This window comes from Lacimicrobium sp. SS2-24 (genome assembly GCF_002201535.1).
GTDB lineage: Bacteria > Pseudomonadota > Gammaproteobacteria > Enterobacterales > Alteromonadaceae > Lacimicrobium.
Map to the genome: position 1 here is coordinate 633,617 of NZ_NIWW01000001.1, position 57,671 is coordinate 691,287.

48 protein-coding genes (2 of these 48 running past the window's edge) are annotated in these 57,671 nt (G+C 52.0%); 10 read left to right on the forward strand and 38 right to left on the reverse strand.

Going from position 1 to position 57,671, the window contains the following annotated elements:
• The 8 genes from nagZ to CCY32_RS02850 all read right to left on the reverse strand — a co-directional run.
• Positions 1 to 636, reverse strand: partial view of a beta-N-acetylhexosaminidase gene (gene nagZ, locus CCY32_RS02815; RefSeq protein WP_088329031.1) — the 5' portion only. The gene continues 378 nt to the left of window position 1, outside the view; the window shows 636 of its 1,014 coding nt (coding positions 1-636); the start codon lies at positions 634 to 636; the stop codon falls past the left edge of the window.
• Between the two features lie 151 nt (positions 637 to 787).
• Positions 788 to 1,318, reverse strand: coding sequence for a PilZ domain-containing protein (locus tag CCY32_RS02820; RefSeq protein ID WP_088329032.1), 531 nt, complete (start codon positions 1,316 to 1,318; stop codon positions 788 to 790).
• Between the two features lie 213 nt (positions 1,319 to 1,531).
• A complete protein-coding gene (locus CCY32_RS02825; protein WP_088329033.1) occupies positions 1,532 to 2,194 on the reverse strand; it encodes an SDR family oxidoreductase in 663 nt (220 codons plus the stop codon).
• Between the two features lie 2 nt (positions 2,195 to 2,196).
• Positions 2,197 to 2,952 carry a 3-deoxy-manno-octulosonate cytidylyltransferase gene (kdsB, locus tag CCY32_RS02830; protein ID WP_088329034.1) on the reverse strand — a complete coding sequence of 252 codons (756 nt, stop codon included), beginning with the start codon at positions 2,950 to 2,952 and terminating at the stop codon, positions 2,197 to 2,199.
• A 5-nt stretch (positions 2,953 to 2,957) separates the two neighbouring features.
• On the reverse strand, positions 2,958 to 3,158 hold the full coding sequence (locus CCY32_RS02835) for a Trm112 family protein (RefSeq protein ID WP_088329035.1): 201 nt from the start codon (positions 3,156 to 3,158) through the stop codon (positions 2,958 to 2,960).
• A complete protein-coding gene (gene lpxK / locus CCY32_RS02840) occupies positions 3,148 to 4,116 on the reverse strand; it encodes a tetraacyldisaccharide 4'-kinase (RefSeq protein ID WP_088329036.1) in 969 nt (322 codons plus the stop codon). The genes CCY32_RS02835 and lpxK overlap by 11 nt, the downstream gene beginning before the upstream one ends.
• Positions 4,116 to 5,870, reverse strand: a complete 1,755-nt coding sequence (msbA, locus tag CCY32_RS02845; protein ID WP_088329037.1) for a lipid A export permease/ATP-binding protein MsbA — start codon at positions 5,868 to 5,870, stop codon at positions 4,116 to 4,118. Before msbA ends, lpxK begins: the two co-directional genes overlap by 1 nt.
• A gap of 92 nt (positions 5,871 to 5,962) precedes the next feature.
• The gene (locus CCY32_RS02850) at positions 5,963 to 8,224 is read right to left on the reverse strand and encodes a DNA internalization-related competence protein ComEC/Rec2 (protein WP_088329038.1); all 2,262 of its coding nucleotides are present in this window, start codon (positions 8,222 to 8,224) and stop codon (positions 5,963 to 5,965) included.
• A gap of 56 nt (positions 8,225 to 8,280) precedes the next feature.
• Here CCY32_RS02850 and CCY32_RS02855 point away from each other — a divergent pair, with 56 nt between their 5' ends.
• Positions 8,281 to 8,808 (forward strand): DUF2062 domain-containing protein, encoded by a 528-nt coding sequence (locus CCY32_RS02855; RefSeq protein ID WP_088329039.1) that lies wholly within the window; start codon positions 8,281 to 8,283, stop codon positions 8,806 to 8,808.
• Between the two features lie 113 nt (positions 8,809 to 8,921).
• Here the strand turns inward: CCY32_RS02855 and CCY32_RS02860 are convergent, their stop codons facing one another.
• The 6 genes from CCY32_RS02860 to recC all read right to left on the reverse strand — a co-directional run bounded on the left by CCY32_RS02860 (position 8,922) and on the right by recC (position 18,894).
• Positions 8,922 to 9,302: a VOC family protein gene (locus tag CCY32_RS02860; protein ID WP_088329040.1), complete on the reverse strand. Its 381-nt coding sequence runs from the start codon at positions 9,300 to 9,302 to the stop codon at positions 8,922 to 8,924.
• A 91-nt stretch (positions 9,303 to 9,393) separates the two neighbouring features.
• Entirely contained in the window at positions 9,394 to 9,519 is a 126-nt protein-coding gene (locus CCY32_RS17425; protein ID WP_281492499.1) for a hypothetical protein, read from the reverse strand.
• A gap of 112 nt (positions 9,520 to 9,631) precedes the next feature.
• Positions 9,632 to 10,111: a DUF6265 family protein gene (locus CCY32_RS02865; RefSeq protein WP_141096164.1), complete on the reverse strand. Its 480-nt coding sequence runs from the start codon at positions 10,109 to 10,111 to the stop codon at positions 9,632 to 9,634.
• 100 nt (positions 10,112 to 10,211) lie between these two features.
• Positions 10,212 to 12,074: an exodeoxyribonuclease V subunit alpha gene (gene recD, locus CCY32_RS02870; RefSeq protein ID WP_088329042.1), complete on the reverse strand. Its 1,863-nt coding sequence runs from the start codon at positions 12,072 to 12,074 to the stop codon at positions 10,212 to 10,214.
• Entirely contained in the window at positions 12,068 to 15,592 is a 3,525-nt protein-coding gene (gene recB / locus CCY32_RS02875) for an exodeoxyribonuclease V subunit beta (RefSeq protein ID WP_088329043.1), read from the reverse strand. Before recB ends, recD begins: the two co-directional genes overlap by 7 nt.
• Positions 15,589 to 18,894: an exodeoxyribonuclease V subunit gamma gene (gene recC, locus CCY32_RS02880; protein WP_246840507.1), complete on the reverse strand. Its 3,306-nt coding sequence runs from the start codon at positions 18,892 to 18,894 to the stop codon at positions 15,589 to 15,591. The genes recB and recC overlap by 4 nt, the downstream gene beginning before the upstream one ends.
• Positions 18,895 to 19,129: 235 nt before the next feature.
• On the opposite strand from recC, the gene CCY32_RS02885 reads away from it, so the two are divergent.
• Complete coding sequence (locus tag CCY32_RS02885; RefSeq protein WP_088329044.1) at positions 19,130 to 21,820, forward strand: cation-transporting P-type ATPase; 2,691 nt, start codon at positions 19,130 to 19,132, stop codon at positions 21,818 to 21,820.
• Between the two features lie 288 nt (positions 21,821 to 22,108).
• On the opposite strand, the gene CCY32_RS02890 is transcribed toward CCY32_RS02885, so the two are convergent.
• From CCY32_RS02890 to CCY32_RS02915, 6 genes are all read right to left on the reverse strand, one after another.
• On the reverse strand, positions 22,109 to 23,632 hold the full coding sequence (locus CCY32_RS02890; protein ID WP_088329045.1) for a carboxypeptidase: 1,524 nt from the start codon (positions 23,630 to 23,632) through the stop codon (positions 22,109 to 22,111).
• Positions 23,633 to 23,887: 255 nt separating this feature from the next.
• Entirely contained in the window at positions 23,888 to 24,079 is a 192-nt protein-coding gene (locus tag CCY32_RS02895; RefSeq protein WP_088329046.1) for a hypothetical protein, read from the reverse strand.
• Between the two features lie 87 nt (positions 24,080 to 24,166).
• Complete coding sequence (locus CCY32_RS02900) at positions 24,167 to 24,961, reverse strand: hypothetical protein (protein WP_088329047.1); 795 nt, start codon at positions 24,959 to 24,961, stop codon at positions 24,167 to 24,169.
• Positions 24,958 to 26,124 carry an RDD family protein gene (locus CCY32_RS02905; RefSeq protein WP_246840508.1) on the reverse strand — a complete coding sequence of 389 codons (1,167 nt, stop codon included), beginning with the start codon at positions 26,122 to 26,124 and terminating at the stop codon, positions 24,958 to 24,960. Before CCY32_RS02905 ends, CCY32_RS02900 begins: the two co-directional genes overlap by 4 nt.
• A gap of 21 nt (positions 26,125 to 26,145) precedes the next feature.
• Complete coding sequence (locus tag CCY32_RS02910) at positions 26,146 to 27,318, reverse strand: VWA domain-containing protein (protein ID WP_088329048.1); 1,173 nt, start codon at positions 27,316 to 27,318, stop codon at positions 26,146 to 26,148.
• Entirely contained in the window at positions 27,318 to 28,154 is an 837-nt protein-coding gene (locus CCY32_RS02915) for a MoxR family ATPase (protein ID WP_088329049.1), read from the reverse strand. Before CCY32_RS02915 ends, CCY32_RS02910 begins: the two co-directional genes overlap by 1 nt.
• A 517-nt stretch (positions 28,155 to 28,671) precedes the next feature.
• Here CCY32_RS02915 and cysK point away from each other — a divergent pair.
• Together cysK and CCY32_RS02925 are read left to right on the forward strand one after the other, a co-directional pair.
• Complete coding sequence (cysK, locus tag CCY32_RS02920; RefSeq protein ID WP_088329050.1) at positions 28,672 to 29,637, forward strand: cysteine synthase A; 966 nt, start codon at positions 28,672 to 28,674, stop codon at positions 29,635 to 29,637.
• 155 nt (positions 29,638 to 29,792) lie between these two features.
• Positions 29,793 to 30,251 (forward strand): hypothetical protein, encoded by a 459-nt coding sequence (locus CCY32_RS02925; RefSeq protein WP_246840509.1) that lies wholly within the window; start codon positions 29,793 to 29,795, stop codon positions 30,249 to 30,251.
• Between the two features lie 74 nt (positions 30,252 to 30,325).
• Here CCY32_RS02925 and CCY32_RS17165 read toward each other — a convergent pair whose 3' ends face one another.
• From CCY32_RS17165 to CCY32_RS02935, 3 genes are all read right to left on the reverse strand, one after another.
• Positions 30,326 to 30,469, reverse strand: coding sequence for a hypothetical protein (locus tag CCY32_RS17165; protein ID WP_168171414.1), 144 nt, complete (start codon positions 30,467 to 30,469; stop codon positions 30,326 to 30,328).
• 100 nt (positions 30,470 to 30,569) lie between these two features.
• Positions 30,570 to 32,309 carry a gamma-glutamyltransferase gene (gene ggt, locus CCY32_RS02930; protein ID WP_088329051.1) on the reverse strand — a complete coding sequence of 580 codons (1,740 nt, stop codon included), beginning with the start codon at positions 32,307 to 32,309 and terminating at the stop codon, positions 30,570 to 30,572.
• 12 nt (positions 32,310 to 32,321) lie between these two features.
• Positions 32,322 to 33,086 (reverse strand): enoyl-CoA hydratase, encoded by a 765-nt coding sequence (locus tag CCY32_RS02935; protein ID WP_088329052.1) that lies wholly within the window; start codon positions 33,084 to 33,086, stop codon positions 32,322 to 32,324.
• A gap of 182 nt (positions 33,087 to 33,268) precedes the next feature.
• Between CCY32_RS02935 and rrtA the strand changes: the two genes are divergently transcribed.
• A complete protein-coding gene (gene rrtA, locus CCY32_RS02940; RefSeq protein ID WP_088329053.1) occupies positions 33,269 to 33,862 on the forward strand; it encodes a rhombosortase in 594 nt (197 codons plus the stop codon).
• 48 nt (positions 33,863 to 33,910) lie between these two features.
• On the opposite strand, the gene CCY32_RS02945 is transcribed toward rrtA, so the two are convergent.
• The gene (locus CCY32_RS02945; protein ID WP_088329054.1) at positions 33,911 to 35,929 is read right to left on the reverse strand and encodes a methyl-accepting chemotaxis protein; all 2,019 of its coding nucleotides are present in this window, start codon (positions 35,927 to 35,929) and stop codon (positions 33,911 to 33,913) included.
• Positions 35,930 to 36,152: 223 nt separating this feature from the next.
• Between CCY32_RS02945 and fur the strand changes: the two genes are divergently transcribed.
• Positions 36,153 to 36,572 carry a ferric iron uptake transcriptional regulator gene (gene fur / locus CCY32_RS02950; RefSeq protein ID WP_088329246.1) on the forward strand — a complete coding sequence of 140 codons (420 nt, stop codon included), beginning with the start codon at positions 36,153 to 36,155 and terminating at the stop codon, positions 36,570 to 36,572.
• Between the two features lie 122 nt (positions 36,573 to 36,694).
• Here fur and CCY32_RS02955 read toward each other — a convergent pair whose 3' ends face one another.
• The 7 genes from CCY32_RS02955 to CCY32_RS02985 form a co-directional block, all read right to left on the reverse strand.
• Positions 36,695 to 37,552 carry an aminotransferase class IV gene (locus tag CCY32_RS02955; protein ID WP_088329055.1) on the reverse strand — a complete coding sequence of 286 codons (858 nt, stop codon included), beginning with the start codon at positions 37,550 to 37,552 and terminating at the stop codon, positions 36,695 to 36,697.
• A 123-nt stretch (positions 37,553 to 37,675) separates the two neighbouring features.
• Positions 37,676 to 38,734, reverse strand: a complete 1,059-nt coding sequence (locus CCY32_RS02960; RefSeq protein WP_088329056.1) for a cysteine synthase A — start codon at positions 38,732 to 38,734, stop codon at positions 37,676 to 37,678.
• A gap of 101 nt (positions 38,735 to 38,835) precedes the next feature.
• Positions 38,836 to 39,462 carry a 3'-5' exonuclease gene (locus tag CCY32_RS02965; protein WP_088329057.1) on the reverse strand — a complete coding sequence of 209 codons (627 nt, stop codon included), beginning with the start codon at positions 39,460 to 39,462 and terminating at the stop codon, positions 38,836 to 38,838.
• Complete coding sequence (locus tag CCY32_RS02970) at positions 39,462 to 41,288, reverse strand: DUF294 nucleotidyltransferase-like domain-containing protein (RefSeq protein WP_088329058.1); 1,827 nt, start codon at positions 41,286 to 41,288, stop codon at positions 39,462 to 39,464. Before CCY32_RS02970 ends, CCY32_RS02965 begins: the two co-directional genes overlap by 1 nt.
• A 26-nt stretch (positions 41,289 to 41,314) precedes the next feature.
• Positions 41,315 to 41,833 carry a hypothetical protein gene (locus tag CCY32_RS02975; protein WP_088329059.1) on the reverse strand — a complete coding sequence of 173 codons (519 nt, stop codon included), beginning with the start codon at positions 41,831 to 41,833 and terminating at the stop codon, positions 41,315 to 41,317.
• Positions 41,834 to 41,918: 85 nt separating this feature from the next.
• A complete protein-coding gene (locus tag CCY32_RS02980) occupies positions 41,919 to 43,685 on the reverse strand; it encodes a sodium:solute symporter family protein (RefSeq protein ID WP_088329060.1) in 1,767 nt (588 codons plus the stop codon).
• Positions 43,686 to 43,690: 5 nt separating this feature from the next.
• The gene (locus tag CCY32_RS02985; RefSeq protein ID WP_088329061.1) at positions 43,691 to 43,954 is read right to left on the reverse strand and encodes a DUF4212 domain-containing protein; all 264 of its coding nucleotides are present in this window, start codon (positions 43,952 to 43,954) and stop codon (positions 43,691 to 43,693) included.
• A gap of 281 nt (positions 43,955 to 44,235) precedes the next feature.
• On the opposite strand from CCY32_RS02985, the gene CCY32_RS02990 reads away from it, so the two are divergent.
• Entirely contained in the window at positions 44,236 to 47,637 is a 3,402-nt protein-coding gene (locus tag CCY32_RS02990; RefSeq protein WP_348638934.1) for a PAS-domain containing protein, read from the forward strand.
• 15 nt (positions 47,638 to 47,652) lie between these two features.
• On the opposite strand, the gene CCY32_RS02995 is transcribed toward CCY32_RS02990, so the two are convergent.
• The 3 genes from CCY32_RS02995 to CCY32_RS03005 all read right to left on the reverse strand — a co-directional run bounded on the left by CCY32_RS02995 (position 47,653) and on the right by CCY32_RS03005 (position 51,247).
• On the reverse strand, positions 47,653 to 47,874 hold the full coding sequence (locus CCY32_RS02995; protein WP_088329062.1) for a DUF2061 domain-containing protein: 222 nt from the start codon (positions 47,872 to 47,874) through the stop codon (positions 47,653 to 47,655).
• A gap of 358 nt (positions 47,875 to 48,232) precedes the next feature.
• Positions 48,233 to 50,563: an acyl-CoA dehydrogenase gene (locus tag CCY32_RS03000; RefSeq protein ID WP_088329063.1), complete on the reverse strand. Its 2,331-nt coding sequence runs from the start codon at positions 50,561 to 50,563 to the stop codon at positions 48,233 to 48,235.
• Positions 50,564 to 50,578: 15 nt separating this feature from the next.
• Positions 50,579 to 51,247 carry a TetR/AcrR family transcriptional regulator gene (locus CCY32_RS03005; RefSeq protein WP_088329064.1) on the reverse strand — a complete coding sequence of 223 codons (669 nt, stop codon included), beginning with the start codon at positions 51,245 to 51,247 and terminating at the stop codon, positions 50,579 to 50,581.
• A gap of 417 nt (positions 51,248 to 51,664) precedes the next feature.
• On the opposite strand from CCY32_RS03005, the gene CCY32_RS03010 reads away from it, so the two are divergent.
• A complete protein-coding gene (locus CCY32_RS03010; protein WP_088329065.1) occupies positions 51,665 to 53,497 on the forward strand; it encodes a M2 family metallopeptidase in 1,833 nt (610 codons plus the stop codon).
• A gap of 58 nt (positions 53,498 to 53,555) precedes the next feature.
• Here CCY32_RS03010 and CCY32_RS03015 read toward each other — a convergent pair whose 3' ends face one another.
• Positions 53,556 to 54,269, reverse strand: coding sequence for a sterol desaturase family protein (locus tag CCY32_RS03015; protein ID WP_088329066.1), 714 nt, complete (start codon positions 54,267 to 54,269; stop codon positions 53,556 to 53,558).
• A 107-nt stretch (positions 54,270 to 54,376) separates the two neighbouring features.
• On the opposite strand from CCY32_RS03015, the gene CCY32_RS03020 reads away from it, so the two are divergent.
• Positions 54,377 to 55,405 (forward strand): AraC family transcriptional regulator, encoded by a 1,029-nt coding sequence (locus CCY32_RS03020; protein ID WP_088329067.1) that lies wholly within the window; start codon positions 54,377 to 54,379, stop codon positions 55,403 to 55,405.
• A 41-nt stretch (positions 55,406 to 55,446) separates the two neighbouring features.
• Here the strand turns inward: CCY32_RS03020 and CCY32_RS03025 are convergent, their stop codons facing one another.
• Entirely contained in the window at positions 55,447 to 55,995 is a 549-nt protein-coding gene (locus tag CCY32_RS03025) for a redoxin domain-containing protein (RefSeq protein ID WP_088329068.1), read from the reverse strand.
• A complete protein-coding gene (locus CCY32_RS03030) occupies positions 55,992 to 56,585 on the reverse strand; it encodes an NAD(P)H-dependent oxidoreductase (RefSeq protein ID WP_088329069.1) in 594 nt (197 codons plus the stop codon). Before CCY32_RS03030 ends, CCY32_RS03025 begins: the two co-directional genes overlap by 4 nt.
• A 127-nt stretch (positions 56,586 to 56,712) precedes the next feature.
• Here CCY32_RS03030 and CCY32_RS03035 point away from each other — a divergent pair, with 127 nt between their 5' ends.
• Positions 56,713 to 57,069, forward strand: coding sequence for a helix-turn-helix domain-containing protein (locus CCY32_RS03035; RefSeq protein WP_088329070.1), 357 nt, complete (start codon positions 56,713 to 56,715; stop codon positions 57,067 to 57,069).
• A gap of 111 nt (positions 57,070 to 57,180) precedes the next feature.
• Here the strand turns inward: CCY32_RS03035 and CCY32_RS03040 are convergent, their stop codons facing one another.
• A protein-coding gene (locus CCY32_RS03040) for a hypothetical protein (RefSeq protein ID WP_088329071.1) crosses the window boundary here: on the reverse strand, positions 57,181 to 57,671 show its 3' portion. It continues 313 nt past the right edge of the window; only the last 491 of its 804 coding nucleotides appear in the window; the start codon falls outside the window, past its right edge; it ends in the stop codon at positions 57,181 to 57,183.

Consider the following 57,671-nt stretch of genomic DNA (forward strand, 5'->3'; position numbering starts at 1 on the left):
CATGACGGCATCCAGCAACTGCTTTTGCTGGGCCGCACAAAAAGTCTGCATATCCCACTGGCGAATGTCTGTTTCACTGCGCTTATCTACTGGCATGGCAATGTGAGAGTCCTCCCGCACACTGCCGTGACCGGGAAAATGCTTTCCCGTTGTTTTCATACCGGCCTGACGCATACCTTGCATGGCTCGCGCTGCCAGCATCGAAACCTGTTCTGGTGCTGGCGCAAAGCTGCGGTCACCAATGACTTCGGAGATCCCTCGAACATCCAGTACCGGCGCAAAACTGATATCGATGTCCATGGCCAGGACTTCGGCAGCCATCAACCAGACAAATTGTTCAGCCCATTGTGCCGCCTGATTCAGATCGCCATTGGCCTTTTCTAACAGCGCCCCCATCGCCGGAATGGCGCTGAAACCCTGGCGAAAACGTTGCACCCGCCCACCTTCATGATCCACGGCAATCAGCACGGGACCGGGCGCAAAGGCGCGAATATCCCTTACCAGCTCCTCTAGCTGCACAGGATCGTCGAAATTATGGCTAAATAAGATGACCCCGCCGGTAAGCGGGTGCGCCAATAACTCTTTTTCTTCTGCGGATAGCTGGCCATCTGCCAGATCCAACATCACTGGGCCCATAGGTTTAACATACTGATATAAAAGAAGGTTACTTTACGTGATTGGCATTAAAAGGCAACGCCAGAAAGATAAAAGCAAGCGCTTAAACCGGCTTCTCTCATCGTTGATCAATCACTGACCGGATTGAAGCAAACACATGGTCTAGTGCTTATTAAAATGCAGTCTGGATTTCATCAAACTGTATGCCCACACTGAGAAAATTATCCTGATATCGGGAGTTACGCACATTACCGAGGATCTCCTGCTCCACCATTCCGTCTTTATTCAACAGGGTAATCACCACAGGCAGTAAATTCACTTTGCGCCCGGTATTAGACTCTTCAAACTGGAAACGACACCCTCCTGGCGATATATCCTGAACCAACCCCTCAAAAGGACGACCTCGCTGCTGTTGTTCACCCAGCATCTGAATACTGACTGGTAAAGCACTTTTCGCCCTGAGTGGCCTGCGATGTATTTCTTTTGGAAAATCAAGAAATAAAAAACGATCGGGACGACGCATCAGATTGATAATTTCGGTTTTAAAGGCGAAACACTCGCCGAGACTGTCTTCTATCAAGAAACGACAGATGGCCACCATGCCAGTGACCCCTTCGCGCTGTGGAAAGTTAATGTCTTCAAAACGGAGCATCAGGTAGCGACCAAAGCGATAACCCACCATTTCTTTGAAAGCGGCTGTCAAAATGATCGAAAAATTATACTTCCAGTTGGGTCCCCATCGGTACCGGACCAAACCAATCCTTGTCCTGTTCAGCAAAGGTCTGAACAATTACTTTTTGCATATTCAGCTGGCCTGTTAATTCCCTTACCACGATTCAGCGAAGCAGAATACGCTGTATCGCAATGCCTAAACTAAATAAAAATTCGTTTTTAAACAAGACATCAGAATAAACATTTACCAGGGCAAGGGATCGCCATTGGCATGCCAGAACTGTCCCGTGTTGGAGAGCGTCAGATCATCGATGCGCTGCATCAGCCGTTGTGCAGAAACCTGTGCTGATACATCACCGCCATAACCCACCATTTCTGTTTGCACATAGCCCGGATGCAGCAGGGCCACCGCGATTCCTCTGGGCGCTAAATCCCGAGCCAGAGATACACCGGCGGCGTTGAGGGCGGCTTTGGACATACGATAGCCGTAATAGCCTCCCGAACCATTGTCGGCCATAGAGCCCATACGGCTGGTGATCATCGCCACTTTGGAGCCCTTGTGAAGATGGGGAGAGAGCGCATGGGTGACCAGCAGCGGTCCCATTGCATTCACGCTGAATTGCTCTTTAATACTGCCGGGATCCGGATTATCAAAACTATCTCTGCCTAGTACACCGGCGTTGTTGATCAACACATCAATCTGCACGCTGGAAAGCGGCTTCAGTGCCTGGCCCAGGCCATTTTCATCGGCCACATCAACACCTTCGATAATCCTGGCCCCACATTGCTGTAGCGCTGAGGTAGCGTTGCGGCATAAGGCATAGACCGTATCGCCGCGCTGCACATACTCCTGGGTCAGAGCCAGACCAATACCTCTGCTCGCACCGGTGATCACTATGGTTGCCATACTTACCTCTGGACCTTGAGGATACGTGCCAAATCCGCCGGGGTATCAATACCCGGAGGCGGTGTCTCGGCGGCAATATCCACATGTATTTTTTCTCCATGCCATAGCACCCGCAACTGCTCTAAGGATTCAATCTGTTCGAGCCCGGAGGGCGCCATGTTGACATATTGGCGAATAAATCCGGCGCGATAGGCATAAATGCCAATGTGCCGCAGATAATAATCCCCCACCTCGTCGATGTTGTCTTCATCCAGAAAACGACTTCGATCGTAAGGCACCGTGGCACGACTGAAGTACAGTGCATAGCCAAGCTTGTCGGTGACCACCTTCACCACATTGGGGTTAAACACCTCTTCCACATCCGTCAGGCGCACCGCCAGAGTGGCCATTTCTGCCAGCGGATGCAAATGAAGGTTTTCTGCTACCTGCTGAATATTAGCCGGTGGAATAAAGGGCTCGTCACCTTGTACATTCACCACCAGTTCATCGGCGTCAAGTTCAAGCCGGTCCACCACCTCCGCCAGACGTTCTGTACCAGATTCATGATGCGATGAGGTCATGCACACGCGCCCGCCAAAATCTTCGACGGCCTCAGCGATACGCGCGTCATCGGTTGCTACAATCACCTGGGCCGCGCCACAGTCAGACGCCCGCTCCACCACATGCTGGATCATCGGTTTACCATGAATATCCGCCAAAGGCTTACCCGGGAAACGGGTGGACCCATAGCGGGCTGGAATGATTACGGTGAATTTCATTGGGCTTATTTACCTTTGAGCTTTTCCACTTCTTCACTGCTCATTTGTCTGGCTTCGTTTTCCAGCATCACAGGTATGTTGTCACGCACCGGATAGGCCAGACGATCGAAGCGACAAACCAGTTCGCTGGCTTGTGCATTGTAGTATAACGCCCCCTTGCACACCGGGCAGGCAAGAATGTCGAGTAATTTTTTGTCAAAGGCCATGAAGCTTTTCCAGCAGTTGTTGTTTGAATTGTTCGGTTAACTTAGCACTTACCGGCAGGTACCACCATTGTGAGCCGGCAAAGCGGCGGCACTTCACCGCATCTTTTTCAGTCATCAATACCAGGTCATCGGGAATATCACCGGCCTTGAAAGCATAGTGATCAGCATACACCCGCGTCTCTTTCAGTTTAACCTGGCGGTGTTTAAGCAGATTAAAAAAGCGTTCTGGATTACCAATGCCGGCCAGCGCCATAGCGGGCTTTTTCAGCGCCGAAAGGGGCTGGGTTTTGCTCGGATATTTGAGGTTCACCAGTTGTCCAATTTCCAGTGACATCAGGTGCTCCCCCGGATTGGCAATACCGCCATTGACCACCACAAAATCCACCTCATCGATACGCCATGGGCCCTCTCGCAAAGGCCCCATAGGCAGCAATTTGCCATTTCCCAGACGGCGTTCACCATCCATGACCAGAATTTCCACATCACGGTGCAGACGATAATGCTGCAATCCGTCGTCACAGAGGATCACATTGCAGTGATGGGTATTGACCAGATGGGCGGCCCCGCGCACCCGATCCGGGTCCACCACCAACGGACAGCCCAGATGCTGGCGCATCAGCACCGGCTCATCCCCCACCACACCAGGGTCACTGTCGGCTATTACGGTATAGGGGTAGGTCGGCGCCTTGCCACCATAACCACGACTGACCACCCCCGGATGATAGCCCTGCTGTTTGAGCCACTGGCACAGGCGGATCACCAGAGGCGTTTTACCGCTGCCGCCCACAGTAATATTACCCACCACAATCACCGGCGCACCCACTTTATGGGTGGTTTTTAGCCCCAGGCGATAACATAAACGGCGCAGGGCAGAGAGCAGATAAAATATCAGAGCCAACGGGGCCAGTAACCACAGCCACAGGCTGCCCCGGTACCAGGCTTTTTCCAATGCTGTCACTAAATACTCATTCCGTCTTTGAATTGCAGTTTATGCAGTTGTGCATAGGCACCTTTTTTCTCCAGCAGACTCTTATGGTCGCCCTGTTCGACGATGCCCCCCTGGTCAATCACCAGAATTTTATCCGCATTCTCGATGGTGGATAAACGGTGCGCCACCACCAGACTGGTGCGATTTTGCTGAAGTTTATCCAGCGCGTCCTGGATCAGTCGCTCCGATTCCGTATCCAGCGCCGAGGTAGCCTCGTCAAGAATCAGCACCGGTGCATCGCGCAGTATGGCTCTGGCAATGGCAATGCGCTGGCGCTGTCCACCAGAGAGCATCAGCCCATTCTCACCGATATTGGTATCCAGTCCTTCAGGTAACTCGTCAACAAACTCCATGACATGGGCAATGCGCGCCGCTTCCAGAATGTCGTCACGACTGACACTGTCTTCAGAGCCATAGGCGATGTTATTGGCGATAGTATCGTTAAACAGCGTTACATGCTGAGAGACCAGTGCAAACTGGCGACGTAAGTCTTCCAGATTGATGTCATTAAGGGGCTGACCGTCAAGCAGAATACGTCCGTGCTCAGTCTGATAGAAACGTGTCAGCAGACTGGAAATCGTCGACTTACCACTGCCCGAGCGCCCGACCAATGCGAGCGTCTGTCCGGCCTGAATCTCGAAACTGACATCTTTCAAGGCTTCCTGCTCTTTACCCGGATAACTGAAGGTCACCCCATCAAAGAGAATATCCCCTTTGGCGCGATCGATACGCAGCTGACCTGTATTAGGCTCTTGCTGCTGATCGAGGATCTCAAAGATACTGCCACAGGCGGCCATACCCCGCTGAAACTCGCTGTTCACTGTAGTGAGCTGTTTCAGCGGTTTGAGCAACATGGTCATGCAAAATACCACGGTAGTAAAAATACCCGCCGTCAGTTGCTCCAGCATATCCGGCAGGCTGGAAATATACAGCACCACCGCCAGCGCAATAGAGGCAATCACCTGAATCGACGACTCACTGAATAACCGCGATACCACCAGTTTCATGTTCTGCTGGCGGTTATGGTTGTTACGCTGATCGAAACGTTCTTTCTCCATCGCTTGCCCACCGAACATCAGCACCACTTTATGTCCTTTGATCACCTGCTCTACGGTACTGGTCAGGCTTCCCATGGCCTGCTGAATATTGCGGCTGACAATACGAAACCGCTTACTGACCACATAGACGATGGCTGCCACGACAGGACCAATCAACATAAAGATGAGTGACAGCTGCCAGGAGTAATAAAACATCACACTGAGCAGGCCAATCACCAGCGCGCCCTCTCGCACCAGGGTTAACAGGGCTTTACCGGCGGCGTTGGTGACCTGTTCAGTGTCATAAATAACCTTGGAAATCATTTTTCCGGAAGAGTTTTGATCATGAAACGCCACTGGCAGATGAATAAACTGATCAAAAAGCTGTCGGCGCATTTTCATTACCACCTGATTGGCAATCCAGGCCAGGGTATAGGTGCCCATAAAGTTGAATATGCCGCGTAAAATAAAGATCGGCACAATCAGATACGCCGCCATGCGCAGATAGCCGAAGTCCCCTTTAACCAGGCTGTCATCAATCAGGGGTTTGAGCTGAGAAAAGACAAAAGCATCCACGGCGGAGTAGCCGATCATGCCAAAAATGGCGACCATAAATGCCAGTTTGTAATCTTTCTGATATCGCAGGAAACGCCGGAATACGGTCTGTGAAGGCTTATTTTTATTCATCTATTCACACTATGCTTTAGCCCGGTGACGGGCAGAATGAGGCTATTGTACCGTTGTGCCACTAATTACCCAACACTGAATACCATCAACACTCAATCATGAAAATGAAAAGGTGGTCGCTGATACCAGTAAGGCGCATAGTCACGGCGATACGTTTTCACCTCTATATGATTGGCATAGATCATAAAATCAATCTGCCCTTCACGGGAGGTTTGCAGCCCCGTTGTACCCTGCTCATGATAGCGCTGCGCCACCGCCACGTCAGGAAAACGCCAGCGATTCAGATAGCCCTGGCTGAACACTACAAACTTTGGCGCTACCGCGCGAATAAACGCTGAAGAAGACGACGTATTGCTGCCATGATGCGGGGCGATCAGAATATCAGCCTGAATCGCCTCACCGGCAGCCAGTATCCCCTCTATGTCAATGTCGATATCCCCTGGCAATAACAGGGTATTCTCACCATCACTGATATGCAGCACACAAGAAAGGTTATTCTCAGAGTCCTGGTAGCCAGTGGGTGGCCACAGCACTTTAAGGCTGAGTCCTTGCCATTGTTCCTGCCAGGGCTGGCGACACCCTGTTTCAGCATCCACAATGGTATTAATCACGATGCCACGCTGCAAAACGCCAAGGCTGCCCGCATGGTCATTGTCATGATGACTGATAAATACCCTGTCCAGTTGCCTGATACCCTGCCTTTTTAACAGCGGCAGGATATGGCTGTCAGCGCTGTTATAGCCCGAGGGATACGCCGGCCCCGTATCATAGAGAATTGCCCGTCCCCTTCGCTCAACAACCACCGCCAGCCCCTGACCTACGTCCAGAACTCTTACCATCCAGTATGGTGCCTGTGAAGGCGGCAACCAGCTCAAAAGCGGCAGACAACAGATTAGACTCACCAGCCATTTCCAACGAGATAACGGTAAACACCCTATAATCAGGGCCACAACCAGCACTATCCACACAATCAACGGGATATGTCTGACAGCAAAGGAAGCTGACTGCCAGTTTGCGCACCACTGTAAGCCGGCAATGCCGAGCTCCAGCAGGGTATCAGTAAAAGAAAACACCTGGCGCGCAGCGCCCGGCCACACTACCAACAAAGCCAGGCCCAGCAAACACAGTGGCACCAGCAACAAGGTAACCAGCGGTACCGCAAGCAGATTGACCAGTGGTGCCACCACAGACACCAGATTAAATTCCCAGGCGACCAGCGGCAGCATCATCACACTCAGTGCCAGTTGCATGCGCAGTAACACCCACATGGCACTGTGCCAGTTGAGACCGGCAGAGGCCACCGGCCAGCGCCAGAACACCAGCCAGATAATGGCAATGGCGGAAAAGCTCAGCCAGAAACTAAACGAGAACAGCGACAACGGAAACAACAGGATAAAAATCAGTAAGGTAGATAAAACAATCTGACGGGGTCGCCAGTGACGATCACTCAGCCACAACCATGTCACCAACGCCAGCATTACCCAGGCCCGGGCGGTGGGCAGACTAAAACCCGCCAGCGCCGCATAACCGGCAGCGACGATCAGCGCACCGCCCATAGACCATTTCAACAAATTAGCGTGCTCACTGCTGCCCCTAACCACACGCGCGCTTGTCCACACCAGCACCGACAGGCTCAACCCACTGATAATACCCAGGTGTAAACCGGATATCGCAATAAGATGGGCTACGCCGGTTTGCTGAACCAGTTGCCAGTCCTCGGCTTCCAGCGCCCCACGATACCCCAGAGTGAGCGCCTGTAACCAGGCACCGTGCTTGAGTTCCAGAGCCGCCAGATTATCCCGCAGCTGTTGACGCAGGCTGATGCTACCACCAATCAGCTCATTGGATGTCTGCTGCACCACATATCCGGTGGCTTTAATACCATTAGCAAACAACCAGCGCTGATAGTTAAAACCGCCCAGATTAACACTGCCATGGGGTGGTTTGAGGCGTACTGCGAGTCTGAGCCGCTGGCCCTGTTTAAGCGGCCAAGATGGATTTCGGTAACTGAGTCGAATAAACACACCGGAAGGTACCGACTGATTTTCCAGAGACAACAGTCTTAAGGTAAAGCGCTGGACAGGTTCAGTGCGCGTCAGGGTGCTCACCTGCCCCTCAATCAGTACCGTTTTTTGAATCAATGTCTGGGGCAGTTGCCAAGCCTGTTGCCAATGCCCTACACTCGCCATCCAGAAAATGGCAGCAAATGCGCCCGACAGCCACCATCTTTGGTAGTAAAGGGCGAGGATAATTGTCAGAATAAGCAGTGGCGGTAAAATCCATACAGGCGGCAATGCAGACCATAATAAAACGGTCATACTCAGTGTAATGAAACTGAAACGCCAAACATCCATATTTGCAGCCTTATCGGTTCATTTCCCACGCGGAATGACGTGAATCAGAGAGCCTTATGCCAAAGAAAATTATCGGGCGTTTTTTGCCTGATCACCAAACAATTAAGCGACAAAAAGCCCTGGCGGTGTTTGGCACCTTGCTGCACGACCCCAATTTATGGCATTTAAATCGTCGCTCGGCGGCCGGGGCCTTTGGTATTGGGATGTTTTTCGCGTTCTGGCCAGTACCCTTTCAGATGTGGCTGGCCGCCGCGTTGGCCATCCCCCTGCGCGTCAACCTGCCGTTATCTGTGGCCACGGTATGGATCACCAATCCCTTTACCATGCCGCCGATATTTTTTGCAGCCTACAAAGTAGGAGTATGGCTTTTGGGCGGACCCGCTGAACCCTTTTATTTTGAACTGAGCTGGAGCTGGGTGGTCGACAGTCTCAACACCATAGGCCCGGCGTTTTTACTCGGCTGTGGGGTGTGTGCGGTAGTCTTTGGTGCACTCGGGTATTTCACCATGAACCTGCTCTGGCGCTTCTCCGTCAGCAAGGCATGGAAAGCCCGGGCCGAGAAACGTCAGCAACCGAAGTCCTAGCAATTCACCTCTTTATGAGATGACAATCCGTGCAATAAAACACCCTATACAACGGCGGGTCTGAAGCCATGGAGAAGGCACCGGTCAGCGAGCATACACGGGCGTCACAAGCATTATTCGCCCCGCTCTACCCGCCACGGAGGATTGAGGCGATTGTCACCAGCCCAATATAGCTTTATTTTATTACCCGACGGGTCGTGCAAAACGGCCTCTCTCCAGAGGTAACGCATATCCGTCGGGTCCTGATCAAATTTAAACCCTTTTTCCTTGAGTTCAGATACCAGTGTATCTAACCCTTCATGCTCAAAGTAAATCACACTCCCATTGACATATTGCGCTTCTTCCAGCGCCAGAGAAAACGTGGCTTCACCCTGGGGGCATTCAAACCGCGCATAGTGCGGTGTATCAACAATCTGCAAAAAACCCATTTTTCGATAAAATGCTGTGGTCTTTTGCATATTTGAAACCGGCAGTGTGACCTGATTCATATTCATCGACTTGTCCTCCACAATCCTGACCATTGACATTGCCCCATGAGCAGTGTGATCAAGACTTCAGTATGCTATGACTCACATCATTACACATTCAGAAGCTACGCGGTTTGATTGCATCTTTTTTACCAAATAATGAACCCAAATAATTTGCCATTACCATGCCAATGTCCGCACCGAGAACAATTACCACAGCCACCACCCGGTATGCCTTGTTCATTATCGGCTCTTTTATTGCGCCCTGGTGTTATTCCGCTCTAGGGCTCTGTGAGACCAGCTAAGTCTGGGCCCAGCGCCGAGGCGCCTGAGGTTTCATCACAAGCGCCAAAGCCTCACAGTGACGGACACGCCTGGCGCGTAAAATAAAAATCCACTGAGCGCTCGCTGGCGTTCCGTGTGCCCACTATCCTGGCATGCAGCTTATTGTCGCCAACAGCTTCATAGAGGATACGTTGTGGAAAGTCATGGCCGGGATTTTCGAACACCAGTTGATTGTGTGTAAAGGTCCGCAGAGTAAATACGGTTTCCTCCTGATTCAAAGGCATTGCAACAAATGTTAGCTGGCCGGAATCCTCAGCCACGATTCGCATATACTCATAGGAAACGGTCTTCTGATTTTTCACGGTCTGGCTCATTCCAAGCATCATGCCGCCTGCGGGACGCATCCAATGCTCCCCGGAGCCAGCCTCCTGGTTATCAGCAGACCAGCATCCGGCTAACCAGGCTGGCAGCGATGGACTTGAAGCAGGTGGTTGAGACATAACACCGTATGAGGGAATTAGGATTGCTATAAAAAGGATGAAGCCACGCATATCATCTCCTTAAAAACCGCTACGCGGAAAAGAATCCTACCCACATTCTCATGGGCAAACACAACATCAATCCTGTCACGATATGGCAGTGCCTCACGCGCTATAAGGCCCCACTGTTTTGCAGCCGCCAGGTGAGGCCAGAGCCGCGCTGACTGACCGTATCCAGCGCATTATGCAATTGCTGCGTCGGCGCAAACAGGGTCAGCTCTTTACGTGCCCGGGTGATGCCGGTATACAGCAATTCACGGCTGACAAACTGCCCAGGATTGTCGCCCAGACTGATTATGGCATGCTCATATTCTGAGCCCTGCGACTTATGAATGGTCATGGCATACACCGGTTGCCAGGCTGGCAGGCGGCTGGTGAGAATGCTTCTTAAGGTGCCCGATTCCTGCTGAAACCAGACCTTGAGCAGGCCGTTGTCATCGGGCAGACAAATACCGGTATCGCCGTTAAACAACTGCACCTGATAATCATTCTGGGTGATCATCACCGGCAAGCCTGCATACAGCTCCTGCTGCGGTTTAATCCAGTTGCGACGCATCAGGCTCAAGGCTATTTGCCGGTTGAGCGTTTCACTACCCCATTGGCCCTTGCGGGTGGCACATAATACCTGTTGCTTACTGAGCTGGGTAAAGGCCTGGCCGATATCCTTTTCTGCCACCGCGGCAAAATAATCCTGCATGCCCCGACAGGCCAGTTCAACCAGTTCGCCAGGGCTTGCCTCAGCGTACCAGTTGAGATCGGCATAATCAGAGGACGACAAACAGCGCAGCACCGCTGTCAGATTCCCCAGATTCACCGCCGATGCCAGCTGACCAATACCACTGTGGAAGTCAAAACGATGGCTCTTACTCAACATTACCAGGTTATCCTGTACAGAACTGACAGGCTGCTGACAAGGTTCAAGGTCAATACCGGTGATACGGGCAATACGCTGAGCGGTCTGCGCCGTGAATTGTTGTTCGCCCCACACCGGCACACTGGCGCAGATGTCACTGAGTACCGAACCCACTTCCACTGACGCCAGTTGCTGACGATCACCCAGCATCACCACACGACAATCCGTCGGCAGGGCGTCGAGTAGCTTTGCCATCAGCGGCAGATCTACCATGGATGCCTCATCCAGAATCAGCATATCCAGTGCCAGCGGGTTGTCGCGATGATGACGAAATTGCTTACGGTTAGGAATACTGCCCAACAACCGGTGCAAGGTTGATGCCTGGTGAGGCAGACTCTGGCTCATGGATTCTGGTAAACGGCGGCGCGCCTGCTCTATGGATTCGGTGAGGCGGGTCGCCGCCTTACCTGTTGGCGCCGTCATGGCAATACGCAGCCGTTTCCCCTGCGTCGCTGCCAGCGTCTGTACTAAGGCCATCAAACGGGTCACGGTAGTGGTTTTACCCGTCCCTGGCCCACCGGTAATAATGCAAAGCGCCTGACTGGCCGCCTGCACCACGGCAATTTGCTGCCAATCGGGCCCCGTTTGTGCAGAATCGCCAAATAGCTGTCTGAGTATGGGACCGCAGGCCTCCTCATCCACTTCCAGGGTGCGCGATGCCAGCTCACGGAGCTTATTACACAGTGCCACCTCATAATCCCAGTAGCGCTGCAAGTACAGCGCCTGATTATCCAGTACCAAGGGCGTATTCGGATGACGTTGTTCGCTGGCCTGAGTCACCGTGCGGCTTTGCTGTAACAGTCCCAGTAGCTGAGATTCAAACAGCATGGGTAGGGGCTGCTGTAGCTCTGCCACCCACAGATTATAAATCCGGCAGAGTTCATCCACACTCACGCACAAATGCTGTGCGCCCAGCTGCTGGCTGAGAATACAGGCCACCAGTCCCATCTCTTCACCATGTTCGCTTTCCTGGTCGGCAATAAACAGCCCCAGCGCCGTATCCAGCGCATCGACAAAGCCCTTTTCCTGCAGAGGTTGCAGATAATGCCCGGCGCTTAACATAGTTCCAGTTGCTCCATCTGATTATCATCCCGGCTGTGGCCCCTGAACAGCTTATCCAGCGCCATGATCAGTTCCTTCTGCGGTCGGGTGAAATAACAGCCACTGTCTATTTGCTCCGCCGTCATGCCGCGTAAGAACAAGTAGCAGGCACCACCCACATGGCGATCATAGTCATAATCCTCCAGGCGGCTTTGTAGCCAGCGATGCAGGGCCAGAGAGTACAGAATCGCCTGCAGTTCATAATCATGCTCCTGCATGGCTCGGCCCATTGCCTCGGTGTTGTAATCGGCAAAGCTGTCACCCAGATGATTGGACTTATAGTCGGCCACGTAAACCTTGCCCTGATACATAAAAATCAGATCCACATAGCCTTTGAGGGCACCGTTTAAGGTCTCAAAATCATAATGGGCGTTCAGATCGGAGCGATAACGGTTAAGTACGGCATTAAAAGCACTGGCCTTGATCTGATTCACCGGCAAATGAAATTCCATTTCCGCCAGCAACTGCTCAAGGTTATTCAGGCACAAACCTGCCTCAACAAAGGGGGTTTGCATTGCATCAGATAACCAACTGCTCACCACCGGCCACCAGCGCGATTCAATCCCGTAACGCATGGCCTGCGCCTCAACCAGCTCTGCCAGTGGCGGGCTGTCGGGTTGCAAGGCATGTTCGAGTACATCATGTAAAAACGAACCAGGCCGCGCACCGCGGGGAAAGCTAAACCTGTTGTCCTGCTCAGAATGCATTTCCGGCAGCGGTGGCATCACAGTGATTGGCGCCTCGTCATAGCCAGGGGCCGGTAATTTATCCTGCTGCTGGCTGATGGCTGAATAACTGGTCAGGCGCCAGCGCTGATAATGGCTGTTACCCGCCACCGCACAGCTCAGTTGCTGCTCCTGTTGATTTGCCTGTCGGTTAAGGCTGACTGGCGACGAGGGTTCAATCAGCCGGTACTGAATATTTACCCCATCGGCCAGCGCGTCGAGCTTATCGGCCAGGATCGTACTATGCAGATTCTCTGTACCGCCGATAACCAGGTTACCCAGCGCCGTCTGCAGCAGCCCTGATGCCTTAGTATTGCCGCCGGTGTTGGGGTGCCAGACACCAAGGCTGCAATAATGCTCAGCCCGGGTCAGTGCCACATAAAACAAGCGAATATCCTCGGCTAAACGCTCATAGGCAGCCCGTTCAAGGGCACTGTCGGCATTGGTGAAATCCACCCGCAACCGGTTTTCATCGTCATGATACAAGGCCTCTTTGGTGGCACTGTACTTACAGGCAAAAGGAATAAACACCAGCGGATATTCGAGCCCTTTAGAGGCATGCATGGTCACTATCTGCACCAGTTTATCATCGGTTTCCAGACGCAACTGCTGGGCTTCATGATTATCATCGGGCTCCAGCAGGATCTGGTGGTACCAGCGCAATAACTGGCTTTCGCCCCTGTGCTGCTGTTCCTGCTGTTGCAACAATTCAAGCAAATGGCGCAGGTCGGTCAGCTGGCGCATGCCATCTTCGAAGCGGCGCATCAGCGATACCTGGATCTCCAGGCTATCCAGCATCTGAGCCAGGGCGCTGGCTATCCCCTGGCGCTGCCACAGCTTTTGCCAATGGAAAAACTGCCAGAGCAGATCCTGCCAGCGCAGTTCATCTAAAAGCCATTGTTCAAACTGAGCGGCATCCAGACCCACCATTTCAGTGAGCATGGCGGCCTTGACCAGACGCTCATCGGCGGGGTTGTGTATGGCCTTAAGCAGAATGTAGAGGTCGCGGGCCAGCTGTGTACTGAACACACTGCGGCGCACTAAAAACACGCTGTCGATATTGGCCTTGCGCAGGCCGGTGCGGATCATATCCGCTTCAATTTTATCCCGCACCAGTACCGCACAGTCGCCAGGCTGCAGCGGCCGCTGCTGATCTTTCGCCTGGATCACTGCTTCCCCCTGCTCCGCCAGTTGCAGCAGGCCGGCAATCTGATTCACACAATCCTGCACCAGAGGGGATTGCACCACAGATAAGGCTTTGGGATCTTCGGTAGCCAGATAATTAAAGCAGATACCGGCCCGTGGCTGGCCCTGAACCAGTAAACGGGCTTGTTTGTCAGCCGCTTTAACCGGCATAAAGGGAATATCGCGGTTAAATAAGAAGCCGTCGCGGCTTTGCGCGAAAAGATGATTAACCCCCTCTACCAGTTCATGGCGTGAGCGCCAGTTGGTGTCCAGGGTAAAACGGCGCTGCTCATCCACCAGGCGCTTGGCCTGAATATAGGTAAAGATATCGGCGCCACGAAAAGCATAAATCGCCTGTTTGGGGTCGCCAATCATGATCAGGCAGTGCTGGCCCTGTGGCGGATACAGGGTCGAGAAAATCTCAAACTGGGTAGCGTCGGTATCCTGAAATTCATCAATCAGTGCCGCCGGATACTGATTACGTATGGCACTAGCCAGATCAGCACCCTGTCTGCTGCCAAGGGCCCTCTGCAGATGGCGGAGCAGATCATCGGGGCTGAGCTGATTAGCCTGATCTTTGTTATTACTTAGCCGCTGGCGCACCTCGGCCAGCGCCTTAAGGCTGAGACTCACCTGCAGGGCCTGGCGTAACTCGCCTTCCAGCTTATGCAACAACTCAAAAGGGCCGAAATTCAGATGGGATAAATCTTTGCTGGTTTTAGTCGCTGCACTTTGTACCTTATGAGGGAAAAGCACCTGCCAGCCATCCTTGTGGCCACTGAAAAATACCTCTTCAGAGCGGAAAAAATCATCCAGGCGGTAAATCACCTCGCCTTTACCTAACAGTGTATTTTTCTTTAAGCCGGCCTGTAATAACTGCTCGGCCACCTGCTCTTGCAGCCACCAGTCACGGGTTTGCTGCAGGCACTGTCGATAGCGGCAAAACAGTTGCTGAGGATCCTCATCGGGCTCCTCCGCCTGGACCGACTGACTTAACAGCGGTCGCAGTTTTTGCTGCAGGGCAGCAGGCTCGCCCCAGAACGACAACACCAGTTCCAGCAACGGCGCCGGTAACGGGGCAATTTCACTGCGCCAGAAGTCCTTTACCGCCAGATTCAAATGTTCAGATTCATCCAGGATCAGCTCCTGCTGATAACGTTCGCCGCTTTCAAAGGCATGTTGTACCAGCGCCCGCTGACAGAAACTGTGAATGGTGAAAATGGCCGCCTCATCCATCTGCCGGCTGGCAAGCTGCAGGCGCTGGAAGGCCTGCTGAGGTTCCTCAACCTCATCGATCAGACGCTGAATTAAGCTGTCATCACTTTTACCGGCATAAAAATCCACACTACAGCGATGGATCAGGCTGCGAATACGGTGCTTCAGTTCGGCGGTGGCAGCATTGGTAAAGGTTACCACCAGAATCTGATCCACCTTTAAGGGTGCGCACTGATGACCAATCAACAAACGCAGGTACAGGTGTACGATGGTAAAGGTTTTACCTGTGCCCGCGCTGGCCTCGATCAGGGACTGACCGGATAAGGGAAAGCCGGATAAATCCAGTGGCTTCATGCTTCACTCCCTGCATATAAGGGCCCGACCAGCCGTTCACTGATATCGGCAAATTCATCGAAAATCGCCTCAAGATCGGGCCAGATACGTGCAATATGCTGCTCCTGCCCTTCTCCGGGCTGAAAGTCATTGCCCAGATAGGCCTTCAGGGTTTTATCCTTATCACCGGTTTTAAGCCAGCACCAGGCACTGGCAATCAGCAGGGGTAAGGGCCTGCTGTGGCCACTGCGCCAGGCCGCCACAAACTGCTGTAAATATTCCTCCGCCTGCTGCGGCTGTGGTGCGGCTACCACAAATGGGTCTGATTCGGTGCCGACAAATACCGCCTGAGTAACCGGCTGTTGCTGAGCCCTGAGCAACAGTAAACGCAGCCACAGATCGAGTTTATCCTGCTCGCGCACCTTACCGGAGCGCCACAGCACTAACTGATCCTGATACAGATGATCCTGCACGCCCTGTAATAACAAGCCGTCAATCTCCAGCTCCAGCAATACCCTGCGCGGGCTGTACTCTCGCCGAAAAACGGCCAGTCGCTGGTTCAGCGCCTCGCTGTCCTGTCGGACCTGATTAAAGGTCAGCCCGGCACTGTTACCCACTGGCAACACGCCCTCGGCACGCATCTCCACAAAACAGCCCTGCATGTCTTCGGCTTCTACCAGTCTCTGGCGCAACTGATACCGGCTCAGGCCGTCAAGCGCAAAAGGCTCTTCATCTTCAAGCTGCTGTTCCAGTGAGGCGAAACGGGCCTGCCAGCGCAACTGAAAAAAGCCCAGCGCCGGATTGCGGAAAAATTTCAGCCACTCTTCTGTGCTCACCTGAGACTGTGGCTCCACAGACTGCAAGGAGGTGAAAAAGGGTTGTGGCGCTGCTGGCTGGCCCAGCAATCTGGCCAGATTCAGGCTCTGAGGGTCATAGCTGCGGCCAGGATCCTGACTGAAATACTGCGGATGAAAAGGCTGTAAATGGGCCTGCTGATGTAGTCGCTCGCGCACAGAACTGCCCTCTTCGGCTGCATACACCTGCTCACAGTAATCCAGTAATTCTTCCACCAGCACACTGGGCACCTGCACGCTGTTGTCCCGCTGGCTACGGCCCAGATAACTGATATACACCGCATCGCGCGCCGACAGCAGGGCTTCAAGAAACAAATAGCGGTCATCCAGACGCCGGGAACGATCCCCTTTGCGCTGAGGCGTCAGGCCCATTAAATCAAAGCCCATGGGTATAATCTGGCGGGGATAGTCGCTGTCGTTCATGCCCAACAGGCACACCCGCTTAAATGGAATACTGCGCATGGGCATCAGGGTACAGAAATTCACCGCCCCGGCCAGAAAGCGCTGGCCCACACCGCTTTCCTGTAATTGTTGCTCCAGCGCCTGGCAGAACACCCGCTGTTCAATCTCGCCATCATACTGGTGCTGATGCCGGGCCAGACTTTCCAGCGCCTGACGCAGCCTGAGCAGATAGGGCTCTTCGTCTTCTTCTGCGGCGTAGATGTTTTGCAGATGCTGATCCAGCCAGGCGACTTTGTCTTTGAGGGCGCGCGGATATTGGCAAAACTCCAGCCACAGCCCCAGCTCGCGCAGAAAGTCCAGCAGTTTGGCCAGTATGCGGCTGTCCTGACCTTCCATATCGGTATAGGGCGCAATCAGGCCGCTGATCGCCGCTTCTGCGTAGGTCTCTGAAGAAGCACCTGGTGCTGGTTTTCTCTGATAAAGGGGGGCCGACATGGCATAACCACTGATCAGCCGGGTTAACCCGTGTAACCAGCTGTTCTGCCCGTCCTGCGGCAATTGCCAGCGGCTTTTATCCTCTGCATCCAGGCCCCAGCGTATGCCTGCATCGGCCAGCCAGAATCTGAGCTGTTCAAACTCAGCCTGCGTCAGAGCGAAGCGGCGCATCACCGCCGGCACCTCAAGAATATCGAGGATTTCGGTCAGTGACAGGCGTTTAAGCTGCAGGCGCATCAGATTGGAGAAACTGATTAAAAGCGGTGATTCCTGCATAGCGCCGCGATCGGATATGGCAAAAGGAATGGCCCGCTCGCCCTTATGGCCACCGAACACACCGGGGATCAGTGGTGCATAGTCGCTGACATCCGGCATCATCACAATCACATCACCCGGATGGGCATCCGGGTTGCGCGCAAAGTAATCCAGCAGGCTGTCCTGCAGCACTTCAAGCTCTCTGAGCCGGGAATGACAGCTGACCACCTGCAGGCTGTTGTCGCTGCCCTTAAGCTCAACTTTGGGATAGACAGAAGGCTGGACAAGCTCATCAGCCGCTAAAGGCTCGGCGCTGCCCCGGTGCGTCAGCTCAAGCACCTCATCCTGTAAGTGCAGCAATAAGGTATCAGGTACCTGCTGAACGAACAGATCCTGCTGTTGTGGTTCAAGCTGCAACAGTAAATCGAGAAAATCCTGGCCCTGCTTGCCCCAGGAGGCCAAAAGCGGGTTGCCCACATCAAGGTAATCGCTATCTGTGTTCTGTTGCTCCAGTGCCGCAAGCTGGCTTCCGGCATGGCCCTTCTGATCAATAATATCGCCCCAGTAATGGCAACTGGGATTGAGCCAATAAAGGTAAACCGGAATTTGCTGCGCGATGGCCTGTAGTACCTGCAACTGCTGGGGCGGCAAGGCCGAGATCCCGAACACCATCAATTGTGAGGGTAGTTTCTGTCTGCAATCCTGCTCTTTGAGTTTATCCAGCAGCGCCTGATGCAGATTGGCACGATGCCAGGGCGATTCACCCAGTGTCTCGCTGTACGCAATGAGCTCCCGCCACAGTGCGCTCTGCCAGGCATGTTTATGCATATCAGCCGTAATAACGGCGTCATCACCCTGCTCCCAGGCCAGGATCCAGTCGGGCCGGTATACCAGATACTGGTCAAATAAATCCGCTACTTTTTGTGCCAGCTGAAACTGCTTTAATTCACCGTCACCTGCCAGATAATCAGCCACTGGCGCAAACACGTCCTGCGAGCAAAGTTGCGGCAACAGCGCCATCAGCTTCCAGGTCATATTGTCTTTGGTAAAGGCCGAGGATTCGGGAATATCTGGTAACAGCTGGCGGTATAACTGCCAAATATAGCTTGAGGGTAACGGAAAGGTGAGATTAGCGGCAATACCGGTGTGCTCTGCCACCTGTAATTTGAGCCACTGCGCCATACCCGGGCTTTGCACCCAGATAACCTGCGATTGAAATAGGGCCTGCGCGTCATGGGTTTTGGATGACAGGGTCTGACATAGCTGCGATGCCAGAATCTCCATTTTGTTGGACTGAACCAAATACAGCAATGCCACCGCCTCCAAACTGCCTGTGATAAGCACATGACGTCATATTGTCACTTAAGATGAATAATCTTAACAACCTGATCCGCAAGTGGCGATAATTAATGTCATTGAGGTCTTTTTGAGTTTGCGTGGCAAAGGAGAGTTTCTCCTTACCACGAGTGAAAATAATGACCCGGATCAGCGCAGATACCACACAACTCCGATACACTGGACAAAGCCTTGATAACGGATCGGATTCAGCTATATGACTGACTGGCATACAAAAAGCAGCGAAGAGGTACAACAAACACTGCAAAGCACCGCAGAGGGCTTAAGTTCTGAGCTGGCACATCAACGGCTGGCAGAAAACGGCCCAAACCGCCTGCCTGAGGTCAAAGGCAAACCGGCCTGGCTGCGCTTTTTGCTGCAGTTTCACAATATTCTGATTTATGTGTTGCTGATATCCAGCCTGATCACCGCCCTGCTAGGTCACTGGCTGGATACCACCGTGATTCTGGCCGTCGTGCTGGTGAATGCCATTATCGGTTATATACAGGAGGGCAAAGCCGAGCAGGCTATGCAGTCATTGCGTAATATGCTGGCGCCTAATGCCTCGGTGATCCGTAATGGCAAACGCCAAACCATTGCGGCCACGGATCTGGTCATCGGCGATCTGGTTTTACTCGAAGCCGGTGACAAAGTTCCGGCCGATATGCGCCTGCTAAAAGCCCATAACTTAAGTATTCAGGAAGCCATACTCACCGGCGAATCGGTGGCGGTAAATAAAAATACCGATGCGGTTAGCATCGATGCCCCCTTAGGAGAGCGTTCAGGAATGGCTTTCAGTGGCACCTTTGTCGGCGCAGGTCAGGGCCGCGGACTGGTGGTAGCCACAGGGGCTGCCACTGAGATTGGCAAGATCAACCGTATGCTCGGCGAAGTTGAGCAGCTTACCACACCTTTAGTTGAGCAAATGGCCGGTTTTGCCAAATGGCTCAGTGCTCTGATCCTGGTACTGGCGGGCATGTTGCTGATTGTCGGGTACAACCTGCTCAACTACCCCTTTACTGAGCTTTTTATGATTATTGTGGGGCTGAGCGTCGCTGCCATTCCGGAAGGCTTGCCTGCTGTGCTGACCATTACCCTTGCCATTGGCGTGCAGGCCATGGCCCGACGTCATGCGATTGTCAGGCGCTTGCCCAGTATTGAAACCCTGGGCGCAGTATCGGTAATTTGCACCGACAAAACCGGCACCCTGACCCGCAATGAGATGACGGTCATCCAGGTGCAAACCGCAGCTCAAAACTATCAGGTGGAGGGTTCCGGTTATGCGCCCTCAGGGGTAATTCTCGATGAACAGCAAACGCCCCTGCAACGTACACCGGCGGCCCTGGAGTCAGCAGCCCTTACAGCACTGCTTTGCAATGATGCCGCCTTACATGAACAGCAGGGCCAGTGGTCGATACAGGGCGATCCCATGGAAGCGGCGCTGTTAAGCTTTGCCCTTAAGGCTGGCCTGAATCAGCAGGACAGTCACAAGGACTGGCCCCGCACCGATGCCATCCCCTTTGACAGCGAACACAAGTTTATGGCCAGCCTGCATCATGATCATCAGGGCCATGGCTGCATTATGGTTAAAGGCGCGCCGGAAAAGCTGATTAATCTGTGCACCAGCGTGCGGGGAAATGACAACACCAGCGATAAAATAGACCGGGACTACTGGACACAACAGGCTCAGGAAATGGCGGCACAGGGGCAGCGGGTACTGGCACTGGCAGTAAAAGAAGTACCCGCAGAACATACCCTGTTGAAGATGCAGGATCTGGATCAGGGCCTGAGTTTACAGGCCCTGATCGGCATCATGGATCCGCCTCGTGAAGAAGCGGTGGAAGCGGTGGCGCAATGCCTGGCAGCAGGCATTAAGGTTAAAATGATCACAGGTGATCACCCTGGTACTGCGCGCGCCATCGGTGAGAAAATAGGTCTGCAGAACACCGAGAAGGTTCTTACCGGTGCTGACATTGAAACCCTGGATGATGCGGCACTGGCCTTATTGGTCAACGATATCGACATCTATGCCCGTACCAGCCCGCAACATAAGTTACGCCTGGTCATGGCGCTGCAATCTCACAACCTTACCGTAGCCATGACAGGCGACGGTGTTAACGATGCGCCAGCCCTGAAACGCGCGGATGCCGGGATTGCCATGGGCCTTAAAGGCAGTGAAGCGGCCAAAGAAGCCTCTGATCTGGTGCTTGCCGATGATAATTTCGCCACCATTGCGGCCGCCGTGGAACAGGGCCGTACGGTGTATGACAACCTGAAAAAGGTGATTGGCTGGACCCTGCCCACCAATGGTGGTGAAGCGGCGACCATTATTGTTGCTCTGCTGCTGGGCATGAGCCTGCCGATTACGCCCCTGCAAATCCTCTGGGTAAACCTGATTACCGCCACAACCTTAGGGCTGGCACTGGCCTTTGAGCCCACCGAAGCGGGTACCATGCAGCGCCCGCCCCGTTCCCGACATGCCCCGATTGTATCAGGTGTATTAGCCTGGCAGGTGATACTGGTCAGTTTTTTATTTCTGGCCGGTATGTTCGGTATTTTTAGCTATGCCAGCGCTCGCGGCGACAGCATTGAGCTGGCCCGTACCCTGGCCGTAAACACCCTGGTGATCATGGAAATGTTTTACCTGTTTTTTATCCGTCACAGCTACAGCACCTCCTTCAGTTGGCAGGCCATTAAAGGCACATCTGTGGTGTGGCTGATGGTGGGTATCGTGATTCTGGCACAACTGGCGATTACCTATCTGCCCTTTATGCAACGGATATTCGACACCCGCCCCGTCTCGCTCGCCGACGGGCTAATCATCACAGGTATTGGTATTGCTCTGTTTGTGGTGGTGGAGCTGGAAAAACAGATCCGGCTCAGGCTCACGTCATTCAACTGTTCCTGACCGGCCACTAAGGCACTGGATTCCCGCCTGCGCGGGAATGACTGGCGTAAGGGGTATGCCCGAATGCTGTTGTCGGGCATCCAGTGCCTTGTTAACCCAATCGTGCCAGATGCTAAGACGCTGGATTCCCGCCTGCGCAGGAACGACAGATATGTGAGTTGGCCTCAATCATGCTATTAGTTTTCGCCGTCATGCCCGAATGCTGTTGTCGGGCATCCAGTGCCTGTAAGACTGTTCTCTTACAAAAAAGCCCGCTAAGTGCGGGCCTTTGCATTAATATCCATTACCTTAACGGGGATATTGGGCCGGTACGCCTTCACCGGGCAAGGTGGCGTTAATAAATTCCCGTAAATCCTCGTTGGCGGCCTCGAGATCGGCTCGGCGCAGGTACATCATGTGTCCGCTGCGATAGCCTTTAAAGCTGAACCTGTCGCGCATTTTACCGCTGGGATCAATATGCCACATATTGTACTTACCATCGAAGTAGTTGGTGGCACCGTCATAGTAGCCAGACTGGATCATCACATTCAGATAAGGGTTCTGCGCCATCGCCAGGCGCAGATTGCGACCGGTGTTATTATCTGAGCGATCCCAGGGATGCACCGGACCAAACATGTTGTACTTCAGATCCGTCTCATACTTAAGCTCATGCTTGATATAGTGATTGATAGCCGGGGTGAAAGAATGCAGCCAGGAGGTCAGCTCTGCCCAATAATCGGGCCGATCACCGGATTCTTTTTCATCAATACCCAGATAGCGACTATCGAGTCGCCCAAGGGTCTTACCTTCATCACGCAGCAGCTCTTTCCAGAAAAATGCGGTACTCACATCCAGATTGTTCTGTTCAATGGCTTGTTCACTTAAACCGGAATAACGGGCCATGGTGGCGGTGATCTCCGCCTTTTCCTCTGGCGAAATAAACGCACCTTTAGCCAGTGCCGGTAATAATTTGTTGAGGGTGAATTCTTCTACCTGTGGCAACAGTTCATCCAGATCCAGCTTCTGTAGCTCCGGCTCTAGCTTGTTATGGTGCCAGGCTGTCGCGGCAAAATACGGCAGGCGGTTGGCCGATTTTACCGGGCCGTTACGTTCAATACCGATATCGGTGGGTGATACCAGCACCACACCGTTTAAGTACATCCACTGGCTGTTCTGCAGCTCCAACGCCAGCCCGGAGACTCTTGTGGTACCGTAACTTTCACCAATCAGATACTTAGGTGATGGCCAACGATTATGACGGCTGACAAAGGTATTCAGCCACTCGGCCAGATATTTCACATCGGCATTGACGCCGAAAAACATCTCCTTTTGTTTGTCTTTCGGTGGCAATTTACCTTCTTCATCTTTGAGCACACGGCTGTAGCCGGTGTTGACAGGATTAATAAAGACAATATCCGCCACATCCAGTATGGAATAGGGATTGGTCTTGACCCCATAGGGCTGCACAGGATAACCCTCGTCATCAATTTTAAGCGTACGTGGTCCGGTATAAGCTACATGCATCCACACCGATGCAGACCCCGGGCCGCCATTGAATGACATGACCAGGGGCCGTCTTTCCTGATCTTTGGCGTCTGTGCGCTGATAGTAGGTGTAAAACAACGAGGCGACCGGTTTGCCTTCTTCATCCCACACCGGCTGCGTGCCGGTGGTGGCAGAATAACTCACCCGTTTGCCTTTGATGGTGGTCTTGTGTTGTGTGACCACCTGATTGTCTACTTCAATTTCACGATTATTGGCGTTTGCAGCCGTGCTGCCTAACACCAACAGTGCACAGATAACAACCTGCACCAGAGTGTGTGATTTCAACATAGGTTACTCTTCTTGTAGTAAATAACAGATTAACGGCAACATCATAGCAGTCACAGTAGCGTGACAGCACCGTACCCGCCTGACTTTATCGCACCCTACCCGTTGTCCGACGTTTTTTGACCCTGGCACCGCGCTACAGGCCTTATATGAGTGCATAAGGCCTGGATAAAACAGGCTGACAACGCGCCAGCGCAGGATGAACACAGCACAATCCCGCACCTGAAGGCTCAGTCGTCACCTAGCCGTTGTGGTGTCTCATTGGTCTTGAACACGCTGTTGTTTAGCACTGGTTAAACCATCATGAAACCCGCGCGCAAAAGGTTCGGCAGATACAGCAATAACCAGGCAAATTGATCCCAGCAACATCATATTGCGACGGTTTCTTTTATACCCTAAGACGGTAAGCACCACGAAAGCGACGGATAACACTAATTCCACATAAAACATTGAAGCCTCCCTGTTGAGTGTTAATGGACTGCCAGCAGCAAACAAGCAGACACGGCTTGCACCGTGCCGCGCCTGAGCCCTGCTCGGTTAAAATTCAGGCATTGCCTCCTGCTGATAGTCTTTGGGGATACTGAACATGCCCGCTTCAGGTTGCTTACGTTCAAAAGCCAGACTGATTACCTGTATGCCGGTGTCTTTAAACTCCCGGATTTGCAGCGGGACTTTGTTATTGGCAAACAAGTGCTGATTAAGCATGGCATCGTCAACATCACCGCTCATTTGCGCGGTAAAGTCACTCATCTTCTTAAAAAATCCGGCCAGAGTTTTATAGTCGTCGGGCGCAATGGCAGTATCACCAAGATCCGCCACACAGGCCTCGCTAATAAGGTTGTCGCCGCGCTTCAGTGCAATCCACTGACAATCCGTACCATCGATTTGCTCGTGGCGATCACTGGGCGTGAGTGTTATCGCTTCTTTGGGCTGTTCAGATGCCATTGAAGGCATCATCTGCTCCATCATCTGTTGCATCTGCACCCGCTGCTCAGGCGGCAAATTAGCCATCTGTTCTTTCATCTGCGCCATGGCCTGTTGCTGCATCTTACTGATACCACCGGCCATCTCCTGCATTTGTTGCTCGTTAAGACGCATATAGCGGCCTTCTTCATGCATCAGCGTAATCATCTCGCCGCTGTTGGCGTCATAAATAAACTCCGTACGACCGGCACTATCCACCGCCGCTGCTTTGCCCTGATCGACGTACAGATGCTGAGCCTGCTCCTGCCCCTGCATTTTCGTGGCGATACGTGTGTCAGCCCAACTGGCTGAGGTTGCCAGACTAAGTGCCAGCGCCAGTGGTAATGTTGTCTTGAATCTTGATGTCATTGTGTTTCCTTAATTGTCATCTTCACCGTCTTATCGTTGTTGGCATTACTGATGTTTTCAACTTTGGCGGCGGCTTTTCTCACATCCAGTACCAGTGTCTCCGAGATCTTATCCTGAATAGCCTGCCGGTTGCTGTCCCAGAAAAGTTGCACAAAACCCAACAGTCCAGTGGCAAATCCGGCACCATATCCCCCGTAGCGACCAAAGCTTTCCCACAGGTTTGGTGCCCTGCCATCCAGTCTTATGACTTTAATCCCCAGCAATTTCTTACCCGGCGTCTGGCCCTTAAACCAGGCAGTAAATACGGTAAAATATAGCGCTGCCCAGCCAAAACCCAGGCCCAGGTCGCGAATGATCCCGCGCACCCAGTCCATAATGCTTGGCGGAGCTGGTTCGGAGGAGGTCAAAGGTGAAACGATCGCAACATCGTCCTCTGCAGATAACCGTTCCTCGCTTTGTTTCGCCGCTTCTGTACGTTCCGATTTAATCTGTGAGAGTACCCCGGCAAAACGTTCATCGACCTCATTGCGAAAAGTTTGCAGCTCATCGGCATTGAGCGTGCCCTGCGCTTCTTCATACATCGCGTCGAGGATCTCCCGCTGCTTAGCCTCCGGCAAAGGAAAACGACCAAAGTCATCGAGCACCTTTATTGCTATGCTTTGCCAGCACTGCAACGCGGGGGCACATTCACCAGCGCGAATATTTTCTGAGGTCATGCCCATTTGCACCATATGTGCTGTAAACCGTCCTACATCACCGAGTCTCTGCGCTTTTTGCGCCATGTTGCTGACACTGCTTTCACCCATTGACGCCTCTCTGATAACCTCCAGCGATGCAAAAATAACGATAAACAAAAGCAGCGCTGCAAAAAGGGCCAGTAGCTTACGCAAGATAGGGAAGCGCCCTTTGCTGCGCAAGCGACTACTGGAACGCACTAACACCCAGGATGCAATAGCGGCCAGAAAAATACTGTGAACAAAGGTCAGCAGGGCGACCAACAGCAAATCCACGGCCATTGCCACCCCGCGCTTCCAGGGGGTTGCCAGTGCTACGCCGTACAACGATTCCGGAATCTCAAAGGCATAAGGGGTCACATAGTCCCGACTCTCTGCCAGCGTTAGCTGATGCCGTGTGGTGTTTCTCTGCGCCAGGTTCTTTTCCATGTTGTTTTCGTCACGTTATGATTAATTCAGGCTCTTAATCGCCTGAGTAATACCGTCAAGCGTCATCGGATAGAAGCGGTCTTGCATCAGCTCCCGGATAAGTCGCACAGACTGATAGTACTCCCAATATCCCTGTGACTGAGGACACAGCCATATTGCCTTGTCAAAATGACTCAACAAACGCTGCATCCACACCGCCCCGGGCTCCTCATTCCAGTGCTCAACGCTGCCACCGGGATAACTGATCTCATAAGGCCCCATGGTGGCATCGCCGACAAAAATCAGTTTATAGTCACTGCCGTACTTGTGAATCACATCCCACACAGGTATCGCCTCGTCATGGCGACGCAGGTTATCCTGCCAAACCCCCTCATACACACAGTTATGGAAATAGAAATACTCGAGGTGTTTAAATTCGCTGCGGGCGGCGGAAAAAAGTTCCTCACAGGCCTGCACATGCATATCCATTGAGCCGCCCACATCAAAAAACAGCAACAGTTTTACCGCATTATGGCGCTCTGGCACCATTTGCAGGTCGAGCAAGCCTGCATTTTTCGCCGTACCACGAATGGTGGCCGGCATATCCAGTTCATCACTGGCACCGGTGCGGGCAAATTGGCGCAGTTTGCGCAGGGCCACTTTGAGATTTCGGGTACCGAGTTCCACATCAGAAGCCAGATTTTTAAACTCGCGCTTATCCCACACTTTCACCGCAGAAAACTGATTGTTGCCATCCTGTCCGATGCGCACGCCTTCAGGGTTATATCCATACGCGCCAAAGGGTGAGGTACCTCCTGTGCCTATCCACTTATTCCCTCCCTGATGCCGTTTTTGTTGTTCCTGCATACGCTCTTTAAGGGTTTGCATCAGCTTCTCCAGCCCACCCATGGCCTGAATCCGTTTTTTCTCTTCTTCGCTAAAGTACCGGTCCAGTTCTTTGCGCAACCATTCTTCGGGGATTTCCTTGCCAAACAGGTCCAGGCTGTCGACTCCTTCAAAATAATCAGCGAAGGCACGATCAAACTTGTCATACTGACTCTCGTCTTTCACCAGTATAGTGCGCGAAAGCATATAAAAGGCATCCATGTCGGCAAACACCAGTTGCTTTTCCAGCGCCCCGAGCAAATCCAGCAACTCCCGCAGGCTGACCGGCAGTTGGTACTGACGCAGACGAAAGAAAAACTCCACTAACATCAGCGACGCGCCATGAAAGCCAGTTTTTCAAACAGGTGAATGTCCTGTTCATTTTTTAGTAAGGCCCCGTATAAAGGCGGAATGGCCTGCTTACTATCCTTGTTTTGCAGGTCCTGCGGACTGATATCCTCAGCCACCAGGAGTTTCAGCCAGTCAATCAGTTCTGAAGTGGAGGGCTTTTTCTTCAGGCCCGGAATGTCACGCAGGTTAAAGAACGACTCCAGCGCCTGATTCAGCAGGTTCTTTTTCAAGCCAGGGAAGTGCACATCGACGATGCGTGCCATCTCCTCTTTGTCAGGAAAACGAATATAGTGAAAAAAGCAGCGACGCAGGAAAGCTTCAGGCAGTTCTTTTTCATTATTTGAGGTAATAATAACAATCGGACGTTGCGCCGCCCGCACTGTCTGGCGCGTCTCGTAGACGTAGAACTCCATGCGGTCGAGTTCCTGTAACAAATCATTGGGAAACTCGATATCGGCTTTATCAATTTCATCGATTAACAGCACAGGACGCTGCTGCGCTTCAAAGGCATGCCACAGCTTACCCTTGACAATATAATTGCCAATATCCTGTACCCGGGGATCGCCTAACTGGGAATCGCGCAAACGGGATACGGCATCGTACTCATACAGGCCCTGCTGCGCCTTAGTAGTGGATTTAATATGCCACGCAATCAGATCTGTATTCAGACTGCGGGCCACTTCCTCGGCCAGCAGGGTTTTACCGGTGCCCGGCTCGCCTTTGATCAGCAGGGGGCGCTCTAGCGTGACGGCAGCATTTACCGCCAGTTGTAATTCTTTAGAAGCAATATAGTTCTCGGTTCCGGTAAAGCTCATGTGCCCTCTTTGTGATTTCAGGTTATTGTGATGAATCATACCAATTAAACTAAACAATTGGTCACTTAACGAGAGCTAAAAAGTTCACTGGCAAGGCATGGTCCTGAAGATCGAGTGGGGCTAAATCGAAGGGCCATAACACTGCCAGGGGGCTTTTTAGCCTCGTCCGCAGGGAGCAGCCACAAGGGCTTATCTCTTCATTGCCGCCTCTTGACGTAGAACCACTATGCCTTCACAAAGATTTCGGGAAAATCTTTGAACATCCGCAGGATGGCTTTTAGGCGAAGAGCATGGATGTCCGGAATAAAGCGCCCCCTTGACCTAAGCCCTTCTGACTAGCTCTAAGTTGACTGATTATTTAGTTCAATTGGGATTAAAATATCATATAGCAAAAAAGCAGTTTGATTTTAGTGGCACAGGCCTAATCTATAACGGTGAAATTTAATTCCGTTTGAATCAATATCATTTTTACGTTGTCTGGCATCATGAAGCTGACAACAACATGCAAGGAATCACCATGCAAGTATATAAAGATAATTCAGAGTCTATCGGCCATACGCCCCTGGTTAAACTTAACCGGGTCACCGGCGGTAACGTTTTTGGCAAGATGGAGTCCCGCAACCCAAGTTTCAGCGTAAAATGCCGTATTGGTGCCAATATGGTATGGGATGCTGAAAAACGTGGTGTCCTCACTGAAGGCAAAGAGTTGGTTGAACCCACCAGCGGGAATACCGGCATTGCCCTGGCGTTTGTAGCCGCCTCTCGCGGCTATAAATTAACACTGACCATGCCCAGCACCATGAGCCTGGAAAGACGCAAGCTGCTCAAAGCACTGGGTGCCAATGTGGTACTGACCGAAGGGCCTAAAGGGATGAAAGGCGCCATCGCCAAAGCACAGGAAATTGTGGATTCTGATCCAAACAAATACATTATGCTGCAGCAGTTTGATAACCCGGCCAACCCGGAGATTCATGAAAAGACGACCGGGCCGGAAATCTGGAATGATCTGGACGGAAACGTCGATATTTTTGTAGCCGGTGTCGGTACCGGTGGCACCATTACCGGTGTCAGCCGTTATCTTAAGAAAACCCAGGGCAAACAGGTACTCAGTGTAGCCGTTGAACCGACCGATTCACCGGTTATTTCTCAGGCAAAAGCAGGCCAGGAACTGACACCGGGCCCACACAAAATTCAGGGTATTGGCGCGGGCTTTATTCCCGGCAACCTGGATCTTGATATGGTGGATGCGGTTGAGCAGGTTGGTAATGATGAGGCGATGGAAATGGCCCATCGGCTGATGCGCGAGGAAGGTATACTGGCCGGTATATCAACCGGTGCAGCGGTTGTGGCTGCCAAGCGCCTGGCCGAAAAGCCTGAAAACGCCGACAAAAACATTGTCGTGATCATGCCTAGCTCCGCTGAGCGCTACCTTTCCAGCCCCCTGTTTGCCGGGGCCTTCAGCGAAGAAGAGCTGGCACAGTAACAGGCGGCACACGGAAACAAGACAAAGCCGCTGCAACCATCCGGTTGCAGCGGCTTTTTTATGCCATTAACAGTCTTTACTTTTTCTACAGATCACCGCAGACTTTGTGATACTAAGACATGTCCAGTGTGTAACTGGCTCTGTGGAGACGCATTTTGAAAAGCTGGCTTATTCTACCCTGTTTACTGATGTTTACCCTTTTAGCGGCCTGCTCACCGGCTGAAAAAAGTGAAGGTGTAGGCAAATACGGCATGATGGATGAAGGCACCCCAGAATACGCCGCGATTAAATTCTTCGATTATCTGTACCATGATGACAATATCGAGCGGGTCAAAACTCTCAGCACCGACAAAATGGACAGACTGCTGGATAACTACCGCACCAATCGCAACTTTCAGCGCCATGTGATTAACCTGCCCTATGATCAGGTTGAAATGCAGATTGACAGTGGCAACAGTAACATGCGCTCGGAGTTTGCAGATCGGGCCAGCATTACTATTTTCTTCACCGGTACTCTGCACAGTGAGAAAGTGCAGGATTTGCGTACCGTTAATCTGAGTAAAGTGAAAGGCCAATGGCTGGTCGATGACATTGAGGCAGATCCTTTCCTGTAAGCTGGCAGTTCTGGGGTTAAGCTGAGCCAAAACACAGCTATCTCATGTGACACGCGCTCTGTTCTGCGCCCAGATTAACCTGCAATAAAAGATTTATATGCCATGGCCTGAGGTAACAGATTGGCAGCCAGTGACAACAGATTATTTACCACATGACATAAAATGCCTGGCCAAATTGAGCCACTGGCCACATACAGGTAAATGATAATAAGTAACATCAGTGCCTTACTATGGCGATACAACCTAAGATCGCCCTGAGTTTGTATTTTCTAGTCGCTTCTGTTGTCGTTAACATCACTGCGCGTACTCATAAGAAACCTACAGTCCCAATGCCACACCCTCGCGTCTGGGATCGGCACCACCAATCAGTTTGCCGTCTTTAACCAGTATGCCGTGCAGGCCGCTGTTGAGATCGATCACCCTGACCTCGTGGCCACGCGCCTCAAAGTCATCCGCCATAGATGCCAGCGGGGTACCTTTCTCCAGTGCCGTGTAATCATTACGGTTAGTAATTTTGGGCAGGTTGATGGCCTGCTGAATATCAAGCTCCCAGTCGAGTACGCCAATCATTGTCTGAATCACGTAATTAATAATGCGGCTGCCGCCAGGTGAGCCTACCACCAGATAGAGCGCACCCTGTTGGTCAAATACCATCGCCGGCGCCATAGAGCTGCGTGGGCGTTTACCCGGCTCAATACGGTTGGCAACACGCTTACCGTCTTTTTCTGATACAAAAGAGAAATCCGTCATCTGGTTATTGAGCAGGAACCCGCCGGTCATCAGCCCTGAACCAAATGCCATCTCGATGCTGCTGGTCATGGATACCGCATTTCCCTTGCCGTCCACGATGGCAATATGGGTCGTGTTGGATAAGTCGTATGCTTGCCCCGCCACCAGGCTGCTTTGTGTATAGGGCTGCCCGGCACTGGCCTTACCCATGTCTTGGTGTGCATCAATCAGACGTGAACGCTGCTGTAAATATCCCTTTTCCAGCAAGGGTTGCATATCCAGCCCGGTAAAATCCCCGTCGGCCACATAAGCCTCACGGTCGGCAAAGGCTAAACGGGATGCCTGGGTAAACAGGTGCAAGGCCTGCAGACTATTAGGTGGGTAATCGGCCAGATTAAATCGCTCTAGCATTCCTAAGGTTTGCACTATGGCCACACCGCCGGAACTCGGTGGCGCCATACCGCAAATGCGGTAGACCCGGTACAGTGCACACAAGGGTTCACGTTGCACCGGCTCATAGGCCTGCATATCTTTGAGACTCAACCGCCCCGGGTTAATACTCGCCTGCTGAACCGTAGCAACAATCTGTTTTGCCAGTGGCCCCTGATAGAAGCCTTTGGCGCCCTGCTCGGCGATTTGAGTCAGACTGGCGGCCAATTTCGGGTTCTTTAACAGGCTGCCTGCTGCCACTGGCTGACCATCCGGGTAAAAGTATTCATAGGTCGAATTAAACTTTTTTACACCGGGGTGAATATCCATCGCCACCAGTTTGGCCAGGCGTGGCGACACCTCAAACCCCTTTGAGGCCAGATTGATGGTGTCCTTAAACAAGGCATTCCAGGGCAGCCGCCCGAATTGTTTATGGGCCATGTCCAGTGCACCAATGGCTCCTGGAACCCCGACCGCCTGTCCACCAACGATGGCATCACGCCAGGGCTTGGGTTGCCCGTCCTGGATAAACATATCGGGATCCACATCAAGGGGAGCTTTTTCCCTGCCATCGAAGGTGTACAGACGTTCATCCTCGTTGTCCCAATACAGAATAAACGCGCCGCCACCAATTCCCGAAGACTGAGGCTCAACCAAGGTCAGCATGGCCTGCACGGCTACCGCCGCATCAATGGCACTGCCGCCTGCCTCGAGTATACGCCGACCTGTTTCCGAAGCATGGGGGTTAGCCGCACTGATCATATAACGCTGTGCGCTCACTGCCTGCTTGTGCTGATAGCCCGTCGCGGCTTCTGGCTCGCGATCTTCACGTTGTTTCGGCTCAGCAACACTGCCTGCGGTCAACAGGCTCAATAACAACAAGAATCTGGATAACAACATGGAGGCCTCTCTTTAGCGGTAGCGTGAAGGGTCAGGTTTGCGCTTTTCCAAAAAGGCGGCAAACGCCTCTTTGGCAGGTTCAGACTTGAGCTGCTTGATAAACAAATCCAGTTCATTGTGCATATGCCGGGTAACCTCCTGATGAGAGGTTTTCATCAGCAATTTGGTCAGCTTCATGGCCTGTCTCGGCTTACTGACCAGGTTTTTCAGGACCTTTTGTACCCTATCGTTCAATACCTGCTCTTCCATAGCCTGGTTGATCAGTCCAAATTGCACCGCGTCATCCGTACCGAACGGCTCACCGGCCATCAGCCATTGTGCCGCTTTGCGGTGTCCGGCCAGACGCGGCAACAGATAACTCGATGCATATTCGGGGACCAGTGCCAGATCAATGAAAGGCATGGAAAAACGCACATTATCAGCGCAATACACCAGGTCACAGTGCAGCAACAAGGTGGTGCCAATCCCCACAGCCAGTCCCTGCACCTGAGCCACAACCGGCAGCGGACATTTCATCAGTGCGGTCATAAAGCGCACGGTTTGCTCGACCTGTTCCGGTCCGGTCGCATTGGCAAAGTCACTCAGATCATTGCCTGCGGTAAAATCACTGCCCTGTGCTCTGATTAACACGGCTCTGAGATCTTCAGACTCTGCGGCCTGTTCCAGCGCATCGGCCATCTCTTCATACATGGCGTGAGTAAGCGCATTTTTCTTCTCAGCCCGGTTAAGGACAATCTCCAGCACCTGGTTAGTATGTTGAATGATGATGTGTGACATCCCGGCCCTGCCTGTTATTTACTGATTGAGATGCCGCACTTTACCAGCCTGTTTCACGAAACAACAGTGTCCCTTGGCCTCCGGCCTGTATCGGCAATAACACAACCAATACAATGACTCTTAAAAACAGTATGATAACCTCATTATTTCACTCGTAATCCTGGGCTGCCGTCACCAAGAGGATGTTAAACCTGCCATTAAAACCTGAGCAAATTGCCGGGCCGTTACTGTTGCTGCTGGCCATCGTGCTGGTCCCACTGCTTATTCCCGAGGCCTATGACAGCCTCGCCTATCAGCGAGAGGACATCGCCCGTTTGCAATTCTGGCGCCTGGTCACTGCCCATATGCTGCATACCAACCTCAACCACCTGTTACTCAATGGCGCAGGGATTGTGTTGTTGTGGGCTGTATTTGGGGACTATTACCGAACTGCGAATTATCTGACGATGACACTTGGCTGCGCCCTGCTAATCAGTGCAGGTCTGTATTGGCTGGTACCACAACTGAGCGGCTATGTCGGCCTGTCAGGTGTACTGCATGGGTTGTTCGTCTGGGGTGCGCTGTGTGATATCCGTACCCGGCGCCGTTCGGGCTGGCTGCTGTTATTTGGCGTGATTGTAAAAGTGGGATACGAATCCCTGATTGGCGCCGACCCTCAAATCAGTCTGCTGATTGAAGCCCGGGTCGCCACGGAAGCCCATCTGTTCGGCGTCCTTAGCGGGGGGCTTTTGGGTCTGTTTTTTACTCTGCAAAAGCGGCTAACACCTGCTACTTAAAAGCTCATCATTTTAAATACAAAAATGGGGTAACGCGCCCCATCCGAGTCAGAGTTTAAAGCGGGATACCGCTTTATTGAGCTGCGTCATCAGTTCGCCAATCTGGCCCATTGCTGCGCTGGATTCTCGGGTACTGTCAGCACTTTTTTCCGCCAGCTCCACAATGCTGCCAAGACTGTGAGTAACGGCATCGAGCAACTGATCCTGCTGCCCGGTATCTTCGACAATTTGCTCATTGATGGCATTAAGATCACCGATAATCTGCTGAATCGCGGTGATCTCCGCGTCCACCTGTTCTATCTGCTCAACGCTGCCCTTTGCCTGCTGCTGACCGGACCCCATCGCATCCACGGCCTGCCTGGCATCACTTTGCAAACTGGAAATCATCTGCTCAATTTCCTCAGTAGAGCTTTGGGTGCGGGTGGCCAGGGTTCTGACCTCATCGGCCACCACGGCAAAGCCACGCCCTTGCTCACCTGCCCGCGCGGCCTCAATAGCGGCATTTAAAGCAAGTAAATTAGTTTGCTCGGCGATAGTCTTAATCACATCCAGAATTCCACCAATATTATTGCTGTTGGTCTGCAGACGATTGATGATTTCTGCCGAATGCCCGGCCTGATCAGCCTGACTGAGGATCTGTTGCTTGGAGCGGCTGACAAGCTGGCCCACATGGCGGGTCTGGCTGGCTACCTCAGACAACCTGCGGGTGCTCTGCTGAATCTGGTCGAGGTTACTCTTACTGGTGTGGCGCACACTGCTGGTGTTATCAGCAGTCTCACGCACCTGTTCGGTCTGTTGCTGAACCTGTCTTAGGGTATCCTCTGACAGGCGCTCGCTGCTGGCAATGGCCTGTTCAAGCAGCGTCTCCTGACGTAATATCTGCGATACCACCTGATGCAAACCGCTGCTCAGTTCATTGACATCTTTTGCCAGTGAGGCAAACTCATCATTACCACTACTGTCTGCCTTATGAGTCAGATCACCACTGCTGATCACGCTCAGGCTCTTGCGAATGCGATCCAGTGGCCGTGAGATGCTTTTAGCGGCGGCAGTGCCGATAATAATCACCATCACCAGTGCCAGCAACATAATCAGCACACTCTTGAAAATATTGCTCTGTACCGCATCGAGAATGGCATTCTGGCCCTGCAATGTATCGGCATTGACCTTATCAAACAACTCACCCATTTGTGCCCGGGCCCGCTCCATACTGGTTTCAGCCGCAAGCATTTTCGCCTCTGACAGAGCGAGGCTATCCAGACGTTGCGCTTTTAACTCAAACAAGCCACCACCGCCTTCATATTGCTCTACGAACTTCTGGTATTGCTCATTAAAAGCCTCCATCAACCCGTCTGTATCTACGCCATCGGCGATTCTGTTAATAAAGCTGACGTTGTTATTGAGATCGCCGATGGTGAGTTGCAGGTTATCTCTGATCGTCTGCGTCAGCTCACTGTCCCGGACATTGACAAACTCTGTGGTGGCGTTAAGTAAGGTGACAATAATATTGTCAATGCGGGCCCCAGCCCCGACAATCTGCGCCAAGGCGCCCTCTTCAGCCCCATCAAGGTAAGACATATCCAGCAGATTGGCACCGGCGTCACTGCCGGTATATTCAATCTCCAGAGCCAGATCGGTAATACGGCGTTGCAGAGACAGCCCGTTGATCCTGGCCTGATACATCTGCTGTGCCTCGGTCAGATAATTTTGCGCCGCTTCGGTGGCATTAGAGAGTAAAGATTTGTCGGCGGGATTCAGCGGTAAACTTTGCAGCCGTTGCAGTTGCGTCTGAAAGGTCTGTTTAAGGTCGTCAAATTGTTGCTGGCTGGCCAGTAGTTTTTCCTGAGTGGGCGTATAAAAGCCTTCCGTTGAGACTTTTGCTAAGGCCAGTAATTGCGTTTGCACCACCAACATCTGTGACTGCACCGGCATTTTTTCGTCAGCAACCAGACGCGCACTCTGGCGGATATCAGACAGGCCCCAATAGGAGGTGACATTGGTAATTAACAATAAGACACCGAACAATACAAAGCCGGTGATGATCTTGCCCACGACGGTTATACGCATAAATTAACTACCTAATGTGCCCATTGGATCTCAGTTTTGTCATCCTGCAATGGTCCTTTATGATTGTGTTAGCCGACCGGAGAGAGAAAGCTTAAATTGGTCGTACCAGTTTATTTACACTATCATAACAATTTGAAATTGTTTCTCAATTGCCATGGAATGACTTTTCATCCGGGCTCACTCCCTTATAATGGCTGCACCTTCATTTTATCGGCATTTTTCCATGGAACAGAACCAAGAATTAAAAAAAGCCGGGTTAAAAGTAACCCTTCCAAGAATTAAGATCCTGGAAATCCTGCAGGATCCTGAAAACCAGCACATCAGTGCCGAAGATGTGTACAAGATATTGCTCGAACAAGGTGAAGAGATTGGACTGGCAACCGTATATCGGGTGTTAAACCAGTTCGATGATGCTGGCCTGCTGGATCGCCACCATTTTGAAGGGGGTAAGTCGGTTTTCGAAATGGGCCAGAAAAAACACCATGACCATCTGGTATGCCTAAAATGTGGCAAGGTGATTGAGTTTGAAGACGATATTATTGAAAAACGCCAAATTGAAGTGGCCGAGAAGAACAACATAAAGCTGACTCACCACAGCCTTTACCTTTATGGGGTCTGTGAGCCCAGCTGCGAAGACAAGTAGCCCCATCACCTTTCTGATACAACCAAAAGCTTACGCAGCAAACCGCAAAGCACTGTTACACCCCATACAAGGGGTGTAATCTCTTCCGGGCGGCCATTGGCCTGTGATCACTTACCTGTGCGTTAGTAGTGGTATTTTACCTTACTGAACAAGCTCTGTGCCTGCTGCCATATCGGCCCGGCCTGACCAGAGCCGACTGCTTTGCCATCCAACTCGACCACCGGTGCCACTTCCTTGCTGGAGCTGGTCAGCCAGATTTCATCGGCATAGCGTACTTCGTCCATGTGGACCTTACGCACTTCTACCGGTATGTGACCGTCTTTAAGCAGTGCATCAAGCAGAATAAAGCGGGTAATGCCGGGCAGAATCTGGTTATCCAACTCAGGGGTAATAACAACCCCCTCTTTCACAATAAAGACATTGCAGGCAGCTGCCTCGGTGAGTTCATTGTGCTCATTGAACAGTAACACCTCATCCACTGCGGCTTTCTGGCCACTGCGAAAATGCATGATGTTACCCAGCAGCGCCGTGGATTTGATATTGCATCGTTTCCAGCGTTTATCCTGCTCAGACACCACCTTGTAGGTGTGCGCCGACTCAATTCGGGCGACAGGCTCTGCGGGGATCTCAAAGGTAAAAGCAAATATCGTGGGACTGAGTTGTTGAGGATAGCGGTGAGCACGGTTATCTTCAGTACCGCGGCTGACGTGCAGGTATATGCCCAAATTGCCCGCGCCGTTTTCGCTCATCAGCCTTTCAAAAATAGCCTGCCACTGTGCCAGGGTCATATCGACATCAATTTCCAGCGCTGCCAGACCATCATGCAATCGTTGCATGTGCTGTTTAAAGCCCACCATTTTACCCTGATAAGAGGGAACCACTTCATAGATACCGTCGGCGAACAGAAATCCCCTGTCCATGGGCGAAATACTGGCCTGGTTTTTGGGAATAAACTGACCGTTAAGATAAACAATGCTCATGACAGGCTCCGGTGAGAAAAACGGGCGCTATCATACACCAATTATCGGCGTTGAAACATGCTCTCAGTGCACCCGTTTTGATCATTGACGCTATGCAGGTAGCCAACCATCACAGCGGTTTTATTATGCTCCTGATGTGTTAGGGCTGACCACCTTATCCCGCCATTTTTGCGACCGGTATTTGTCCAGCAAAGGCGCAACATCCTTGGGGCAGTCCAGCAAGCCTTTTTGCTGTAAATAGGCGGTATTATATAACTTAGACGCCGAGCGCTCGCCTAAATCACATGCAAAGGTCACCACCGTTTTACCCGGACCACTATACAGCGCGGCAAACAGGGCGCCTGCCACATTCAGCGCCGAGCTGCTGCCCAGTACAATACCGTCTTTGTTACGCACATAGCGGGCAATGGTCACCAGATCAGAGTCGGGTAAATTGATCCCATGATCGATTCTGGCTTGTCTGAAGTTTTCCACCATACGCATAATGCCGATACCTTCGGTGATAGAACTGCCATGATTTTTGTATTCTCCGCTTCTGAGATATTCGTAAATACCCGAGCCATCAGGATCCACCAGCCACACCTTCACATCGCCGTTCTGCTCTTTGAGGTAACAGGAATTGCCCGCAATCGTGCCACCTGTGCCCGCTGCAGAGACCAGAATATCGATCTTACCGGCGGTTTGTTGCCAGATTTCCGGCCCCGTATGCAGATAATGGGCACGACTGTTACTGGTGTTTTCAAACTGATTGGCCCACCAGTGATCTTTATGCTGTTCTGCAACCGCTTTGGCGCGATGATAAAAGTGATTCGGGTTGGCAAAGGGACACGGCTCCACCGTCATCAGTTTGGCTCCATAGAGTTCCAGAACCCGTTCTTTTTCTTTAGCCTGGTCATTAGGCATCACCGCCAGCATTTGCATGCCGTAAGATTTAGCCACCAGCGCCAGTCCAATCCCGGTGTTTCCTGCTGTACCCTCAACAATGGTCATGCCAGACTTAAGCTCTCCTCTTTGCATGGCGTCCTCAACCATTTGCAAGGCAGCCCGGTCCTTAATGGAGCCGCCCGGATTCTGGAATTCACACTTAAGATAAATGTCACAGCCGGTGAGTTCTGATAAAGAATGAATGCGTAACAAATCCGTATTGCCGATAAGCTCGGCCTGATGGCGGGCAGTTATCATAATCTGACGCTCTGGTCGCTTAGGAATAAACCTAGATTAAAGCTTTTTTGCCGCGATACCAATCTCTTCCCGCAGGACCGGTAATGGTTAAACCTGCCGCGTCATCTGAGCAGACTGGAGAGGTAATGGGGCTGATCATGAAAATTACGGTAGCAGTAGGCGAGAAACAATTCTGCGGTGGCAATGGCATCTTCCAGCGCATTATGGCCCGGATGCGCGGGCAGTTCATATCGCGCGCGACATTTATCCAGGCTCAGGCCCTCCATTTCTGCAGCCTTTCCCCGCCGCTTCAGGGTCTTAAGCTCAAGAGCCAATGTATCGACAACTGCCGGTGGCGCAAAGGTTCTCCCCCTTTGCTGATAGGCTTGTCGTAAAAATGCCATGTCCAGCGGGGCATGATGAAACAACCACAGGGTATCCTCACTTGCCGCGCTATCCTCTTCCAGCTTGCACAATCCTTCAATAAGGTCTGAGCCTTGTTGCAGATGTTGGCGTGTCAGGCCATGAATCGCCGGGCTTTGCCCCAGCGTTGCTGCGGTATTAATGACAAAGCTTTGCCGCTGCGTCAGCATGATCGTCGGAGGCTCAACGGGCACCCAGGCTAGCGACAGAATTTCGTCCTTGCCAGCATCCAGTCCAGTCAGTTCCAAGTCGATGGCCAGATAACGATACTCTTGCCAGGGTTTGCTTTTTCCCCGTGCGGCAAACCAGCGCTGAAGCCACTGCATCAGAAGGCCCCACGGGAGAATGTCAGTGCCAATCCATCCTGTGCATCCTTAATTAACCTGAACGCTGCTTTTAGCTGGCGCCGGGCCAGTGAATCGAGGTTATCCGGTACAATAAGGTTATCTGGCACAGCCTGATTCAATTGATGTGACCAGCGCATCTGCACCAAAAAACGCCAGGCCGCCAAAAGGTCGGTGCCATCGCCTGTATTCAGTGCACCGATATCAATCAGACGCTGCAAGCGAGCCGGCGTACTGCAATCGCGCACTTTAGCAGCCAGTGAGTGAATACGCGCAATATCATTGATAATGGCGATACCGCTTTTTTTAATGTCGATCACCTCCTGCTCATCTTCTCGTTTTTGCGTGCGAAAACGATTAAACAGACCGATGGGCACGGCCAGAGTGGCACTGCTCGCTGCCAGATTAGCCAGAAAAATCTGATTGGTAGCCAGCTCGGTGACCGCCTTGTCGAATCGTTCAAACAAGGCAGTATCGCCATATAGCGCACGGTGGTCGAAAAAAATGTTGGTGCGCATCAGCGCATCCTGGTCCGGCTCCAGGATCCAGCCTTTAAACTTTTGCACCCAGGCCTGCTCTGACAGCCGCAATGCCGGATTAGAGGCCATGATATTGCCGCCACACAACTTCAGGCCACAGCGGGCCAGTCCGTCGCAAACAAAGTCAGCCAATCCGGCAAACCATGCATCTTGCTGCTGATCCGGATACTGCGCCAGCAGCAAGCCGTTATCTTGATCAGAGCTTAAGGTTTGATCGCGCCGCGCCTGTGAACCAAAGGTCAGCCACACATAGGGAAATGGCGCCTCACCGTGCTGATGTTGATACAGTGCAATAAGTCGTTCGTTAAACGCATCCGTAAAGCTGGCCAGCAGATCGCCCACCAGACGCACATCGACCACCCGGTGTGCAAATTGGTGCAGGTGTTCGGGTACCAGTCTGGCAATGGCTTCGAGTTGCTCTACCGTCGTGGCTTTGCGTATCTGACTGACAAGAAACAAAGGCTCGCTGCGTTGCTGGCGCATCAGATCGGTGGCGGTGATGACACCAACCGGACGACTATCCCTGACCACGGCGATGTGATGCACATTTTCACTGGTCATAGCTTGCATGGCATCAAACAGCGGCGCCTGCCAATCCAGGTTGATCACCGGTGTGGTCATAAAGTCCCGCACTGGCTGCTCATAAGACTGACGACGGGCCACCACTCTGGAGCGAATATCACGATCGGTAATAATACCCTGCAGGCGGTCGTCGTCGACCACCAGCACACAGGAGACTTTATTCTCGGTCATGATGTGCGCCGCATCACCGACACTGCACGTGCCCTGCACCGCGATCAACTGACGCGCCAGGATATCGGCCACAGATAATTGCGTCCAGTCATGCTCCTGACTGCGGGACTCTGTCAGTAGCCTGTCTCCCAGCGCCCTGGCGAAGTAATCGGAGAACTGAGCATTATGCTGACACAAATAATCAAAGGGGGTCTGCGCCAGGCTATAGAGCAGACCATCATTGATCACTTTGAGCCGATTGGTAATCGGTCGACGGGTCATCAGCGAGGGATAACCAAACAGGTCTCCGGGTTCAAGACGTTCAATCAGTTGACGCTGCGCGCCCACCAGATCGAAGACTCCTTTTTTAATCAGATATAGTTGCGGGCGATCTTTGGGCACGACTTGCTCTAGACTCTCTTCACATAAATAGTGCAACTGCAGGTGCTGTAAGCAATATTGCAGCTGATCCTCCGTTAACCGATCAAAAGGCGTGCAGCCACTGAGAAATGCCCGGGTCGAATCCACGTTATCCATAGGGTGTATTGCCTCGCCATTCAGCCTTATTGATTGCAAAGATATATCAGCAGTGGCGCCTCTTCATCCAACGGCACCCAGTCAGCATCCAGCGCTTGTCCCGCTGCCACGATTTTCAGATCAGGATGAAAATCGGCACGCGCAGCATGACGACAATCAATGACCTGTGGCACCCGCCGAGCGGTGGCACGACGCTGAAAAAAGTACAAATCCACCAGTTTCACCCCAGGATAATCCTGATTGTCTGCGGCGTTTTTGGTGTCTACCGCCATAAACCTGAGTGTCTGAGGCCACACATAACTCCAGGGACGGTACCAGTTTTGTTCCTTTATCTCGCGCACCACTTTTACTCCTTCGGGCAGTAAACTGCGCTGATGAGAATACCAGCTGTACTCTGCCTGAACCTGAAAGGCCAGCATGCCCACACCGGCAAACACCGGAATCAGCCATTTTGGCGCTTTGTTATGGCTCAGCCAGCGCAGTGCCAGTGCAATACCCGCTGCCCCTACACCGGCGGTAATAGTGGCAATAAATTCCCATAGCATCCTGTTGTCCTTCCTCTGTCATCCATTAAGCAAACCAAAGCGGGCAACATCGCCCGCTTATGCTTACACCTATTACTCAGGTGATTCAGTGGCCAGTGGCAATACCCGCGCCACGAGGGTAGCGTACACTTTCCACCAGTTCCTGAATCTCCTGCGGTGGCTTTTCTGTCATCGCAGAGACGGCAAAGGCCACAGCAAAGTTAATCACGGCGCCCACTGCTCCAAAGGACAATGGTGAAATTCCCATCAACCAGTTATCCGGTGTGTTGGCCAAATTATTGGTGCCGGGGATAAACAACCAACCGAGGTAAACAAAGATATAGATGACGGTGGACAGCAAGCCTGCCAGCATACCAGCAATGGCACCTTTATTATTCACCCGGGTGGAAAAGATCCCCATCATCAATACCGGGAAAATAGACGCACCGGCAATACCGAAGGCCAACGCCACAACCTGTGCCGCAAAGCCTGGCGGGTTCATACCCAGATAGGTTGCCACGACAATGGCGACGGCCATTGAAATTCGGGCAGCACGAAGTTCACCACGCTCAGATATCTTCGGATTAATAGAGCCTTTGATGAGGTCATGACTGATCGCCGATGAAATCGCCAGCAGCAGTCCGGCAGCCGTTGACAAGGCAGCGGCCAATCCACCGGCTGCAATCAGCCCCACTACCCAGGCGGGCAAATTGGCAATCTCCGGATTCGCCAGCACCAGAATATCGTTGTTCACATTCAGCTCATTGCCGTTCCAGCCGCGCTGGGTTGCGGTTTCAGCAAACTCAGGGCTGTCATTGTAAAGCTGAATACGACCGTCATTATTCTTGTCTTCAAACTGAATCAGTCCGGTCTGTTCCCAGGTCTGGATCCAATCCGGACGCTCTTCATATTTAATCGCATCCGCCGTCGGACCATCAGGGTAGATGGTGGTCAGCAGATTCAATCTGGCCATAGACGCCACAGCCGGGGCAGTGAGATACAGCAACGCAATAAATACCAGTGCCCATCCGGCAGACCAGCGCGCATCGGCCACTTTGGGGACGGTGAAAAAGCGGATAATGACATGGGGCAAACCTGCGGTACCGATCATCAGTGACAGGGTGAACAACACCATGTTGAGCTTATTGGGCACGTCTGCGGTGTAGTCTCTGAAACCCAATTCATTAACCACCTGATCCAGTTTTGCCAGCAAAGGCATGCCCGACTCTGTGTGCTCTGAAAACAGCCCCAGTCCGGGAATAGGATTACCGGTCAGTTGCAGAGAAATAAACACAGCCGGAATGGTATAGGCAATGATCAGCACTACATATTGTGCTACCTGGGTATAGGTAATACCTTTCATCCCCCCCATTACGGCATACAGAAATACCACCACCGCCGCGATCATCAGTCCGGTGTTGCTGTCTACTTCGAGAAAACGCGAGAAGGCCACACCGGCACCGGTCATCTGGCCGATGACATACGTCACCGAGGCGATAATCAGACAGGCCACGGCAACCAGACGAGCGCCGGAGCTGTAGAAACGATCACCGATAAAGTCCGGCACGGTAAATTTGCCAAACTTGCGCAAGTAAGGCGCCAGTAACATGGCCAATAATACGTAGCCACCTGTCCAGCCCATTAAAAAGGTGGAGTTGGCATACCCCCCTGCGGCAATCAGCCCCGCCATGGAGATAAAAGACGCCGCCGACATCCAGTCTGCTGCCGTGGCCATGCCATTCATGACCGGGTGAACACCACCACCGGCCACATAAAAATCGCGGGTGGAGCCAGCCCTCGCCCAGATGGCAATACCAATGTACAGTGCGAAGGACGCACCGACAAAAATTAAGTTTATTGCAAATTGACTCATTGCCCCTACTCCTCGTTCACGCCAAAGCGTTTGTCCAGCTGGTTCATTTTCCAGGCATAGAAAAAAATCAGCGCGATAAAGGTCAGAATGGAGCCCTGTTGGGCAAACCAGAAGCCCAGATCCGCGCCACCAACCTGAATGCCTGACAGCCAGGGTCTCAGCAATATTCCAAAGCCGTAGGAAGACAGTGCCCAGACTACCAAACAGCCGGCAATCAAACGCAAGTTAGCCTTCCAGTAGGCTTGGGCGATACTTTTGTCGTCCGCCATTTGTTTACTCCTGTCGTTATGGTTGTAAAACAATTGTTAATCTAGCAGGCACGGCCAAGGCTACTAGCCCGACTTTAGTCGAACACCCCACCTTAAACCTGGCTGAACAGAGCTACTCCCCTTGTAATCAGGCGTGGAGCGACGCAATGCTGGACGTGATGCCCTCTAGACCATAGTCTTATACCCATCGGCTTTAATAGCTGGTCCGATGAACAGTGGCGCAAGGCGCCATAACGCAAACCGTCCTTCTGCAGGTAGTCAAAGGCAAGGCACAGATTAACATGGCGATAACATTTTTCTGGATTCTGGTGGCACTGGCCTATGTCGGCATGCTGTTCTGGCTGGCACAACGGGGGGATCAGTCTGGTTCTCGGGCCAATAAACTGGCACGCCACCCTGTTATCTATAGCCTTGCGCTGGCCATTTACTGTACCTCCTGGACCTATTATGGAGCCATTGGCGAGGCAGCTAAATCGCAGTGGCAATACCTGCCCATCCTGCTGGGTCCGATACTGTTGTTTATTTTTGGCTATCCCATGCTGCACAAGATGCTGCTAGTGAGCAAACGCCAGAACATTACCTCGGTATCAGATTTCATTTCCTCCCGTTACGGTAAGCGGCGCAGCATTGCGGTAATGGTGACACTGCTGATGACCCTGGCTACCATCCCTTATATTGCCCTTCAGCTTAAAGCCGTTGACGCCAGTTTTGCGGTTTTTGCCAACCTTGAAAGCAGCGGCGAAAACAGTATTAAAGCGCTGGTGGCAACCCTCATTATGGCCTTGTTCGCGGTACTATTTGGTACCCGTCATGCAGACATTACGCAGTACCGCTCAGGATTAATGCTGGCAATTGGTGCCGAGTCACTGGTGAAATTATTTGGCCTGTGTTTTGCGGGATTATTTGCCTATGCCCTGCTGATGTCACCACAAACAGACTGGCAGGCCGTGCAAGCCCAAGCAGCACAATGGTCTGGCTGGCAGGGATCCGGCTTTGACTTTGTGGTGCAGGCGCTAATGGCCGCTGCGGCCATTTTCTGTTTGCCCCGCCAGTTTCATGTGATGATTGTTGATAACCACAAAAGTGCACATCTGGCCATGGCGCGCTGGTTGTTTCCCCTTTATTTGCTGCTCACCGCCGTGGCCATCATTCCGGTTTCCATAGCCGGTAACATTCTTTTTGCCGGCAGTGGTGTCGATCAGGACACCTTTTTAATGCAGTTGCCCCTCTCTCAGGGACATCATCTGCTCAGTCTGTTGGTGTTTGTGGGCGGCATCTCTGCGGCGACAGCCATGATTGTTGTCTCCGGTCTGGCATTGTCCACCATGCTGACCAACGACGTGGTGGTGCCATTGTTACTGAAGAATCAGCCCCGGCGCTGGCTTAAAGACAAAAATTATCAGCAGCGCCTGCTGATGATTCGCCGCCTGGTGATCCTGCTGATTTTACTTCTGGCCTACAGCTACTTCGTTAGCTGGGCAGATGGTAGTGCCTTATCCAGCATGGGTTTGCTGGCGTTTTCCCTGGTGGTACAACTGACCCCCGCTATCCTTGGCGGGCTTTACTGGAAACAAGGGCATGCCAGTGGTGTGATTGCCGGACTAACATTGGGTGTCGGCTGCTGGGTGATGTTTGTGTTGCTGCCCTTATCCGCTGCCGATGCCACGCAGGACAGCCTGGCGATTATTACACGGGGCGTCGCCATCAGCTGGGCCGCCAACCTCACCGGCTATCTGCTCTTTTCGCTCAGTGCAGGGCATAGCCTGCTGGAGCGGATGCAAGCCAGCGCATTCGTGACACCGAATGCGGACACGGGCATCAATAAACGGGTCAGTGCTAAAAGCAAGATCCGCAATGCTGATCTAAAAGCGCTGCTGACAACCTTCATTGGCGCCAGCCGAACCGAACAACTGGTGGGCCACTATTGCAAAGAGCACAACACCACGGTTTCCGACAACGAAATACCGAGCGACGACTTTATCCAGTTTTGTGAACGCAGCCTTGCCGGTGTGCTCGGGGGTAGCTCGGCACGTTCTTTAATCAAAGTGCTGATTTCAGGTCAGCAAATGGAAGTGGAAGAAGTCTTTACCTTCTTCGAGGACACCACCGAAGCGCTGAAAACCAATCAGGCTATCCTGTTCAGCAGTATCGAAAACCTGACCCAGGGGATCAGCGTGGTAGATAAGGATCTTAAACTTGTCGCCTGGAACAAAGCCTATCTGGATCTGTTTGATTACCCGCAGGGCCTGGTGGAAATCGGTCAACCCATCGCCAACCTGGTGCGCTATAACGCCCAGCGTGGTGAATGTGGCCCCGGCGACATCGAAGAGCTGGTAGAAAAGCGCCTGGCGCACATGCAACAGGGCTCAAAACACCGCTTTATTCGCCGCCGCTCAGACGGGCGTGTGATTGAAATGAATGGCAACCCCCTGCCTACCGGTGGCTTTGTGACCAGCTTTACGGACATCACTGAGCATGTGGAGATTCAAAAAGCACTGGAAGACGCCAATATTGATCTGGAAAAGCGTATCGATCATCGCACCCGCCAGATCCGTGAAATCAATCAGGAGCTGAAACAGGCCAAACATCAGGCAGAAGAAGCCAATCGCTCCAAGACCCGTTTTCTGGCACTGGCCAGCCACGATATTCTGCAACCCTTGAACGCCGCGCGCCTGTACCTGTCAGCTCTTAACGAAGAAGAGTTATCTGAGCATAACCTACAGATAGCGAACAAACTTGGCGCATCCCTCAACGCCAGTGAACAACTCATTTCAACCCTGCTGGAAATTGCCAAACTGGAACAAGGGGCATTAAGTCCGACCCTATCCCATTTTGCTCTGACGGAACTGTTACATTCATTAGAACAGGAGTTCAGAGGCACAGCCGAGCGAGACGGGGTAACACTACATATCCGGCCGTGCGACGCTGTGGTGCATAGCGACCCGACCTATCTGCGTCGCATATTGCAAAACCTGGTTTCCAATGCCATTAAATACAGTCCTGGTGGCAAAGTATTGCTCGGTTGCCGCAGGCGCAGTGACCACCTTTTGGTGCAGGTTTGGGACAACGGACTGGGCATTTCCCGTACCGAACAGGACGCCATTTTCTCTGATTTCTACCGCGCCCATCAGGGCCAGATTAAAGGTGTGGGACTGGGACTGGGTGTAGTGAAAAAAATGAGTGAGCAACTCAATCACCCCATCACGGTGCGTTCACAGGTTGGCCAGGGTAGTTGTTTTACCGTGCGCATCCCACTCGGCAGCCCGTCTTTGGGCCACCGCACAGAGCACAATCAGACCGCCCTTGTCAGTTTTGACCGTACCCGCGTGCTCTGTGTGGACGACAATCCCACCAATCTTGATGCGCTGCGTAACTTATTGAACAAATGGGGCTGTGAGGGTACCTATCTGAATAAGGTGGCAGATGCGCTCGATTACGCTCGCCAGCACCCGGCTCCAGATGTGTTGATCATGGACTATCAGCTTGACAGTGAGCACATCGATGGGTTGGGTCTTATCCGGCAATTGCGCCAGCACTGGCAGCAGGAGCTGCCCGCCCTGCTGGTCACAGCAAATAAAGACGAAAACCTTAAACACCATGCCCGGCAAATGCAGGTAGGTTTCTTAGCCAAGCCCATTAAACCGGCAGCGCTCAAGGCCTGGATAGAACACCATAGGGGATAGCGTATGATGCATCACCTAAACCCAAACCCCCTCACCTTTTTGCGCGGGTGCAGCGTTGCGATGTTTGCGTTGTTCTATCTGGTGCCAGACTTTTTCATGAAAATAGAATGCGATGGTGTTTACAGCCGGTTCAACAAGCGCCACCAGGCCACCGATAAGCACATCACCGGTAAGCAGGTAAGTGATGCCAAATGCAATACCAAAATGTAGCAGTGCAAAGGTCAATGTCTTAGTCATGGTCCGCTCCTCAAACTGTTGATGAGTAGCCTAGCAACCACGAAACCACCTTGATAACGATTAATATCAAACAATATAATCTATTCTTGCGATTACGCAGTCAGGCACTACGAACCTCTGCTATGCCTTAAGAGCTTGCCCCAAACCACAGCTCCCCGGAAATGACAGCATCCCGTTAACTCTGCGCCTTGTGTGCGCCGAGTCTGTGCAGATTAAAACTAGGTGCCAGATGGTTTTGGGGTGGGATCACTATAAGGCTGTTGCCAATATTTAAGGCATATTGCGCTTCGCCGGACATAAAAAAACCGGTCGCCTGAAACGACCGGTTTTACATTCTGTGAACCTTAGCTAAGAAGGCTTAGGCCACTGACTTTTTCTTCGATGCAGATGTCTTCTTGCCCAGGTTTTCAAGCTCACCAGGCGCAAAATCATCAACGCTCAATGCGTTACGACGCAGTCCGTCCGTGCGCTTAAGCTGCTCGGCTTCATGCTGTGAGATAATATCCTGCTCCAGCGCCGCTTCAAGCATTTTGTCAAAGGGCAGTTTACGAGCAAGCTGCCCCGCTTTTTGCGCCTTGAGCAATTTCTTCTCGATCGGTACCACATCATGCATGGCCATGAAGGCACGCTCAACAATGCCCACCGGATCGTCTTCTTTATCCCCGATGTAGCACAGGTGAGTCAGGCGATCGCGCATCACTCCAGGCTGCATCAGACTGTCGCTGACCTGCTGCGTGATGTCATCCTGAGGCATCTGATAATGCACGCCCCAGGGGAAGACAACCCTTTTCACCACATTGGCCACCAGACGATTCGGGAAGTTCTGGAAGAACCCCTCGAAGGCATGACCAATTTTGTACATGCAGCGCTGCAATGAATAATGCACAAAGGGCAGATCGGCTACCTGGCGTCCATCACTCTCATAACGTTTAAGCACGGCTGAAGCAATGTACAACTGGCTTAACACGTCACCCAAACGCGCGGAGATCATCTCTTTACGCTTCAGGTCACCACCAAGAATCAGCATGGAGAAGTCAGCACACAGCGCCAGACCTTTTGACATGCGTGACAACTGCTTGTAGTAAACGGCCGTCTCGCCAGATACCGGCGCCGAATTGAATCGGCCGGCCGTCAGTCCCTGCCACAGCGAACCAAAGAAGTTGCCGGCAGCAAACGCCACGTGTTTAATCAACAGGCCATCAAAGTCCTTCAGACCCTGTTCGGCGTCTTCATTGGCCGCTGCTTCCATTTCAGCAAACACATAAGGATGACAGCGTGTTGCCCCCTGACCAAAGATCATCAGGTTGCGGGTAAGAATGTTGGCACCCTCAACAGTGATGGCCACAGGCGTACCGAAATACTGGTGACCCAGATAGTTCTTCGGCCCTAACTGCACGCCTTTACCGGCATGCACATCCATCGCATCATTGATCACCTCACGGGACATTTCGGTCATGTGATATTTGGCGATGGCAGTGACTACCGAGGGGCTCTCGCCCAAATCAATAGCACCGGCTGTCATGGTGCGCATAGCTTCCAGGGTATAGGTCAATCCACCAATGCGCCCCATGGCTTCCTGCACCCCTTCAAACTTACCAATGGACAGACCAAACTGTTTACGTGCTACAGAATAGGCGCCGGTTGTGCGTGCAGAAAGCTGTGCATTCGCAGTAGCCAGGGCTGGTAGTGAAATACCACGACCGGCAGACAAACACTCTACCAGCATGCGCCAGCCACGACCGGCATAATCGGGCCCACCAATAATCCACTCCAGTGGAATAAAGACGTCTTTACCGCGAGTGGTACCATTCATAAAGGCCATTGCCACAGGATAATGGCGCTCGCCGGTTTCCACGCCGGGATGATCAGTTGGGATCAGCGCACAGGTAATACCCAGTTCTTTCTGGTCGCCTAACAGGCCATCCGGATCGTACATTTTAAACGCCAGCCCCAGTACGGACGCTACCGGCGCTAAGGTAATATAGCGTTTATCCCAGGTCAGTTTCAGACCCAGAACCTCTTTACCCTCATGCATCCCTTTACAGACAATGCCTTCATCGGGAATGGCACCCGCGTCAGAACCGGCTTCTGGTCCGGTCAGGGCGAAGCAAGGCACATCCGTGCCGTCGGCCAGACGAGGCAACCAGTAATCTTTCTGTTGCTGTGTACCATAGTGCATCAGCAACTCACCCGGACCCAGTGAATTAGGCACCATCACGGTCACCGCCGCGCTCAGCGAGCGGGTCGATATGCGTGACACAATGGTAGAATTGGCAATAGCAGAAAACTCTTTACCGCCAAAAGACTTCGGAATGATCATGGCAAAGAAGCCTTCCTTGCGCAGATACTCCCAGACCTCTTTAGGAAGGTCTTTTTGTTCATGCACAATTTTATAGTCGTCCAACATCGCCAGCAGGGTTTCAACCTGGTTGTCCATAAAGGCCTGCTCTTCTTCGCTCAGCGCAGGCTTGGCATAACCGTGTAACTGGTTCCAGTCCGGCTTTCCGCGGAAAAGCTCCCCTTCCCACCAAATTGAACCCGCTTCCATGGCTTCACGTTCAGTACTGGACATGGGTGGAAGAATTTTTTTGAATATCTGAAATACCGGTTTGGTAATCAGGTTTCGTCTGATGTCGGTCACCCCCAAAATAATGGCGGCGAGCACAACAATAATTAACAAAATAGACATAATAACACCCTCAGGTTATGCAATTTCCAATACCGGATTTGACTGATTCATGCTGACATGGGCTTTTGCCCCCACGCCAGCTGAGATGTAAGGCATTAACCGGTGGATAATGCCTTCGACTGTCACTTGTTGCTGGTAGTCAGCCAGCGCAATTTCGCTCAGGGCCTTACTCGATGCCATGGTGAACACGAAGGTGCCAATGGCAAAGTGTAAGCGCCAAAACAATTCCGCTTTAGAGAGCTCGGGCACCGCCAGGTGCACCGCATCGACAAAATTCTTCAACATTTGCCCATAGTGAAAGGTAATATATTTACGCAAGTGCCCCTGGGATTCGGAGTAACCGCGACCGAGCAACCGTACAAACAACGCAGTACCGTCGGGACGCACCTGATTGAGCAACAACAAGGGTTTCACAAGACTGGTAAAAACCTGTTCCACACTGGGCTGGGGGTGTTCTGCCAGCAAGGCTTTTACCTGCTGGTCCACCTGCGGCATAAACACCTTCAGGTAGCGTTGTAACACTTCCTGAATAAGCTGCTTCTTCGAGCCAAAATGATAGTTGACCGACGCCAGATTCACCTTGGCCTCAGTAGTAATGGCACGTAAAGACGTGTCACCAAAGCCATGTTCGGCAAAAAGCTGCTCTGCAGCATTTAAGATTTGTGTTTTGGTATCCATTGCCATATATCAAACACCCAATTCAAACAGTAGTTTGAATTTAACCCTATCCCGAACTAATTTCAAGCGCCCGTTTGAAAATTATTTCATTGGGCTTTCTCGTTCATGATCACATTTTGTTACTGGTAGGATGTGTTTAATTTATTGTATTTAATGCATTTTTTATATTTATTTAAAAGAAGGGCAAACTTTGCGGAACTGAACACAAACTGAACAGGTCGTAATAATCAGTAACATGTTGTGTGTTTCCTTCTCTCCCTGGACCCGATTTCACTAGCGCTTTTTGAAACCGGGTCTTTTTTTACGCCATCTTCTGTCTCAATGCTGCGTGCCCATACCAAATTGCCGACACCTTGATATACTGGCGGTCACGGCTGAACGCACTTTGTCTCATCAGCCTGATAATAATAACGAGGGAATACTATGTTTCGACAGAAGATCACCATGCCCGCTCTGGTTGTGGCCATGGCACTGGGTACTGTGTCTTGTGAACAACAGGCACAGAATCAGGCGCAGGGTAATGCACAGGCACTGACGGCCGAAGACGCACGTAATTTTATCACCAATGCACAGGCCGAACTGGAAAAGCTGCAGTTACCTGCCGTCCAGGCTGCATGGGCCTATGCCACCTACATTAATCAGGACACCTCCGCCGTTTCCGCGTATCTAAGCGAGAAGTTCTCATCCCGACAAGCGGAACTGGCGAAAGAAGCGGCCAAGTTTAACGATATTCAGGTGGATGCCGACACCCGTCGTCAGCTTAACCTGTTGGTCAACTCCTTTGTGCTGGCGCCGCCCTCTGAATCTGCAAAATCAGAGCGCCTGGCCAAACTGTCCTCTGAGCTCGATGGCATGTATGGCAAGGGTAAGTACTGCCCTGAGAAAGGCGAATGCATGAGTCTGGGCGATATGACCGCTAAAATGGCCAAAGTTCGTGACCACAAACAATTACTCGATATCTGGCAGGGCTGGCGTCAAATCAGCCCACCGATGAAACCTTTGTATGAAGAGCTGGTTACCCTGGCCAACGAAGGAGCCCAGGAACTTGGCTTTGAAGACACCAGTGACCTGTGGCGTGGTAAATATGATATGCCCGCCGAGGAATTTGGTCCGGAGCTGGATCGCACCTGGAATCAGGTCAAACCCTTCTACGACGCCCTGCATTGTCATGTCAGAGCGAAGCTCGGTGAACACTACGGAACGGATGTGGTACCTCAGGATCAACCGATTCCGGCGCACCTGCTGGGCAATATGTGGGCACAAACCTGGGGCAACATTTATGAGCTGGTCAAACCCGAGCAAAAAATGACGGTGCCCAATGTAACCAAAGCGCTCAAAGATAAAGGTTACGACGAAATTAAAATGGTGAAACAGGCTGAGTCTTTCTTTAGCTCACTCGGCTTCGACCCATTGCCCGAGACATTCTGGGAACGCTCACAGTTTACCAAACCCCGTGATCGTGACGTGATTTGCCATGCTTCTGCATGGAACATCGACGATAAAGACGATTTGCGTATCAAGATGTGTATCCAGAAAACCGGTGAAGAATTTAACGTTATCCACCATGAGCTGGGGCACAACTACTATCAGCGCGCCTATAACCAGTTACCTCTGGTCTACCGTGGCTCCGCCAATGATGGTTTCCACGAAGCCATTGGTGACACCATCGCCTTGTCGATTACGCCTAAATATCTGAAAAAGATTGGCCTGATAGAGAATATCCCCGATGCGTCTAATGACATCGGCATGCTGATGCAGGTGGCCCTGGATAAAATCGCCTTTATTCCCTTTGGTCTGATGGTGGATCAGTGGCGCTGGAAAGTTTTCTCCGGTGAAGTAAAGCCTGAAGATTACAATAAGGCCTGGTGGGAATTACGTGAGAAATATCAGGGTGTCAGAGCCCCCATTGAGCGCCCAGCCGATGCGTTCGACCCGGGTGCCAAATACCACGTACCTGGCAATACGCCCTACACCCGTTACTTCCTCGCGCATATTCTGCAGTTCCAGTTCCATAAGGCACTGTGTGAAATTGCCGGCGATACAGGCCCCATTCATCGCTGCTCAATTTATGGCAGCAAGGAAGCCGGTAACGCCCTTAACGCCATGCTGGAAATGGGACAAAGCCGCCCGTGGCAGGAAGCACTGGAGAGCCTGACCGGTTCACCACAAATGGATGCCACCGCGGTTCTGGATTACTTTGCCCCACTCAAAACCTGGCTGGATAAGCAGAACGAGGGCCGTCAGTGCGGTTTCTGAACCCGTCAGTAAAGAAATTCAGATAAGTTAAGGCCGGCTTTCGCCGGCCTTTTTATTTTCATTTCGGCGATTCTTCCTGCTGCTGGGTGTGCAGCGGTTGAACCTGGCTCTCTTTTTTAAGGGTACCAAACAACCAGTCTCCGATAGGATAAGTAATATTAAAGTTGTATTGGCTCATCCAGTCCAAACGATGGTGATCCTGATGTAACTGACGTAAGCGCCGCATACCGGGGATTCGGTAGATGAAGCTTGTATCAGATACATGAAATATAAAGTGAAACACCTCATAATTCAGAAAGTAAGCAATGCCGGTAAACGCAAACAGGTAGCCCACATTGGGTGTCATCAGCCAGGCCAGCAACATCCCCACAGGCAGGGCAAAAACACCGATAAAAAACAGCAACATCACCGGTGGGAATAACACCGCGTGAAAGTCCCGGCTGTTGTCAAAAGCCATGGTTTGATCAGTGAAAAACCTATGGTGCTGTTTGGCATGGCGCTCAAAAATGATCTGCAGTCCTTTAACCGGCTTGTGCATGGGCCCCTTGTGACCAAAATACTCTGCCAGGTTGGCATACAAAAACGTCACAGGAATGGTGAGCCATTCCCACATGGTCACTGATTCCAGGCGGGTCAAACACAGTCCCATTCCCACTAAGCATAATGTGATGGTAAAACCAAAATGAACATAACCAGAGTAGAGTCTGCCAATGTTTTTCGCCCTGTAGTGCTCGCGAAATGTACGGATGGCAGCCGGACTCATCGTCTTCATATACGTATCTCCTGAGCTCACAATATTATCTGCGCATTTGACAAATGCATTGCCAATGCTCCCAATAGTATGGAAGGATCAGCGTAGCACTCTAAAGGCAAAGTACATTGACCACAGAACACATCACACCTGACATGACACACCATTTATCCGGCGCGTACCTCAAACGACTGTTGCAATTTGGTCAGCAGTCCGGTTCGGTTCCCGCCATGGCCCGCCCTTTTATGCAAGGACACAGCGGTCAGCGTGTCCATGTCAACCTGCTCTGCGCACTGATGGACAGTCTCTGTGCACAACACGCCGATGCCACCTTTGGCCTGCGTTTTGGTCTGAGTCTGGATACCCATGCCTTTGGCTTTCTCGGTTACCTGGCCCAGGTGGCACCGGATTTACGCCGGGCCATGGATATGCTGATACGCTATGAAGTGCTTGCCAGTTCAGCAGGCAGCGCCCGTTTTCATCAGCAAGACCAGCTTTGCCATTTGCAATGGCACCCTCATGTTGCCGAGATTTCCGCGTCTGTCAGTGATGCCTTCTTGGGTGGCTGGTATGCCTGTGCCAGCCAGATCACCGGCCGCCAGCTGCCACTGACAGCCGTTCACCGTCGACAGACACTGCCTACTGACATCCTCAGGCGCTATGAAACACTCTGGCAAACCACCGTGGTGACAGGGCAGAAATATGATGCACTGGTGTTTGACCCCGAATTTCTGTCCACACCATCACAGTTTGCCGATCCGGTCATGTATGAAACTCTGTTGCAGGAATCGGAGCGACTGAAACGGTTACTGAGCCATCAAAGCGATATGATGATGCACATTCAGACACTCACCATTGCCGCCATCAGGCAAGGAGACGTGCCCTCTTTAAAAGACATTGCCGCTCAGCTTGAACTACAACCTTTCAAGTTACAACGCCTTTTAAAAACACATAACAGCACCTTTTCCAGGGTGCTGGATGAAGCAAAATACAGCCTCGCCTGTGAATGGCTGGCCCATGCCGGTATGTCTTTATCGGGCATCTCTGAGCGGCTGGGTTTTTCTGAACCCAGTGCCTTTTCACGAGCCTTTAAGCGCTGGAGCACAATGCAGCCCAATCAATACCGCCATCAGATTGGACTGGAGCCCAAACATTAGACCGCGTTATCTGCGAATGGAAAGTGCTATGCCAACATCACCTACAGGATATGTGTTCCGCGTATTGGGTAATGATTGCTGGGATCTTTTATCCATTTAAGGCCATTGACCAGGGTATCGACATCCGGGCGCACAAAAGGATTATTGGAAATATCTACCACCTGTAACCTACCGTCGCTGTTGATCACAAATAGCCCGGGCTCAGCAAACACATGGTCGGTTTCCTGTGCTGATCGGGGTTCTGATACATACAAGCCCAGCGTTTTCATCTGTAACGGGCTGAGTCCGTAAGCAATGGGATAGCTCACCTGAAGCTCATTCTGATGACCTTGCAACTGTGCTTCACCGTCAGCGGAGATGGCCAGAATATCGACGCCGATAGAGGCCAGCGCAGCTCTGGCACCCTCAAGCTGTCTGAGATATCGCGTGCACATGGGGCAATGCTGCCCGCGATACACCACCAGCATTTTCCAGTCATATCCCGGGCTAATATCAGCCAGCTTGACCTGTTGCCCCCCGGGCAGCGTTGCCTGGATATCAGGAAATGGCGAGCCGGCCGGCAGTTTTTCACTTCGATATTGATTGCTCATTCTGACTCCTGAAACAAAGCTTTAAGGTGTTTTTCATACCGGACTAAATCGGCCTCTGCCTGGGCATTTTTCATCACATCATGACAGATAAAGGTTGGCAGAGGCTGCATACCGAAGAACTTAAAGTTCATGTGCATAGGGAACATCAGGTCATCTACGCTCTTACCTTCAAAAAATTCAGTTGTGTCGTTGAAGGCCTCGGCCGGCGCATTAGCTGTCAGAGACAGCATATATTTCTTGCCTGTCATGGTCCCACCGCGGCCATAGTTTTTCTTCGGCTGCGCTTCGGAGCGTCCATCACCATGGCATAATGCTCCCCCCATCCCTGCCGTGTAGACCTCGTCCATATACTTTTTAAATAACCATGGCACCCCCATCCAGTTGACCGGCGATTGCAGGATGATCACATCAGCCCATTGGTGCAGCTCTAGCTGTGCTTCCACATCCAACTCTGGTGTCATGGTTACCACAGTGACCTGGTGTCCCATCAGTTGCAGTTGCTTTTCGGCCTTTTCTGTCAGGGTCTTATTGAGCCTGCCTTCTGAAAAGGGGTAATGTTGATGGGCATTGATAATTAAAATATTACTCACGCATTGTTCTCCAAATGAAATCTCATAAATGTTGTCTTGAAATAAATAGGTGGTATATTTTAGTAACCTTTGAATTTAAAACAATTAGTATACTTTTTGTAACCTGGTAACAATGGTGGCTTAGAACGTGAAAAGCACAGTAAAAACAGTAAGTAACGGCCGTAAAAAAGTGATAGATGCTTGCCATGAGCCCTGTGCTATTGAAAAAGGCATGCGCCTCATTGGTGGGAAGTGGACAGGCTCAATTATTTACCATCTCAAAGATGAGCCAGTACGCTTCAACGATCTGTGCCGAATGTTAGGGGGCGCAAGTAAAAAGATGATAGATCAGCGACTTAAAGAGCTCGAAGCCAAAGGTATGGTCAAGCGAACGGTAATCGCACAGCGTCCGGTTGCCGTGACCTACCAGCTTACGCCCTTCGGGCAAACTGCATTGGGCTTTTTAGAAGACATGCGTAAATGGTCTGAACAACACGATTTGTAGTGTTCAGGCTATGCTGTTTTGCTTTATCGTTGTTCGTTCTGAACAAATTATGGCTGCTGCCAGCTATTCGGCCAGGCTTATCGTTTTTTGTAAGCCAGCCTCACATCCATGTCAAAACTCATCCCCGCCGCGTACCTGCCGTTCTACCTTGATATAAGTGGCGTCAGTGGGCAACGTCCCGGCCTGTTGAATATCAACCAAGGTCAGTCTATATTGCGTATCCTGATACTCAAATATCTCGTTTTGCCCTTCCCTTAACCAGACACGGTCTAGCACAAGGGTACCCGAGGTACGACTGGTATGACTGGTGTTAACGATAAACCGGGCTTTCTTATCGGCAGAATCAATCTCCACCGGCCACACGTACAGACCATCCGAGATCGTTAAAAAGAAATGTCTTCCCAGCCAATCACTGGGCTTAACCCAGCTGGTTCCAAGCACAGTCTGCCAGCGAGTGATGGGCGAAGTAGCAACCGGCTCGACAGGCACTGAAGCGGGTCCTCTCCCCTCTTGGTGGTCAGCCTGTTGCGGAGGCAGGGTCGCCGATGATGACGTTTCGGGCCTGTCCGCAAGGGTCTCGCTATCATAAGGTGAAGGCGCAG

What these genes read in the sequence shown, in the direction of transcription:
- CCY32_RS02850 (WP_088329038.1), bottom strand. Translation starts at nt 8,224, where the DNA reads ATGGATGTTTGGCGTTTCAGTTTCATTACACTGAGTATGACCGTTTTA.
- CCY32_RS02935 (WP_088329052.1), bottom strand. Translation starts at nt 33,086, where the DNA reads ATGTCACACATCATCATTCAACATACTAACCAGGTGCTGGAGATTGTC.
- msbA (WP_088329037.1), bottom strand. Translation starts at nt 5,870, where the DNA reads ATGAATAAAAATAAGCCTTCACAGACCGTATTCCGGCGTTTCCTGCGA.
- kdsB (WP_088329034.1), bottom strand. Translation starts at nt 2,952, where the DNA reads ATGAAATTCACCGTAATCATTCCAGCCCGCTATGGGTCCACCCGTTTC.
- ggt (WP_088329051.1), bottom strand. Translation starts at nt 32,309, where the DNA reads ATGTTGTTATCCAGATTCTTGTTGTTATTGAGCCTGTTGACCGCAGGC.
- CCY32_RS02965 (WP_088329057.1), bottom strand. Translation starts at nt 39,462, where the DNA reads ATGCAGTGGCTTCAGCGCTGGTTTGCCGCACGGGGAAAAAGCAAACCC.
- CCY32_RS02905 (WP_246840508.1), bottom strand. Translation starts at nt 26,124, where the DNA reads ATGGAAAAGAACCTGGCGCAGAGAAACACCACACGGCATCAGCTAACG.
- cysK (WP_088329050.1), top strand. Translation starts at nt 28,672, where the DNA reads ATGCAAGTATATAAAGATAATTCAGAGTCTATCGGCCATACGCCCCTG.
- CCY32_RS02865 (WP_141096164.1), bottom strand. Translation starts at nt 10,111, where the DNA reads ATGCGTGGCTTCATCCTTTTTATAGCAATCCTAATTCCCTCATACGGT.
- CCY32_RS03005 (WP_088329064.1), bottom strand. Translation starts at nt 51,247, where the DNA reads ATGGCAATGGATACCAAAACACAAATCTTAAATGCTGCAGAGCAGCTT.
- CCY32_RS02895 (WP_088329046.1), bottom strand. Translation starts at nt 24,079, where the DNA reads ATGTTTTATGTGGAATTAGTGTTATCCGTCGCTTTCGTGGTGCTTACC.
- rrtA (WP_088329053.1), top strand. Translation starts at nt 33,269, where the DNA reads ATGTTAAACCTGCCATTAAAACCTGAGCAAATTGCCGGGCCGTTACTG.
- CCY32_RS17425 (WP_281492499.1), bottom strand. Translation starts at nt 9,519, where the DNA reads ATGAACAAGGCATACCGGGTGGTGGCTGTGGTAATTGTTCTCGGTGCG.
- CCY32_RS03010 (WP_088329065.1), top strand. Translation starts at nt 51,665, where the DNA reads ATGTTTCGACAGAAGATCACCATGCCCGCTCTGGTTGTGGCCATGGCA.
- CCY32_RS17165 (WP_168171414.1), bottom strand. Translation starts at nt 30,469, where the DNA reads ATGTTACTTATTATCATTTACCTGTATGTGGCCAGTGGCTCAATTTGG.
- CCY32_RS02970 (WP_088329058.1), bottom strand. Translation starts at nt 41,288, where the DNA reads ATGGATAACGTGGATTCGACCCGGGCATTTCTCAGTGGCTGCACGCCT.
- CCY32_RS02995 (WP_088329062.1), bottom strand. Translation starts at nt 47,874, where the DNA reads ATGACTAAGACATTGACCTTTGCACTGCTACATTTTGGTATTGCATTT.
- CCY32_RS03015 (WP_088329066.1), bottom strand. Translation starts at nt 54,269, where the DNA reads ATGAAGACGATGAGTCCGGCTGCCATCCGTACATTTCGCGAGCACTAC.
- CCY32_RS03000 (WP_088329063.1), bottom strand. Translation starts at nt 50,563, where the DNA reads ATGTCTATTTTGTTAATTATTGTTGTGCTCGCCGCCATTATTTTGGGG.
- CCY32_RS02900 (WP_088329047.1), bottom strand. Translation starts at nt 24,961, where the DNA reads ATGACATCAAGATTCAAGACAACATTACCACTGGCGCTGGCACTTAGT.
- CCY32_RS02825 (WP_088329033.1), bottom strand. Translation starts at nt 2,194, where the DNA reads ATGGCAACCATAGTGATCACCGGTGCGAGCAGAGGTATTGGTCTGGCT.
- recD (WP_088329042.1), bottom strand. Translation starts at nt 12,074, where the DNA reads ATGTTAAGCGCCGGGCATTATCTGCAACCTCTGCAGGAAAAGGGCTTT.
- CCY32_RS02915 (WP_088329049.1), bottom strand. Translation starts at nt 28,154, where the DNA reads ATGAGCTTTACCGGAACCGAGAACTATATTGCTTCTAAAGAATTACAA.
- CCY32_RS02960 (WP_088329056.1), bottom strand. Translation starts at nt 38,734, where the DNA reads ATGATAACTGCCCGCCATCAGGCCGAGCTTATCGGCAATACGGATTTG.
- CCY32_RS02855 (WP_088329039.1), top strand. Translation starts at nt 8,281, where the DNA reads ATGCCAAAGAAAATTATCGGGCGTTTTTTGCCTGATCACCAAACAATT.
- CCY32_RS02985 (WP_088329061.1), bottom strand. Translation starts at nt 43,954, where the DNA reads ATGGCGGACGACAAAAGTATCGCCCAAGCCTACTGGAAGGCTAACTTG.
- CCY32_RS02990 (WP_348638934.1), top strand. Translation starts at nt 44,236, where the DNA reads ATGGCGATAACATTTTTCTGGATTCTGGTGGCACTGGCCTATGTCGGC.
- CCY32_RS02860 (WP_088329040.1), bottom strand. Translation starts at nt 9,302, where the DNA reads ATGAATATGAATCAGGTCACACTGCCGGTTTCAAATATGCAAAAGACC.
- CCY32_RS02890 (WP_088329045.1), bottom strand. Translation starts at nt 23,632, where the DNA reads ATGTTGAAATCACACACTCTGGTGCAGGTTGTTATCTGTGCACTGTTG.
- CCY32_RS02885 (WP_088329044.1), top strand. Translation starts at nt 19,130, where the DNA reads ATGACTGACTGGCATACAAAAAGCAGCGAAGAGGTACAACAAACACTG.
- CCY32_RS02835 (WP_088329035.1), bottom strand. Translation starts at nt 3,158, where the DNA reads ATGGCCTTTGACAAAAAATTACTCGACATTCTTGCCTGCCCGGTGTGC.
- recB (WP_088329043.1), bottom strand. Translation starts at nt 15,592, where the DNA reads ATGAAGCCACTGGATTTATCCGGCTTTCCCTTATCCGGTCAGTCCCTG.
- CCY32_RS02955 (WP_088329055.1), bottom strand. Translation starts at nt 37,552, where the DNA reads ATGAGCATTGTTTATCTTAACGGTCAGTTTATTCCCAAAAACCAGGCC.
- CCY32_RS03025 (WP_088329068.1), bottom strand. Translation starts at nt 55,995, where the DNA reads ATGAGCAATCAATATCGAAGTGAAAAACTGCCGGCCGGCTCGCCATTT.
- CCY32_RS02975 (WP_088329059.1), bottom strand. Translation starts at nt 41,833, where the DNA reads ATGCTATGGGAATTTATTGCCACTATTACCGCCGGTGTAGGGGCAGCG.
- CCY32_RS02910 (WP_088329048.1), bottom strand. Translation starts at nt 27,318, where the DNA reads ATGTTAGTGGAGTTTTTCTTTCGTCTGCGTCAGTACCAACTGCCGGTC.
- CCY32_RS02980 (WP_088329060.1), bottom strand. Translation starts at nt 43,685, where the DNA reads ATGAGTCAATTTGCAATAAACTTAATTTTTGTCGGTGCGTCCTTCGCA.
- CCY32_RS02945 (WP_088329054.1), bottom strand. Translation starts at nt 35,929, where the DNA reads ATGCGTATAACCGTCGTGGGCAAGATCATCACCGGCTTTGTATTGTTC.
- fur (WP_088329246.1), top strand. Translation starts at nt 36,153, where the DNA reads ATGGAACAGAACCAAGAATTAAAAAAAGCCGGGTTAAAAGTAACCCTT.